The sequence below is a fragment of the Streptomyces sp. NPDC093591 genome (assembly GCF_044764885.1).
In the GTDB taxonomy this organism is placed as follows: domain Bacteria; phylum Actinomycetota; class Actinomycetes; order Streptomycetales; family Streptomycetaceae; genus Streptomyces.
In genome coordinates, this window is sequence record NZ_JBIWIY010000005.1 from 340,957 (window position 1) to 395,606 (window position 54,650).

Genomic DNA, 54,650 nt, shown 5'->3' on the forward strand with positions numbered 1-54,650 from the left:
CACCGGCGGGATCTTCGCGGCCCGGCGGCCGGGCAGCCAGGCGGCGAACATCGTGATCAGCACACCGACGCCGACCGAGGCGAGCACCGGCGTGGCCGACAGGATCAGCGGACCGTCCGGGATCTTCATGCCGAAGGCGGCCATGCCGGACCGCAGACCGACCGCGAGACCGATGCCGAGGACGAAGCCGATCGCCGAGGCGACCAGGCCCACCACCGCGGCCTCGGCGAGCACCGAGCGGGTGATCTGCTTGCGGGACGCGCCGACGGCCCGCATCAGCGCGATCTCCTTCGTGCGCTGGGCGACCAGCATCGTGAAGGTGTTGGAGATCAGGAAGATCCCGACGAAGAGCGCGATGCCCGCGAAGCCGAGCAGGACCTGCTTGAGCGAGCTCATGCCCTCTTCGATCTGCTGGGCCTGCTCGTCCGCGAGCGCCTGGCCGGTCTTCGCCTCGGCGGTGTCCGGCAGCAGCGGCTTGACCGCGTCCAGGATCTTGGCGTCGTCGGCGCCGGGGGCGGCGGTGACGGTGGCGCTCGCGAAGTAGCCCGGCTTGAGGTACTGCTTCTGGGCGACGGCGGTGTCGAAGAGGACGAGGCTGCCGCCGGCGTTCACGGCGCCGTCCTCGGTGGTGAACACACCGCTGAGGGTGTACTCCTTCACCGGCCCGTTGGTCGCGACCCGCACCCGGTCGCCGACCTGGTACGCGCCCTTGGCCGCGGACTCCTTGTCCAGGGCGATCTGGTCGTCCTTCACCGGGCCCGAGCCGTCGGTGAACGTGTAGGCGGGGTCCTTGCCGTCCTTGCCGGGGGCGAAGTTGGAGCCCTTGTTGGACCAGCCGACGCCGATCAGCTTCCCGTCGGGGTCGGCGACCCCGGCGAAGCCGTCGACGCGGCCGTACGCGGCGTCGACGCCGTCCAGCGCGGAGATCTTGTCGAGGGTCTTCCGGGAGAGGCCGGGCTCTTCCTCGGGGTTGTCCGAGTCGCCGTACGAGGTGATGGCGACGGCGACGTCGTCGTAGCTCTTCGCCGACTGGTTGCGGAAGGCGTTGGAGAGGGTGTCGGCGAAGACCAGGGTGCCGGAGACGAACGCGACGCCGAGCATCACGGCGAGCACGGTCATCAACAGCCGGGCCTTGTGCGCGAGTACGTTGCGCAGGGCGGTGCGGAACATCAGCTGGTGCGGCCCTTCGCGTCGAACTGCTTCATGAAGTCGAGGACCGTGTCGGCCGTCGGCCGGTACATCTCGTCGACGATCCGTCCGTCGGCGAGGAAGACCACCCGGTCCGCGTAGGCCGCCGCCACCGGGTCGTGGGTCACCATCACCACGGTCTGCCCCAACTCCCGTACGGAGTTGCGCAGAAAGCCCAGCACCTCGGCGCCCGAGCGCGAGTCGAGGTTTCCGGTCGGCTCGTCGCCGAAGATGATCTCGGGCTTGGAGGCCAGCGCGCGGGCCACGGCGACGCGCTGCTGCTGGCCGCCGGAGAGCTGGGCGGGGCGGTGGCTGAGACGGTCGGCCAGGCCCACCATCCGGATGACCGAATCCAGCCACTGCTTGTCAGCCTTGCGGCCCGCGATGTCCATCGGGAGGGTGATGTTCTCCAGGGCCGTCAACGTCGGCAGCAGGTTGAACGCCTGGAAGATGAAGCCGATCTTGTCCCGGCGCAGCTTGGTCAGCTGCTTGTCCTTCAGGGAGCCCAGCTCGGTGTCGCCGATGCGCACCGAACCGGAGGAGAAGGTGTCCAGGCCGGCCACGCAGTGCATCAGCGTGGACTTGCCGGAGCCGGACGGGCCCATGATCGCGGTGAACTCGGCCTGCCGGAAGTCGACGGAGACCCGGTCCAGGGCGACCACCTGGGTCTCGCCCTGTCCGTAGATCTTCGACAGATCCGTGGCACGCGCGGCCACGGTGGTGGCCCGGTCGGCGATGGATGAGGTGGTCACGAGAAGGCGCTCCTGAGGGACGACGGTGTGTTCGAAGGGACGTCATCCATCGTCCTGGCCGAAGAGCGCCGTGTAGTCAGTCGCTGTTCTGGTTCCGAAGACAGACTCCGGATGGACCGGACGCCGCCGTGTCATACCTGAGGATGACGGGCGCCCCTGACGGGCGTTCGCGTCTGGAACAGGTGGAGCGTCCTTGTTTGGACGGTGAAATTCCGTCATTCCGTATGCGCTGCCGACCGCCGCACGTAAGGCTATTGGCAAGTGCGGATGGCGCGTTCCGTGGGCTGATGCACCCTCAGACGTCAATAAAATAAGACAACATCGGTCCGCCCGTCCGCTGTTCGGGGGATGTATCCCGATAGGCTCGGAACCTCGATGCGGAGCCCATGGCCTGCCCAGATGGTGGAATGCAGACACGGCGAGCTTAAACCTCGCTGCCCCTTCGCGGGCGTGCCGGTTCAAGTCCGGCTCTGGGCACTTCCGACTCTCTCCTTCCCTTCAAGAGTTCACGCGCAACCGTTGACAGCGGGCGCGTGCGATCGGAGACTCACGTCAGAAAGTGGTGAATGAAACTTCACCACGCGAACCGCAGCGAAGTAGTGACGACCAACGAAGGGAAGCGACCGATGCGCACCACCGTCGGCATCATCGGAGCAGGCCCCGCCGGCCTCCTCCTCGCCCGGCTGCTCCACAACGCCGGCATCGAGTCGGTCGTCCTGGAGAGCCGCGACCGCGCCTACGTCGAGCACCGCCAGCGCGCCGGAATCCTGGAGCAGGGCACGGTGGACGTGCTGCGCGCGGCCGGCGCCGCGGAGCGCATGGACCGCGAGGGCCTGCGCCACGACGGCATAGAGCTCCGCTTCGACAGGAAGCGCCACCGCGTGGACTTCCCCGCCCTCACCGGCGGCCGGTCCGTGATGGTCTACGCCCAGACCGAGGTCTGCAAGGACCTCATCGCCCTCCAGCTCAAGGAGGGCGGTCCGCTGCTCTTCGAGGCGGAGGCCCTGGCGGTGGAGGGCGTGGACGGCGACAGCCCGCGCGTGCGCTTCCGGCACGAGGGCGTCGAGGACGTCCTCGAATGCGACTACGTCGTCGGCTGCGACGGCTTCTGGGGCGTGTCCCGCAAGGCGATCCCCGCCGAGCTCACCCGGGTCTTCGAGCGGACGTACCCCTTCGGCTGGCTCGGCATCCTCGCCGACGTACCGCCCTCGCACGACGAGCTCGTCTACGCCCGCCACGACCGCGGCTTCGCGCTGCTGTCCATGCGCTCCCCGTCCGTCTCCCGCCTCTACCTCCAGGTCCCCGAGGGCACGGACGCCGAGGAGTGGAGCGACGACGAGATCTGGGCGGAGCTGGAGCGCCGCTTCGAGACCGCCGACGACTGGCGCCTGGAGCGCGGCCCCATCACCCAGAAGAACGTCACCCCCATGCGCTCGTACGTCCACGAGCCCATGCGCCACGGCCGTCTCTTCCTCGCCGGCGACGCGGCACACATCGTGCCGCCGACCGGCGCGAAGGGCCTGAACCTGGCCGTCGGGGACGTCGTCACCTTCGCGAGGGCACTGACCCATGAGCGGCGGACGGGTTCGGCGGAGCTTCTCGACGCCTACTCCGCGACCTGTCTGCGCCGCGTCTGGCAGGCCGAGCGGTTCTCGTACGACATGACGACACTACTGCACCGCGCCCCCGACGCCACCCCCTTCGAGGACCGGCTCCAGCTGGCGCGACTGGAGCGGATCACGGGGTCGAGGGCGGCCGAGACGGACCTGGCCGAGGGGTACACCGGCTTCCCGTTCGGGTGAGCGCACGGGTGGGGCCGGGGGAGTGATCTCCGGCCGGTTCCGGCCACGTACCAGGTTCGTCATGAATGAGCCCCACCGTGGCCGGGAATCACCCAGCCGCGTAGCGTGTTGCGCAGCATGACGAGGGAAAGATCCTCCCCAAGCACTAGGGTCAATCCTTTGCCTACCTATTACTCTTGAGCCAAGGTCACGCACGCTGGCCATGGAGGAGTGAAATGAGGAGCAGCAACCCGGTCTTCTCGCGACGGGGGTTCAGCCGCGACAACGGCTACGCGGGCTTCAACACCGCGCCGCAGGCCGGGGGCGCCGCTGTCGGCACGCAGGCCAACCCGTACGCCCAGCCGCAGGCCGGCAACCCGTACGCGCAGAACCCTTACGCCCAGAACCCGTACGCCCAGCAGGACGTGCAGCACGGCGCACCGCCGCAGGCCCCGGCCACCACCGGCCGGATGACGATGGACGACGTCATCCTGCGCACCGGCACCACGCTCGGCGTCCTGATCGTCACGGCCGCGCTCGCCTGGGCGCTGCTGCCCGTCGACGACGCGAACATCAGCCGGTCCTACGGCATCGGCATCGGCGCCGCGCTGATCGGCATGGTCCTGGCGTTCGTCCAGTCCTTCAAGCGCAAGGCCTCGCCCGCGCTGATCCTGACCTACGCCGCGTTCGAGGGCGTGTTCCTCGGCGTGATCTCCAGCATCGTCGACAACCGCATCGCCAGCGGTGCGGCCATGCAGGCGGTGCTCGGCACGATGGCGGTCTTCGCCGCGGTGCTGGTGGCGTACAAGGCGGGCTGGATCCGCGTCAACCGCCGCTTCGTCGGCTTCGTGATGGCGGCCGCGCTCGGCTTCATCCTGCTGATGGCGGTCAACCTGCTGTTCGCCGTCTTCGGCGGCGGTGACGGCCTCGGCTTCCGCAGCGGCCCCCTCGGCATCCTCTTCGGTGTCATCGGCATCCTGCTCGGCGCCTGCTTCCTCGCCCTGGACTTCAAGCAGGTCGAGGACGGCCTCGCCTACGGCGCGCCGCGCGAGGAGGCCTGGCTGGCGGCCTTCGGCCTCACGCTGACGCTGGTGTGGATCTACATGGAGTTCCTGAGGATCATCGCGATCCTCAACAGCAGCGACTAGTCGCTCAGGGCCGCTGCGAGGCGGTCGTGAGCGAAAGGGCCCCGGGTGTTCGTACCCGGGGCCCTTCGTCTTCCGTGCGCGCCTAGAGGAATTTGCGCGCCGCCCTCCTCAGGTCGTACTCGTGGACGATCGCCTTCGCGTGGCCGTACGCGAGGTCGTATTCGTGGCGAAGCCAGCTGACCTTCTCCTCGAAGCGGAAGAGAGCCGGGCCTTCTTCTACGGTGCGGAGCCAGTCGGAGACTTCACGACCGGTGCAGTGGGGGATGCGGGCGAGCATGTTGCGGTGGGTCTCCTCGGAGAGGACGTGGGACATCGGCGCCTCCGGACGCAAAGGGGATGTAAGCCGGTCCTTCAGGTCACCGTGCCTGAGCGTTCGCCTGTTGGCAACAGTCGTGGTGCGACGCGTAGGTTTGTCTGGTGGTTGATACGACGCCCTTGACTCGTGCCGTTGATCACTTCGCCGACCGTTTGAGGGCCGCGCCTCAGAGCCGGTTGCAGAGAGGCGGTGCCGGCGAAGCGTTGCGGTTGGCCAGGGAGTTGGCCCGGCGGGCGCAGGTTCTGGAGCGGCCCGGGGCGGAGCCCCGGGAGATGCCGGACGCCGGGATGTTCGCCGCGGCCGACCAAATCACCGTCGCTGTGCACGACTTGGCCCTCGTACTCACGAACGAGGGTGAGGTCGAGGACGCGGTGAGGCTGGTGGAGGAGGCGCAGAAGCGGGCGGGGGTGTGATCCGGGTGTTCCGCCCGGTTTCGGCCTCTGCCTCTAGAGGGACGCTATGACCCTGTCCGCCAGGATGTAGACGTTCTCCTCGCCGCAGGCGAAGGTCAGGGTGTACGCCCCGGACACGCCCGATCCGCCCAGCAGCACCGGCGTCTCGCCCGAGCGCAGGGCCGCCGCCAGGCGTTCCGCGGTCTCGCGGTGGCCCGGGGTCATGCAGAGCGTGGTGCCGTCGGCGAAGACGTAGACGTCGAGGGTGCCGAGCGGGCCCGGACGGACGTCCGTCAGCTCGGTGGCGGAGGCGGCCAGCTCCTCGAGGGTGGACACCGTGCGCTCATGGTCGTTCACCACGGGTGAGGAGACCGGGACGAAGTCCGGGTGGGAGGGGTGGCGGCGGCGGGCCGCGGCCAGCTCCGGGGACTCCCCGGCGAACTCGTCGGCGTCCGTGGTCGTCTCGCTCACCGGCTCCAGGTGCTCCAGGCCCGCGAAATCGGCCTGACGGGGCAGGAACAGCTCACTGTCGGACAGGCCCAGCAGCGTGGGTGCGTCGGAGGCGTCACGGGCCTCCTGGGCGGCCCAGAAGGCGCGCGCCTCGGCCAGCTCCCGCTCGCGTTCCTCGGCAAGCGCCTCGGCGACCGCGGCACGTATCTCATCGGCCTCGGCGGAGAGGCGGGCCTGCGGAACCATGCCCCGGGCCGCGGCGGCGTTGTTCTGGGCCAGCTCGGTGTGCAGGGCCGCGACCTGTCGGCGCAACACCATGAGGGTGCGCAGGACGGCGACGCCCACGGCGCCGGTGGCGGCCGTGGTGAGCAGCAAAGCGATCGGCATGGCGCTCACTGACGTACTCCCGGTTCAAAGTCGACCCCCGACTTCCTACATCAGCTTGAAGGGCGGACTATCCAGCTGTCAGTGCGTAACGTCACGAAACGGACAGGACTTTGGGGCCTGTGTTTAGTGGTGAAGTGGCTCTGACCTGCGTAGATCCCTCCCCGGAGGGAGATAGGTCACATCCTGGGGGAGATTGGATCACAAAACGGCCCAGAACCTTGGAGTTTCCCGGGTTCTGGGCCGAAGGCTCACGCTGGGTCGTGAGTTGACTACCTAGGGGCTCTGGATCGGTGGTTCAGCTCAGGCGCTCGATGACCATCGCCATGCCCTGGCCGCCGCCGACGCACATCGTCTCCAGGCCGAACTGCTTGTCGTGGAACTGGAGGGAGTTGATGAGCGTGCCGGTGATGCGGGCGCCGGTCATGCCGAAGGGGTGGCCGACGGCGATGGCGCCGCCGTTGACGTTCAGCTTGTCGAGGTCGATTCCCAGGTCGCGGTAGGAGGGGATCACCTGGGCGGCGAACGCCTCGTTGATCTCGACCAGGTCGATGTCGTCGATCGTCAGGCCGGCGCGGCGCAGGGCCTGGTTGCTCGCCTCGACCGGGCCGAGGCCCATGATCTCGGGGGAGAGGCCGGAGACGCCGGTGGAGACGATGCGGGCGAGCGGGGTGAGGCCGAGCTCGCGGGCCTTGGTGTCGGACATGATCACGACCGCCGCCGCGCCGTCGTTGAGGGGGCAGCAGTTGCCGGCGGTGACGAGGCCGTCGGGGCGGAAGACCGGCTTCAGGCCCGCGACGCCCTCCATGGTGACGCCCGGGCGGGGGCCGTCGTCCTTGCTGACGACCGTGCCGTCGGGGGTCGTGACCGGGGTGATCTCGCGCTCCCAGAAGCCGTTCTTGATTGCTTCCTCGGCGAGGTTCTGCGAGCGGACGCCGAACTCGTCCATGTCCTGGCGGGTGATGCCCTTCACCCGGGCGAGGTTCTCGGCGGTCTGGCCCATGGCGATGTACGGGTCGGGGAGGAGGCCGTCCTCGCGCGGGTCGTGCCAGGTCGTGCCCTCCTGCTGGGCTACCTCGGCGGTGCGGGCCTCGGCCTCGGCGAAGAGGGGGTTGCGGGTGTCGGGGAGGCTGTCGGAGTTGCCCTTGGCGTAGCTGGAGACCATCTCCACGCCGGCCGAGATGAAGACGTCGCCCTCGCCGGCCTTGATGGCGTGCAGGGCCATGCGGGAGGTCTGGAGGGAGGAGGAGCAGTAGCGGGTGATGGTGCAGCCCGGGAGGTGGTCCATTCCCATCTGTACGGCGACGATGCGGCCGAGGTTGTTGCCCTGCTCGCCGCCGGGGAGGCCGCAGCCGAGCATCAGGTCGTCGATGTCGCGGGGGTCCAGCTCGGGGACCTTGGCGAGGGCCGCCTGGATGATGGTGGCGGTGAGGTCGTCGGGGCGCAGGTCTTTGAGGGAGCCCTTGAAGGCGCGGCCGATGGGGGAGCGGGCGGTCGAGACGATCACGGCTTCGGGCATCACGGCTCCAGTGGCATACCGGGGGGTCGGGCAGGGCTGTGAGGGAAGTTACCCGTACGTATGGGTGAGGTCACGGGCGCGGGGGTGTGACCCTGGCCGCAATTTTCTAAGCGCTTGCTTTCTTCGCCCCCGCCGCCCCTACCCGTCCCGTCCCTGGGGGCTGCCGCCCCCAGACCCCCGCTTTCGGCCCTGCGGGCCTCGTCCTCAAACGCCGGACGGGCTGAAAGATCCAGCCCGGGCCGGCGTATCCAGCCCCTCCGGCGTTTGAGGAGCGGGGTCTGGGGCGGAGCCCCAGAAGGATGGGACGGGTAGGGGCGGCGGGGGCGAAAGAAGCTCTGGGGTCAGGGGGACGGGGTCGCCGGGGTGCGGTCCGGTTCCGGGACGCGGCGGCGGCGCCTGCGCTTCAGCAGGGCCCAGGGGCCCTTCGGACCGGTCGGCATCGCGGCCGTGACCTCCGTGCCCGCCTCCGACGCGGCCTCGGCCGCCGCGCGGGCCACGGGCAGGAAGCCCTCGCGGCGGGTGACGTCGGGGCGTTCCTCTTCCGCCGGCCAGAGACCGAGGGCCGCGCAGACCGTCGGCAGGACCGCCATCGCCGCGGTGGCGTAGCCCTCCGCCGAAGGGTGGTAGTTGTCGGGGCCGAAGAGTTCCCGCGGGTTCGCCGCGAACTCGGGGCCGAGCAGGTCGCCCAGCGACACCGTGCGACCGCCCTGTTCGACTACGCCGATCGTCTGGGCGGCCGCCAGCTGGCGTGAGGCCCGTCGGGCCAGCAGACGCAGGGGCTGCTGGACCGGTTCGATCGTGCCGAGGTCGGGACATGTGCCGACCACGACCTCCGCGCCGGCCGTGCGCAGGCGCCGTACCGCCGCGGACAGGTGGCGGACCGAACGCGTCGGCGGCATGCGGTTGGTGACGTCGTTCGCGCCGATCATGATCACGCAGATGTCGGGCAGCAGGGCGGGGTCACTGAGCACCAGGGCCACCTGGCGGTCCAGGTCGTCCGAGCGGGCGCCCGGCAGGGCCACGTTGCGCAGCAGCACCGGACGTTCCGCGACCGCCGCCAGCCCGGAGGCGAGCAGCGCGCCCGGCGTCTGGCCCGCCCGGTGCACGCCCTGGCCCGCGGCCGTCGAGTCACCCAGGATCGTCAGGCGCAGCGGCGGTTCGCCGGGGTTGTCGTACAGGCGGCCGTACCGGCCGTCGGCGTTCGGTACGTGGTTGTCGGTGCCGTTGCCCACGTGGCGCCTGGCCAGCCGTACTTCGGCGAGAAGCAGACCGACGGCCGCCGCGCCGACCAGGCCGATCCCGCCGCCGCCGTACGCCGCGCCCGCCGCGATCCGCCGGGCCACCCGCGCCCTCGACATGCTCGTCATACGTCGCCGCCACCTCCTCATAGCCGTACACCCACTGCTTGCCCCGCACGGACCGTGGCCCAATCCCAACGAGGAGTGAACGACCGTCATGGGCCCCGTGCAGGCCATAGGCTGGCGGAACCACTAAGACCACTTCTTTTGCAGCATCCGGAGACAACGGTGCATTTCCACGACTCGATGATCAGCCTCGTCGGCAACACCCCGCTGGTGAGGCTCAACAACGTGACCAAGGGCATCCGGGCGACCGTCCTGGCCAAGGTGGAGTACTTCAACCCGGGCGGCTCCGTGAAGGACCGCATCGCCCTGCGCATGATCGAGGCCGCGGAGGAGAGCGGTGCGCTCAAGCCCGGCGGGACCATTGTGGAGCCGACCAGCGGCAACACCGGTGTCGGTCTCGCCATCGTGGCTCAGCAGAAGGGGTACAAGTGCATCTTCGTGTGCCCCGACAAGGTCAGCACCGACAAGATCAATGTGCTGCGGGCCTACGGCGCCGAGGTCGTCGTCTGCCCCACCGCCGTCGATCCCGAGCACCCGGACTCGTACTACAACGTCTCCGACCGGCTCGTGCGCGAGACGCCCGGGGCCTGGAAGCCGGACCAGTACTCCAACCCCAACAACCCGCTCTCCCACTACCACTCCACCGGCCCCGAGCTGTGGGAGCAGACGGAGGGGAAGATCACCCACTTCGTGGCGGGCGTGGGGACCGGGGGGACCATTTCCGGTACCGGCCGCTATCTGAAGGACGTCAGCGACGGCAAGGTGCAGGTCGTCGGCGCCGACCCCGAGGGCTCCGTGTACTCCGGCGGGTCCGGGCGGCCGTATCTCGTCGAGGGCGTCGGTGAGGACTTCTGGCCGACCGCGTACGACCGGACCGTCGCCGACGAGATCGTCCCCGTGTCCGACAAGGACTCCTTCCAGATGACCCGGCGCCTGGCCCGCGAGGAGGGGCTGCTGGTCGGAGGTTCGTGCGGCATGGCCGTCGTGGCCGCGCTGCGGGTCGCCGAGCGGCTCGGGGAGGACGACGTCGTGGTGGTACTGCTGCCGGACAGCGGGCGCGGTTATCTCAGCAAGATCTTCAACGACGAGTGGATGGCCGACTACGGATTCCTCGAGGACGAGGGTCCGAGCGCGCGCGTCAGCGACGTCCTCAACGACAAGGAGCACGGCGCCATCCCCTCCCTCGTCCACATGCACCCGGACGAGACGGTCGGCCAGGCCATCGAGGTGCTGCGCGAGTACGGCGTCTCGCAGATGCCGATCGTGAAGCCGGGCGCCGGCCACCCGGACGTCATGGCGGCGGAGGTCGTCGGGTCCGTCGTCGAACGGGAGCTGCTCGACGCGCTGTTCACCAAGCGGGCCTCGCTCGACGACCCGCTGGAGAAGCACATGTCGGCTCCGCTGCCGCAGGTCGGCTCCGGTGAGCCGGTCGGCGACCTGATGTCGGTGCTGGGCGGCGCCGACGCGGCGATCGTCCTCGTGGAGGGCAAGCCGACCGGTGTGGTGAGCCGTCAGGACCTGCTGGCGTTCCTCGCCAAGGGCGGGAAGTAGCGGCGAACTTGCGGTGACCAGGGCCGCTCGGACCGTCGCGGAACTGGTACGAGCGCGTCATGTTCACGCAGCACCCGCTTAACACGGGTCCGGCACATTAGGGGGTGTCGGCAGGGCGGGAGCGGCTCCCCGCCCCGGCCGACGCCGAACGGCGCCAAGGACCTCCGGAGCGGCTCCCGGACCTCCATGACGCCTAGGACGCGCAAGCCCGGCCTGACCCGGCCCGCGTCCCTCGCGGGGACCGCCGTCGTCCCGCCCCCCGGAAACGGGGGTGCGGCGGTCCCCGCCATATTCATCCGCCCCGGCAGGCGTGAGTGCCGGTCACCTTCAGCGGCTCCCGGGCCCGCCGTCGGTCAGTCCTCCCACTTGGCGTCGTCCTTCGCCGTCCTGCGGCGCAGGCCCCGGAAGAGCCCCGGATTCGTGCGTACCGCCTGGACGACGTTCACGCCGACGATGCCGGTCCACGTGACCAGCAGACCGGAGAGGCCGGCCACGCCGCCGCCGATGCCGGACAGGGGGATCGCCACGACCAGCGAGACGATGCCGAATCCGAAGCGCTCGCCGAAGGAGTCCGTGGCCTTCGGCGACCGTGCGCCCCGGGCCGCCACCATCTGCTGCTCGGCCAGCTGCCGCCGCAGCCGGCGCTCGACCGCCCCGTCGATGCGCTGGTCGACCTTCTCCATGAACGAGTCGACCAGCGCGGACTCGTAATCGTCGCCCAGTTCCCTGCGTGCCTGCAGAGTGGCGTTGAGTTCCTTCTTGAGCTCGGTGTCCCGCGCGTCCATTCCGGTCATACGCCCACGGTAGGGAGCCTGAGCGGCGGTCGCACTGGGGTTAGCCCCCCTGTTCGGCTGGGGGTGCGCGGCAGGAGTTCGCCGGTACGGCTCAGCGGGCGCCCAGCGAGGCGTCGTCCTCGAGGGCCACGGCGGCGGGGACGTCCCAGTCGGTCGGCGCCCGCCAGTCACGCCACTGCTCCCACCAGCACGCGCCCCGCTCGACGAGATCCACGACGGAGGCGGCCGCCGCACGCACGGCGTCCGCCTCCCCGGCGTCGAAGCCGCCCGTGCGGACCCGCTCCTCGAAGTGCTCGACGTCCTTCCACCGGTACGGGGAGCCGTCGCCGGGGATGATCAGGTCCAGCTCGTGGTCGAGCGTGTCGAAGCCGCGGTCCGTACGGACGAGGGGCGCCTGGAAGTTGACGTACCACTCCGACAGGACGCCGTCCTCCCAACGGCCCCACACGGCGTAGCCGTCCCCCGGGCGCTGCAGCTGCAGGACGCCGCTGGACCGCCACACGTGCGCGAAGTCGATCCAGGGGTGCGGGCTCCAGCGGAAGTCGCCGCGCCCGAAGGTGAGCGGGGTGCCCTGGGCCAGGTACACGGCGAGCGCACGCTCGTCGTCACTCGCGACCCGCACCGGGTACACCAGCCACTCGCGGCCGTCCAGGATCTCCCGCCGGACGATGACCTCACCACTGCGGAAACGTGACCTCATGACGCCCCACCCTAGGGGGCCCACCAGTGCGAACGGGCTCCCGGCAGGGATATGGATCATGAGACGCCCCTTGCCCGGCTGTATAACGTCATGCAGAGTTCTTGATGTCTGAATAGGCCGTCGATGCTGTCCGGAGAGGGGTGGCCGAGCTTCATGTCGTCGCGGATCGTGGACGCACCCGGCGCCGCGCACACCGGGCACACCGGCCTGGTCGTCCTCGACGGGATCGGGCTCGGCGTGGAGGACGTCGTACGTCTCGCCGACGGGGCAGCGCGCCCGGTTCCCGCGGCCGACGCGATGAAGCGGGCCGAGGAGTCCTGGGACGCCGCCCGCCTCATCGCCGCGACCGGACGCGTCTACGGCCGCTCCACCGGCGTCGGCGCCAACCGGAACGAGGACGTGCCCACCGAGGCCGCCGCCGAGCACGGCCTGCGCCTGCTGCGCAGCCACGCCGGCGCCATCGGCGAGGAACTGCCCGCCCGGCAGGTGCGGGCCATGCTCGCCGTCCGCGCCAACCAGCTGCTCGCGGGGGGTGCCGGCCTGCGGCCCACCGTCGTCACGGCGCTCTGCGAGGCGCTGGAGAGCGGGGCCCACCCGGTCGTGAACGAGTTCGGCTCGGTCGGCACCGGCGACCTCGCGGCGCTGGCGCAGACCGGCCTCGCGCTCGCCGGCGAGCATCCCTGGCGCGGCTCCGGCGCCCCCGAGCCGCAGCCGCTCGACAACAACGACGCCCTCGCCTTCATCAGCAGCAACGCCCTCACCCTCGGCCAGGCGGCCCTCGCCCTGCACGAACTGCGCGGCCTCGTCGCCGCCACCCAGGTCGTCGCCGCCCTGTCCCTGCTCGCCGTCGACGGCTCCCACGAGGCGTACGCCGCCCCCGTGCACGCCGCCCGCCCGCACCGGGGGAGCGCCGAAGTCGCCCGCCGGATGCGGGTGTTGATCGGCGCCGAGGACCGGCCCACCCCTCCGCTCGGCCGCATCCAGGACCCGTACGGCTTCCGCTGTCTGCCCCAGATCCACGGCCCCGCGCACGACGCCGCCGACGCCCTGGAGGAGGTGCTCGCGGTGGAGATCAACGCCGCCGCCGAGAACCCGTTCATCTCCCCGGAGGACATGGCGGCCTACCACCACGGCGGGTTCTACCAGGCCCAACTCGCCCTCGCCCTGGACCACTTCCGGCTGGCGCTGACCCAGGTGGCCCGGCTGTCGACATCCCGCCTGTCGACCCTGAACGAGCCCGCCTACACCCGCCTCAAGCCCTTCCTCGCCGACCACGAGCCCGCCTCATCCGGCGTGATGATCCTGGAGTACGCCGCCGCGGCCGCCCTCGGAGACCTGCGCGCCTTCTCCGCCCCCGCCTCGCTCGGCCACGCTGTACTCTCCCGGGGCGTGGAGGAGCAGGCCAGCTTCGCCTCGCTCGCCGCCCGGCAGACACTGCGCGCGTGCGGCGCGTACCGTCTGGTCGTCGGCTGTGAACTCGTCGCCGCCGTACGGGCGTTGCGGCTGCGCGACCTGCGACCCGACCCGGAGCTCGGCGTGGGCCGGGCGCTGGCGCTGGCCGAGTCGGTGCTCGACGACGACCTGGCCGACCGGCCGCTCACCGACGACGTGACGGCGGCGGCCGTACTGCTGGACCGGTTCACGGACATCTGGAGGGGGAGCGCGGCATGAGCGCGGACAGGAACACGAACGGGGCGGACAGTCCCGCCGCGCGGCTGCAGGCGCTCTTCGAGGGGCACCGGCTCACCCCGACCCAGCGCCGCATCGCGCACAGCATGGTGCGCCGGGCCGCCGACGTGCCGTTCCTGTCCAGCGTGGAGCTGGCCGAGCTGGCCGGGGTCAGCCAGCCCTCCGTGACCCGCTTCGCCGTCGCCCTCGGCTTCGACGGCTACCCGGCGCTGCGCAAGCACCTGCGCGAGGTCGCGCCCGTCGAGCCGGCGCCGGACGCGGGCTCGTACAACGAGTACCAGCAGGCCGTCGAGGCCGAGATCGAGAACCTCAGGCACCTGGCCGAGGTGCTGGCCGACCCGCGCCCGGTGCAGAAGGCTGGTCGGCTGCTCGCGGCCTCACGTCCGCTTCCCGTGCTCGGGCTGCGGGCGGCGGCCTCCCAGGCGTACGGCTTCTCCTACTTCGCCGCCAAGGTGCACCCGGACGTACGGCTGCTGCACGAGGGCGGCACGATGATCCACGACCGTATCGACGCCGCCGTCCGGGCCGGCGCGACGGCCCTGCTCTGCTTCGCGCTGCCCCGGCATCCGCGCGAGGTCCTGGACGCCCTGGCGTACGCCAAGGAGTCCGGGCTGACGGTGGTGACCGTGGCCGACTCCGCGTTCGCGCCGGTCGCCAAGGTCTCCGACCTGCTGCTGCCCGCCGCCGTCGGCACCGGCCTCGCCTTCGACACGGCCTGCGCGCCGATGCTGCTGGGCCGGGTCCTGCTGGAGGCGATGTGGGACGACCTGCCCGACGCCCAGGCGCGACTGGAGGAGTTCGACGCGCGGGCGGCGGTGCGGGGGCTGTTCGTCGAGTGAGTTCTTAAGACTGGTCTCACGTTGGCTGGCTAGCGTGCGCGCCGAGCGTCTGGACAGACCTGGGACGGGAGGCAACGTGGCACGCGTAGGAGGACACGGGCTGGCTCGGGTGGCCGTCGTGGTACGGGCCGGGGCGGCACCGCTGTGGTGGCTCGGGGTGTTCGCGGCGGGCGTCGGGGTGCTGGTGCCGGGGCTGACGGGCCGCAGGATCGGGGTGCTGGCGGGGGCGGCGTCGTTCATCGTCGCCACGGCCGTGGTCGCGTATGTGCGCCGCAAGCGGTACACGGCCCTGACCCGCTCGGCCGCCCGCGCCGGCAAGCACGACGTCCTCCAGGACCGTGCGGTCGCCGTGCGCAACTGGCGCCGGGGCCACCGGTGGTGGCTGCTGCTCGCCTTCGTCGCCGCGCTGGGCAGCGCGTTCGCCGTGCCGGCGGTCGGCGGGATGCTGCTGGCGGGGTGCGGGGCGGGGCTCCGGCTCAAGGCCGCGTGGCTCGGACGGCGGGAGCGGGCCGAGAACGCTCTGCTGTGGGTGCGGGTGGACTGGCTCGACCGCCGGGGCGGCCGGCCGGCGGGCAAGGCGGTCAAGGGCTACCGCAGCACGGGCATCGCGGCGGGCGACGCGGCCCCGGGCGGGGCCCGCCGCCGCACCGCGGCGCTGGTGTAGGCCGGCCCTCCGGGCGGGGCCGGGTCAGACCTCCAGATCCTGCTCGATCTTCTTCAACTGGTGCCTGGCCATGGCCAGGTTGGCGCGCTTGCCGTCGAGGACCAGGTACAGGAAGAGGCCGTTCCCGCCGCGCCCGGTGATCAGCCGGATCAGGTGGTACTGGTCGGTGAGGGTGATCAGGATGTCCTCGATGCCGCCCTTGAGGCCGAGGTGCTCCATCGTGCGCATCTTGGCGCGGACGACGTCGGTGTTGCCGGCGGCGGCGACATTGAGGTCGAAGGTCTTGCCGCCGCCCAGCGTGCCCAGCGCCATCCCGCTGGTGTAGTCGACCAGGGCGACCCCGGTCGCCCCCTCGATCGAGGCGAGGCATTCCTTCAGGGTGGTCTCGGTGTTGGCCATGACGTGTGTTCCTCTCAACTCTCGCTATTGGTACGCGCGTTGGCGGCTGTGGTGGTGCGTGCGGCACGCGTGCTTCTCGTGCGGGTGGGCATGGGCTTGGCGGGCTCCTCGGGTCCCTTGGTCTCCTCGGGCTTCCTGGCGGAGCTCTTGGCGGGGCCTCTCCTGGGCGGCGCCGCCTGCGCGTCGACGAGCTCTCCGATGCGGGCACCGGCGCGGCGGCCCTCCAGGTGCAGCCGGCCGACATTGACGCCGTCCGTGGCGAGCAGCGTCAGTACGGCGGTGCGTCCCGCCGCGTACGTCGCCACATAGCCGTCCGCTCCGCGCACGAGCAGCTCGCGGAAGTCGCCCCGGCCGGTCGCGTCCGTCATCCGCACCGCGACGCCGAGTGCGGCGGCGGTGAGCGCGGCGAGGCCGTCCGGTTCGAAGCCGGGCATGTCGTGGGCGAGGACGAGGCCGTCCACGCCGGCCGCGAGCGCTCCGGTCAGCTGGGGCACTCGGGCTCTGAGCCGGCGGAACTCGTCGAGTATCGGGGCCTCGGCCGCCATCAGGTCTCGCCTCCTGTGGTCCTCGACGGGCCTGCGCGCCTCGATGGGTTTGCGGTCCTCGAAGGGTTTGCGGTCAAAGGGCCTCCAGCGCATCCCTGACCCTCTTCAGCAGCGCGACATAGGGATCGGCGGCGGCGTCGGTCGGGTGGTCCCGGGCGGCGGGCGGCGGTTGCGGGGAGACCAGCCCCGCCGCGGCCAGCCGTCGTAGGTGCACCAGCGTGTGGAACGCCGGTCTGCCCAGCTCCCGCGCGATGTCGGCGGCCCGCCGTACGCCGTCCACCCGGGCGAGTACGGTGGCCTGCCTCGGCGGGACCGCGGGGGCGGCGACCGGGTCGGCCCGGATCAGGGGTGCGGCGTCCGTCGCCGGGTCGGGCCAGATGCGGCGCAGCAGGGCGCGGCGGCGCAGCGTCTCGCGCTCCAGGGCGGCGACCGGCACCGGATGCACGGAGGCGAGCCAGTGCGCGGGGCCGTAGCGGAAGCGGCCGGGCGTACTACTGGGCGCGAGGGCGAAGTACGCGGCGTCGAACAGCGCGCTCACCTGGGCCAGCTCCAGCGCGCCCGCCGTGACGCCATGCCGCAGCAGTCGCCCCTTCTCGGCGCTGTCCTCGGCAGCCTGCCAGGTCTCGGCGGCGAGGCCGCCGTGGAGCGTGAGGAGCACGCCGAGGCCGGGGGCGAGCGGGCTCTCGGCGTGCACCACCCGGCCCTCGGCGAGATGGAGCGTGCCGTGCTCGCGGTCCAGGACGCCGGTGGCCCGCTCGTCCGCCAGCCGGGTCAGCATCGGCGAGACGCCCTGGGCCCGCTGGTGCGCCGTCGTCCGGTCCCGGACCGGTAGCCGCGGTGGCGGTGTGGTTCCGACCACGGTCATCCCAGCACCAGCCGCTCGGCCATCTCGCCCAGCCGGATACGGGCCAGCGCGAGGTTGCCGTCCGCGCGGGCCAGCCACAGGTACAGGAACACGCTGCTGTCGAAGGCCGTCGGCACGAACCGCAGCACGTGGTAGCTGTCCCGGTTGCTGAGGATCACGTCCTCGACGGGCGGATCCGCGGCGTCGCCGCCGTCGCCGGGTCCGAACGCGTGCTGCTCGGCGGCCAGCCGCGCCAGTTCCGCCGCCTCGGCGGCCGCCGTCTCGTGGTCACCGCCCGGCGGATCGCCCACGGTGCCCAGGGCCAGCCCGCTGGTCCAGTCGACCAGCGCGGCGCCCCGTGCACCGGGCAGCCGCATCGTCTCCAGCAAGCACTCGTCGATTCCGGGCACCGTCGCTCCCCCTCCCGCCTGGGGTTCGGCTGAGTGATGGCCAAACTACGCAACGTGTGTGCGGCGAGTGAGCGTTCGGGCATTTTCCAGTGGAACATGCGCCGAGTGACTAAGGTGGGTCAACTGCCCCTGTTTTCACTCCAGTTGATCACATATGGCGTACTGCTCCTCGTCGGCGTGCCTCAACGGCGCTTCAGCGCGGGCAGGGTGGTGAGCGAGGCCGCGTGCGCCCCTCCGGATTCGGCCACGATCTCGTCGATCGACTGCGGCTCGCGCACGGTCGCGAAGGCCATACCCCCGGCCTCGTCCGGCGCGAAGCCGTAAATGCCGGGCCGGGCAAGGGAGTTGTAGGCGTAGTGGTGCGCGAAGTAGTACGCCCCCGTGTCCACCGCCGCCGCGTAGTCCCCTTGCGCCAGCAGCGGCAGCGCGCACCCCTCGGCCAGCAGGTCACCCGAGAAACAGGCCGGGCCCGCCACGTCCTGCACCACGGCCGGACCCTCCTTCGGGTGCCCCTTGCCGTCGTACGCGGTGATCCTCAGCGGCCAGCTCCCCGGCGCGTACACCGTGCGCGTGGCGACCTGCACGCCCGCGTGCGTGACCGCCACCGGCCGCCCGCCCGCGCTCTTGGCGTACTCGACCCGGGCCACGACCGTCCCGTGCTTGGCCAGCAGCGACCGCCCGAACTCCGTGACCAGCCCGTACCGCCCGTCGAACAGCCCCGGCACCGCCTCGCGCAACAGCCGCGCGTACTGCGCGTACGTCGGCGTCGTCGCGTCCGAGGCGAAGTTCACCGGCAGCCCGCCGCCGATGTCGAGCGTGTCGATCTGCCGCCGCCCGATCCGCCGGTTGATCTCTTCGGCGAGCGCGTACGCCTCCGCGACCCCCCGGGCCATCAGCGCCAGCGGGATGCCCTGCGAGCCGGTGTGCGCATGCAGCCGCGTCAGCCACGGGCGGTCCTGGTACGCCCGTACGACCCACTCCCGCGCTCCCTCGTCGCGCAGCGCCACCCCGAACTTCGACGTCGCCGTGGCCGTGGACGTCGCCTCGATGGAACCCCCGCCGACCTGCGGGTTCACCCGGAGTCCGAGCGGGGAGCGGCTGGCCGCGGACCGGACGAGGCCGTCGATGCGGTCCAGCTCCTGCGGGTTGTCGGCGTTGACGGCGATGCCCAGCGCCAGCGCCTCGCGCAGCTCGGCCGGCGTCTTGGCGGGCGAGTCCAGCACCGTCATCCCCGGCCGGAGACCCGCTGCCCGCGCCAGTGCCAGCTCACCCGGGCTCGCCACCTCGGCGCCGATGCCCTCCTCGCGCAGCAGCCGCAGCACCGGCACCAGCGGGGTCGCCTTCACCGCGAAGGCGTGCAGCACGGGCGTGCCCGGCGCCACCACCGCGTCGAACGCCGCCCGCAGCGCCGCCGCCGACTCCCGGATGCCGGTGACGTCCAGCAGGCCGACGATGGGGGAGCCCGGCCCGAGCAGCCCCTGCTCCACGGCCGCCCGCACCGCGTCGTCCCGCCGGGCCACCCGGTCGGCGTCATACGCCGGTATCCCGACTCCCGCGCCCACCGAGTCGCCCGCTCCGTCGCCCACTCCGATGTCCACAACATCCCCCGTCGTGTCGTTGTTCGAGCCCATGCATCCAGCCAAACATCCGGGACGCGCGAGCGCTGGCCCGCGAACGTATTGACTAGCCCTATTCAGACGTCCAGGATGTGAATAAGAACCTCAACAGTCGCAGTCACAGTTCGCAGTCACAGTCCGCTGGGAGGCAGACCATGTCAGGACCCCGCCCCGTCCGAGCGCCGCGCGGTACGGAACTGAGTGCCCTGGGATGGCAGCAGGAAGCCGCCCTGCGGATGCTGCAGAACAACCTGGACCCCGAGGTCGCCGAGCACCCCGACAAGCTCGTCGTCTACGGCGGGACCGGCAAGGCGGCCCGCGACTGGCGCTCCTTCGACGCGATGGTGCGCACGCTGAAGGGGCTGAAGCAGGACGAGACCATGCTGGTCCAGTCCGGACGCCCCGTCGGCGTCATGCAGACCCACGAGTGGGCCCCGCGCGTCCTCATCGCCAACTCCAACCTCGTCGGCGACTGGGCCAACTGGGAGGAGTTCCGCCGACTGGAGGCCCTCGGCCTCACCATGTACGGCCAGATGACGGCCGGCTCCTGGATCTACATCGGCACCCAGGGCATCCTCCAGGGCACCTACGAGACCTTCGCCGCCGTCGCCGCGAAGCTGCATTCAATGGGTAAAGGGGTCGACGGCACCCTCGCCGGGACGATCACCCTCACCGCCGGTCTCGGCGGCATGGGCGGTGCCCAGCCCCTCGCCGTGACCATGAACGACGGTGTCGCGATCTGCGTCGACTGCGACCCGCGCGCCATCGAGCGCCGCATCGAGCACCGGTACCTGGACGTGAAGGCCGACTCGCTCGACCACGCCCTCCAACTGGCCGTCGGGGCCCGTGACGCCCGCCGTCCCCTCTCCATCGGCGTCCTCGGCAACGCCGCCGAGCTGGTCCCGCAGCTCCTCGCCATGGGCGCCCCCATCGACATCGTCACCGACCAGACCTCGGCGCACGATCCGCTGGCGTACCTGCCGCTGGGCGTCGACTTCGACGACATGGCGGACGCCGCCGCCAAGGACCCTGCGGGGTTCACCACCAAGGCCCGCGAGTCGATGGCCAAGCACGTCGAGGCCATGGTCGGCTTCATGGACGCCGGCGCCGAGGTCTTCGACTACGGCAACTCGATCCGGGGAGAGGCCCAACTCGCCGGGTACGAGCGGGCGTTCGCCTTCCCCGGGTTCGTGCCGGCCTACATCCGCCCGCTGTTCTGCGAGGGCAAGGGCCCCTTCCGGTGGGCGGCTCTGTCCGGCGACCCCGCCGACATCGCCAAGACCGACAAGGCGATCCTCGACCTCTTCCCGGAGAACGAGTCCCTGGCCCGCTGGATCAAGATGGCGGGGGAACGGGTGCACTTCCAGGGGCTGCCCGCGCGCATCTGCTGGCTCGGGTACGGGGAGCGGGACAAGGCGGGTGAGCGGTTCAACGACATGGTGGCGAGCGGTGAGCTGGCCGCGCCGCTGGCGATCGGGCGGGACCACCTGGACTGCGGGTCGGTGGCCTCTCCGTACCGTGAGACCGAGGCCATGCTCGACGGGTCCGACGCGATCGCGGACTGGCCGCTGCTGAATGCCATGGTGAACGTGGCTTCGGGTGCCTCCTGGGTGTCCCTTCACCACGGCGGCGGCGTCGGCATGGGGCGGTCCATTCATGCCGGGCAGGTGACGGTGGCCGACGGCACGAAGCTGGGTGGGGAGAAGATCCGGCGGGTGCTGACGAACGACCCCGGGATGGGCGTCATCCGGCACGTCGACGCCGGGTACGACATCGCGGAGTCCGTCGCCGACGAGCGGGGCGTGCGCGTCCCGATGCGCGAGGGTGACGACGCGTGACTCAGCATCGGGGCGGGCACGGCGACTCTCCGGCGGGGGCTGAGGCCTCGTCGCCGGGTGCGGGTCCGGCTGTGCCCACCCGTTCCGCCCTGCGGAACGACTGCCCACAGCCTGCGGCGGCTGGCGGGTCACAGCCTGCGGCGGCTGACGGGGCACAGCCTGCGGCGGCTGACGGGGCACAGCCTGCTCGGGCTGACGCGGTGCGGACTGGTCGGGGTGACGCGGTGCAGTCTGGTCGGGGTGACGCGGTGCGGCCTGGGCAGGCTGACGTGGCGCGGCCTGGGCAGGCTGACGTGGCGCGGCCTGGGCAGGCTGACGCGGTGCGGTCCGGGCAGGCTGACGTGGCGCGGCCTGGGCAGGCTGACGCGGTGCGGTCTGGGCAGGCTGACGTGGTGCGGTCTGGTCGGGCTGACGTGGCCCAGCCCGGGTGGGCCGGCGGCGCAGGCGGCGCGGCGCGGTCTGTCGTGAGTGGCAGCTCGTTCCACGAGATGTGGCGCGACCTGCTCCCCATCGGACGGCACCCCGGCTCCCACGGTTACCGCCGTTTCGCCTGGACCGGTGCCGATCTCGACTGCCGGGCGTGGTTCAAGGGGCAGGCCGAGGCGCGCGGGCTCGGCTATGAGGTCGACCGGAACGGGAATCAGTGGGCCTGGCTCGGGGATCCCGCCGCGGGGGACGCCGTTGTCACCGGGTCGCATCTCGACTCCGTGCCGGACGGGGGTGCCTTCGACGGGCCCCTCGGGGTCGTGTCGTCCTTCGCCGCGCTCGATGAACTGCGGGGCAGGGGCGTGGACTTCGCCAAGCCCCTCGCGATCGTCAACTTCGGTGACGAAGAGGGCGCGCGGTTCGGGCTCGCCTGTGTCGGGTCCCGGCTCGCCGCCGGGCAGCTCACCGTCGACGGCGCCCACAAGCTGACCGACGGGGACGGGGTCAGCCTGCCCCGGGCCATGGAGGCCGCCGGGTACGACCCCGAGGCCATCGGCGCCGACCCGGAGCGGCTCGCCCGCATCGGTGCCTTCGTCGAGCTGCATGTCGAGCAGGGACGGGCCCTCGACCTGTCCGGCGACCGGGTCGGCATCGCCAGCGCCATCTGGCCGCACGGCCGGTGGCGGTTCGACTTCCGGGGCGAGGCCAACCATGCCGGGACCACCCGGCTCGTGGACCGGCGCGACCCCATGCTCGCGTACGCCGAGACCGTGCTCGCCGCCCGCCGGGAGGCGCAACTCGCCGGTGCCGTCGCGACCTTCGGCAAGATCGCCGTCGAGCCGAACGGCGTCAACGCCATCCCCTCCCTGGTGCGCGGCTGGCTCGACTCCCGGGCCGAGGACCAGGCGAGCCTCGACACCGTCGTGGGCGGCATCGAGAAGGCGGCGCGGGAGTACGCGGCAGCCCACGGCATCGACCTCGACATCGTCCGTGAGTCCTTCACGCCCGTCGTCGAGTTCGACCACGCCCTGCGCGACGAACTGGCCCGCATCCTGGGCAAGGACTCCGACATCACCGTCCCGGTCCTGGGCACCGGCGCCGGACACGACGCCGGAATCCTCTCCGGGACCATCCCGACCGCCATGCTGTTCGTACGCAACCCCACGGGCGTCTCGCACTCCCCGGCCGAGTTCGCCGCCGAGGACGACTGCGTGGCCGGAGTCATCGCCCTCGCCGACGTACTGGAAGGACTGGCCTGCACGTGACGCCCACCGAGCGGACCCGTACGTACTGGCTGGAGCACGCCTGGCTCGACACCCACGTCGAGCCGGGCGTCGCCCTCGATGTGAGCGACGGCCGCATCACCGCCGTCCGCACCGGCATCCAGACCCCGCCGCCCGGCGCCGAGGTCCTCCGCGGGCTCACGCTCCCCGGGCTGGCCAACGCCCATTCGCACGCCTTCCACCGCGCCCTGCGCGCCACCGTTCAGGTCGGCTCCGGCACCTTCTGGACCTGGCGCGAGGTCATGTACTCGTTCGCCGACCGGCTCACCCCGGAGACCTACCACGCCCTCGCCCGCGGCGTGTACGCCGAGATGGCGCTGGCGGGGATCACCGCCGTCGGTGAGTTCCACTACGTCCACCACGCCCCGGGCGGCACCCCGTACGCCGACCCGAACGCGATGGGCGAGGCCCTCGTCGCGGCGGCCGCGGACGCCGGCATCCGGATCACCCTCCTCGACACCGCCTATCTCTCCGCCGGTTTCGGTCAGCCGCCCAACACCCACCAGCTCCGCTTCTCCGACGGAACCGCCGAGGCCTGGGCCGAACGCTGTTCAGTTCTCAAGGAACGGGATCACGCACGGATCGGAGCGGCGATCCACTCCGTACGGGCCGTGCCCGCCGACCAACTCGAAACAGTCGCCCGCTGGGCCGAGGAGCGGCGGGCCCCGCTCCACGTGCACCTGTCCGAGCAGACCGCCGAGAACGAGGCGTGCCTGGAGGTCCACGGCTGCACCCCCACCCAGCTCCTCGCCCTGCACGGCGTCCTCGGCCCGCGCACCACCGGCGTCCACAACACCCACCTCACCGCCGAGGACATCTCCCTGATCGGCGGCAGCGGCACCGGCACCTGCATGTGCCCGACCACCGAGCGGGACCTCGCGGACGGCATCGGCCCGGCCGTGGCCCTGCAGAACGAGGGCTCCCCGCTCTCCCTCGGCTCCGACAGCCACGCCGTCATCGACCTGCTCGAAGAGGCGCGCGCGATGGAGCTGAACGAGCGCCTGCGCACCCGCACACGCGGTCACTGGACGGCGGCGGCCCTCCTGCGGGCGGCCTCGGCCGACGGCCACGCGGCCCTCGGCTGGGAGGGGGCGGGCACCCTGGAGCCCGGCGCGCTCGCCGACTTCACCACCATCGCGCTCGACTCGGTCAGGACGGCAGGGCCGCTTCCGCGGCTCGGGGCCGAGACGGCCGTATTCGCTGCGTCGGCAGCAGACGTGTCGCATACGGTCGTGGGCGGTCGGCACGTCGTACGGGACGGGGCCCACTCACTCGTACCGGATGTGCCGAAAGTCCTCGCGGACGCCGTAGCAGCCCTGCGCGGATGACCCCGGCCCGCCCACCGGCACCGCCCGCCCGATCCCCCGAACCCGCCCCGACCGCCGACCAGGCCACCAAGGACGCCATGAGCAACGCGACGACCGTCAGCCCCGCCCACTCCGCGAGCACCGCCAGCACGCTCATCACCAACATCGCCGCCCTGGTCACCAACAACCCCTCCCTAGGTGACGGATCCCCCCTCGGACTGATCCAGGACGCGGCCGTCGCCATCGAAGGCGACCGCGTCGTGTGGACCGGTGATCAAAGCAAAGCACCCGCCACTGACAATCGGGTCGACGCGGGCGGCCGGGCGGTCCTCCCCGGCTTCGTCGACTCCCACTCCCACCTCGTCTTCGCGGGCGACCGGACGCAGGAGTTCAACGCCCGCATGTCCGGCCGCGGCTACACCGCCGGCGGCATCCGCACGACCGTCGCCGCCACCCGCGCCGCGAGCGACGAGGAACTCGAGGCCAACCTCACCCGTTACCTTTATGAGGCCCTCCGCCAGGGCACCACCACCTTCGAGACCAAGTCCGGCTACGGCCTGACGGTCGAGGACGAGGCCCGAGCCCTGCGCATCGCGTCGGCGCACACGGACGAGGTCACGTACCTGGGCGCCCACATCGTCTCTCCCGACTACGCCGACGACCCGGCCGCCTACGTCGCCCTCGTCACCGGCGAGATGCTCGACGCCTGCGCCCCGTACGCCCGTTGGATCGACGTCTTCTGCGAGAAGGGCGCCTTCGACGGCGACCAGGCCCGCGCGATCCTCACCGCCGGCAAGGCCAGGGGACTGCACCCCCGTGTCCACGCCAACCAGCTCACCTACGGCCCGGGCGTCCAACTGGCCGTCGAACTGGACGCGGCCAGCGCCGACCACTGCACCCACCTGACCGACGCCGACGTGGACGCCCTCGCGAGCGGCAACACCGTCGCCACGCTCCTCCCCGGCGCCGAGTTCTCCACCCGCGCCCAGTGGCCGAACGCCCGCCGCCTCCTCGACGCGGGTGTCACGGTCGCCCTCTCCACCGACTGCAACCCGGGCTCGTCGTTCACCTCCTCCGTCCCGTTCTGCGTCGCGCTCGCGGTACGGGACATGGGGATGACGCCGGATGAGGCGGTCTGGTCGGCCACGGCGGGCGGTGCGGCGGCCCTCCGCCGCGACGACATCGGCCACCTCGCCCCGGGCGCCCGCGCCGACCTGCTCCTCCTCGACGCCCCGAGCCATGTGCACCTGGCCTATCGGCCGGGGGTGCCGTTGGTCAGTGGAGTGTGGCGGAGGGGCCTGCGGGTCGTCTGATCAGGACGCCCCCGCCCGCCACCGCTGATCCCCCCGCCCGGCCTCCCGCACCAAGGACAGCGAGCGGTCCCCGCCCGGAGTCACCGCGTGGTCCGGGGCGATGCCGGGGCGGAGCACGCCGCGGGAGTCCACCGCGAACCTCAGGTGCTGCCCGTTGGGCCCGTACACCGCGTCGCACTCCCAGATGCCGATGCCCCGTTCCACGGAGCCGCGGCTGTCCAGGCAGTAGCCGGGGTAGGCGTACGACTGCAGCACGCCGCGCCCGGAGTCGACCCGCCACCGCTGGTCGCGGGAGGACGTGCAGGTGGCCGTGACGACGTCCGTGCCGTTCCCCGGGGCGCCGTCGACGTCCAGGCAGAGGCCCGTGGCGATGTTCACGACCTGGGCGAAGGCGCCGTTCGGTGGGGTGTGCGCGGGGGAGGGGGTCGGCTTCGGGCGGGGAGCCTTGGTGGGTGTCGAACTCGTCGTCGGGGACGGTGACTTGGGACGTCGCGACGGAGAGGGCGACGCCGATGGTGAGGGCGAAGCGGCCGACGGCGTGGCCGACACCGTGGCCGTCACCGTGACCGCCACCGTCGGCACGCTCACCGGAGTGCTGACCGAGCCCACCGGATCCTGCGCCGCCGACGAACCGCCCTGCGCCGCCAGGAACGCCACCAACGGCACCAACGCCGCCCCGAGCGCCGCCGACACCAGCACGAACCGGCGTCGCCGCGACGGCCAAGTCCCGTCGGTCGCGCAGGCCACGGCCTCCCGCTCCCCGGCACCACCAGCCACGTACGCCGCCCCGCACCACGGCAGCAGCCCCTCCGCCAGCGCCGTGCGCGGGGTGTCCCGGAGCGCCGACAGCTCCTCGTGGGCCGTCGTGCAGTGCGGGCAGCGCGCCATGTGGGTGTGCAGGTCGGCGCTGTCGCGGGGGCTGTCCGGCCGTACGGACTCCTCGATGAGGCGGCCGAAGTCGGGGCAGTCGGGGTCGTCGGAGGCGGCGAGGCGGGTGCGCAGGCACGCCCGGGCCAGCTGCTGGAGCGCCGGGGCGGTGCCGTAGGTGACGTCCTCGCGGGTGAGGCCGAGGAGAGCGGCCGTTCGTTCCACCGGCTCCCGCTCCACGACTCCGTACCAGATCAGGCCCTGCGCGCGCGGCGGCAGGGACTGGAACGCCGTGAGCATGGGCGGGACCGGGCCGGAGGGGCCCGCCGTGTTCAGGACGAGGAGCAGGCTCGCGTCGAGGCCCGCGGCCCGCTCGTCCATGGCCCACGTCCCGGCCGACCGGACGGTCAGGAGCAGGAGTCGGTGCCGCCAGGGCAGGCCCGGGTCGACGCCACGTGCCGTCTGGCGGGCCGCGAGCGTGAACACCTGGGCCGCCAGCTGCCGTGCCATGGAGTCGTTCGGGGTGCACAGACGGGCGTAGGCGAGGACGGGGGCGTGATGGCGGGCGCGGAGTTCCTGGAGCGCCAGGTACGCGGTGGCCGTGTCGGCGCGCAGCAGTTCGGTGAGCCGCGCGTCGGACGCGCCCGTGTACACCCCGGGGCCGGAGTCCCTGCCGTCGTCGGCGCGAGCCATCCGCCTGCCTCCTTGCAGCCGTGCGACCCGCCCGGAGACCTGGCTACCGGCGGGTATGACGGCTCATAGTGGAGGAAGGGAAGCTCTGGGGAAAGAGTTTCTGTGGGTAACCCATGAGCAGCGTCGGGCGCGGCCCGAACGCACTGTGCCCGGTGTCCGGCCGACGAAATTCGGCGGGGCACCGGGCACAGCGCAGGTCAGCGCCGAGAAGGCACCGATCCTGAGGGGATCACTCCTCGACCGTCAGCCCCTTCCGGAGCCGGATCAGGGTGCGCGACAGCAGTCGCGACACATGCATCTGCGAGATGCCGAGCTCGTCGCCGATCTCCGACTGGGTCATGCCCGCGACGAACCGCAAGGACAGGATCTTCCGGTCTCTGGGCGGCAGTTCGGCGATGAGCGGCTTCAACGACTCGACGTACTCGATGCCTTCGATGCCGTGGTCCTCGTAGCCGATCCGGTCGGCGAGCGCGCCCTCGGCGTCGTCCTCCTCGGGCTGGGCGTCCAGCGAGGAGGCGGTGTACGCGTTCGACGCCGCCATACCCTCGACGACCTCGTCGTTGGTCAGACCGAGGCGCTCCGCCAGTTCCGCCACCGTCGGGGCGCGGTCCAGCTTCTGGGCCAACTCGTCGCCGGCCTTGGCGAGGTCGAGCCGCAGCTCCTGCAGCCTCCTCGGCACCCGCACCGACCACGACGTGTCGCGGAAGAAGCGCTTGATCTCACCGACGATGGTGGGCATCGCGAAGGTGGGGAACTCCACGCCACGGCTGAGCTCGAAGCGGTCGATCGCCTTGATCAGGCCGATGGTGCCGACCTGGATGATGTCCTCCATCGGCTCGCTGCGCGAGCGGAAGCGGGAGGCGGCGAACTTGACCAGGGCGAGGTTGAGTTCGACGAGCGTATTGCGGACGTACGAGTATTCGTGGGTCCCTTCCTCCAGCGACTCCAGCCGCTCGAAGAGGGTCTTGGAAAGGGCCCGTGCGTCCACCGGCCCCACCTCGTCGTAAGGGGGGATGTCCGGAAGCCCGGCGAGCACGTCGTCCTGGGCGGACTCCTGAACGGACTCATGGCCGAACTGTCGGCCGAACTCCTGAGCGAAGTCCTGTCCGTGACGTACGTCGCTGCTGCGCTCGATGGGATCCAGATGTTCCGGTCGGGGTGCCGACGTCGCCTTCTGGGTATGCGATGCGTCGAGCCGGGGTGACATGATGTCCTCCATCGTTCTCGGCATATGGCTGCCGAAGCCTGTGCGTGCACTGCGGTGTGCGGCGCCTCCAAAGCCGGCCGAGTCGGTTACGTGTCTCTACTAGCCCTACCCGCTTTCGTGAGCCCACCGCAAGTGCGCTCTGTTCCGAAATGTCCGTTTCTGGGTGGATGTTCGGGTGTTGGAGGGCGTAGGGAAGGCGTAGTGTTCGAGAGCGTCAGTCAGCAGCCACGACGTCGGGAGTGAGAGACGGCATGGACCGCGGGACGGTCGGCAGCGCACAGTCTGGCCGACTTCTGGTCGAGGTGCGGGAAGAGGGCTCCAGTGCCGTCGTGACCCCGGCGGGTGAGTTGGATCACCACACCGCCGATTTGTTGCGTGAGCCACTCGAGGACTGCCTCGGCAAGGGCTTCAGCCGACTGGTCGTCGACTGCTCGCGGCTCGAGTTCTGTGACTCCACAGGGCTGAACGTGCTGCTCGGGGCGCGACTGAAGGCGGAGGCCGCCGGTGGCGGGGTGCATCTCGCGGGCATGCTGCCCGTCGTTGCGCGCGTGTTCGAGATCACAGGGGCCGAAGCGGTCTTCACGGTCCACGACTCGCTCGCCGACGCCCTGGCCGACGAGTCCGACGGGTCGGGTTGACCCTCGCGTCCGGCACCGCGTCAGACGTCACATCATTCGTGCCGAAATCCGGGGGTGTTCCCTCGGCGCGGTCGGGCAGGAGACATTCTGAACCTGTCGGCTGTGACGTCGGCCACCGGGGGTGGGGGACTGTGACCGATGTATCAAGCAAGGACGTGTACTGGCGTACTGACTCTGCGTACAGACTTTCTGAATCGTGTGAACGTTGAACTGGTGAATCGGTGAGGTGAAGCGCTGATGAGCACCACCCGGCCTTTCTCGCCGGGCGACCGCGGCCCAGAGCCCAGCGGCGCTTCCGGGGCGTCCGAGAGGGGCGTACCGACCACGGGCGGCGCCGAGGAGGGCGCCCCGGCGGCCGGAGCGTCCGACGGGGGCTCCACGCCGTCCTCGACGCCCGAGGGGTCCGCGTCGTCCGCCGAGGCGTCGGTGGCGCGTCAGGTCCGTCGGCTGGGCTTCGAGGGGCAGAGCGGGGTCGTCCCGCTCGCCCGCGACTTCGCCCGCCAGGCGCTGTACGCGTGGGGCTGGCTGCCCGCCGCCACCGCCGACCAGCGGGCCGCCGCCGAGGATGTGCTGCTCGTCGTCTCCGAACTGGTCACCAACGCCTGTCTGCACGCCGAGGGGCCGGACGAGCTGTGGATCGCCTGCGACAACAAGGTGATCCGCATCGAGGTCTCCGACAAGGGCACGGGTCAGCCGGCCCCCCGCACCCCGCACCGCGCGGGCCGCCCCGGCGGCCACGGCATGTTCATCGTGCAGCGGCTGTGCCTGGACTGGGGAGTCGTACGGACGCCCGGTGTCGCCGGCAAGACGGTGTGGGCCGAGCTGGGGGCGCCGGCGTAGGGCGCCGCGGAGACCGCCGTACGGGAGATTCGTTTCCGCGGGGCCGTTTCCGAGCGCGGGGAGGGGAACCCTCCTGCCGGCCCCCGTCACCGGGCCGGCCCGAGCGACTCCTTCGCGCGGTCACGCCGACCCTGGGTTACCAAGGGTCACCCTCTCCACCCGAACCCCTTCGCGCACGCGCCGGATCCCCACAACTCCGGTGTGCGCCGTGTCTTCCTTCCTTCGGGCCCCGGGCGTACCTTGACGGCCGATCTGATGTGCCGTCAGGAATGAGGGGACCGTGTCGAAGCAGAAGCGAACCGCCGCGCTCGCGACCGCCGCGGCCCTGGCCGGCTCGGCGGTGTTGATGGCCGCCCCCGCGGCCCGGGCCGAGGTCGTCGACGTCAACTACGCCTGCAAGACGCCGATCGGCGACAAGAGCGCCGTCTCGCCCATCGACATCAAGGGCGTCAAGAGCGGCAGCGCCTACAAGATCACCATGTCGTGGCAGAAGGGTGTCTCCTCCAGCCCGGTCGAACTCGGCAAGGGCGCGATGAACCCGAGCGCCACCATCAAGCTGGGCGGTGCCGACAGCGGCACCCTGGCGGTGACCGGCCCGGCCAACCAGGAGGCGATTCCCGCCAACACCCCCATCAAGATCAATGACTTGACGGGTACGTACACCCCGAAGAAGACCGGCAAGGTCACCTTCACGGCGGCCGTGCTCACCATCAAGGCCCTGGGCACGACGACCACGTGCACCCCCACCAACAACCCCGGCCCGTCACTGACCCTCGACGTGACGGCGGCGGCCGGTGGGGGCGGTGGCACCGGCCAGGGCGGCTCCGGCTCCGGCGCCGAGCTCCCGCAGACCGGCCCCGAGGACTCGGCGATCGCCCTGGGCACCCTCGGCGGCACGGTGCTGCTCGCGGGCGCGGCGGGCGCGCTGTGGCTGACACGGAGGGGGCAGAGGGGACAGGTGGGGCAGGCGGTACGCCGCTGACCGTTCGTGCCCATACCGCTTCGTGTGACGCCGCTGGAGCCGCCGATGTCGTCAGCCGTCCGTGCCCTGTGTCTGTCCCTGCTGGCGCTGCTGGTCGCCGCCCCCTCGGCGACCGCCGCCGAGGGCTGGTCCGTCGCGCCCTCCGGCGGCGGGCGGCCGTCCCTCTACGCCGAGGGTGAGCCGGGGACGGCCCTTCAGGACGCGGTCTCCGTGACGAACCCGGGCGGCGAACCGGTCACCGTAAGGCTGCACGGCACCGGCGCCCCGGTCACCTTCGCCGAGCGCGAGGTGCGGATACCCGCCCGCACCCGAGCGGACGTGCCCTTCTCGGTGACCGTTCCGGAAGGTGACCGCACCGCCGAGATCGTGGCGCGGGACACGGACGGCCGTACCCAGCGCCTCCGGATCCATGTGCGCGCCTCGGTCCCGCAGGTAGCGGCACTGACCGTCGAGCAGGTCTCCGTCCGCGCCGAGAGCATCACGTACGAGCTGGTCAACCGAGGTACGACACCCCTTGTGCCGCGGCTGGCCGTCCACGTGCGCGGAGTCTTCGGCCCGGTCCTGGACCGCGCCCCGCGCACCCTCCCCGTCGACCTGCCGCCGGGCAGCCGTACGAGGCTCACCGAGCCGTGGCCCGACCGGCCGGCCCTCGACGCGGTCGACGTGCGGCTGACGGTGACGGCGGCGGGCGGGGCGAGGGACACGGCGGAGGTGTCCGCGGGGCTCGTGCCGTGGGATGCGGTGGCGGCTGCGGGAGCCACGGGGGCGGCGATCGGTGCCTTCATCGTCGTACGACGTCGAAGGCGCCGCACGGCAAACGGCGACGGCGAGACGGACGCCGCCGGACAACCGCCGTACAGGGAACCCGAGTTGACGGGAGCGAGGACGTGAGCGGGAGGGTGCGGATCGCGGCGCTGGTGGCGGTGCTGGCGCTGCTGTTGCCGATGGGGGCCGTGACCGCGTGGGCCGCGGACAGGGCGGCGCCCACCGTGAAGCTCTCCAAGTCCCAGGCCGGAACGGGTGGTTCGATCACCGTGGTCGGCAGCGGCTGGCGTTCGCGCGCGCTGCTGATGATCCTGATCTGCGGCCAGTCCGTGCCGTCGACCGGCGTGACCGGCGGCACCAACTCCTGCGCCAACGCGGACGGCAGGGCCGTGACGACGGACGCCGACGGGCGCTTCAGCAGGAAGCTGCCGGTGGCCGAGCCGCCCGTGCCGTGCCCGTGCGTGGTGCACGTGGCGACGGTGACCGGGGCGAAGGCCGAGGCCGACGCCATCTTCCAGGTGGCCGGGCACGCCGTGGAGCCGCTGCCCGCGGAGCCGGCCGGTGGGCGCCTGTCGGTCCTCACGGACACCCGGCTGGAGGGATCGAGCGGCCTGCTGACATGGTTCGGCGCACCGCCGGCGCGCACGCTCGTCTTCACCGTCGGCAACGTGGGCACCTCCGCCGTGAAGAACCCGGTGTTCCAAGTCGGCACCTCCCACGGCGTGTTCGCCCCCCAGTGGGAGGAACAGCAGTGGCGCGGCACGATCCGGCCGGGCGGGAAGGCGCGGATCGAGCTGCCCGTGGAGCTCGCCGCCGGGGCGCACGGCGGCTACACCGTCTCCCTGAAGTACGGCGGCAAGGTGATGGCCGAACAGCCCTGGGGCGTGGGCCGGCCCTGGGGCGTGACGCTGTTCTGGATCCTGGCCGGCCTGGTCGTACCGGCGGCGTTGTTCCGCGTCGGGATGGCGGTGGTGGACCGGGTACGGCCCCGGCAGACCGCGCGCCGCCGCGGCTTCCGCCTGCCTGAAGTGGCCCTGCGCATCCCGGGGTTGAGGCCCCGGGAAGAGGCGAGGCACGCCCTCACCTCCTCCTCGGCCCTGCCGTGGTTCACCCCGGACAACGACCCGGGCACGGCCGGTCGGCTCTCCGCACCGCACCACGACGACAGCCCGACGAGCCGTACGGATCCCGCGAATCCGACGAGTTCCACGAGTCCTGCGGCTCCGACCAGGAAGGGACCCCCGTGAGCAAGCGAAGGAGAGTCACACCGGCCGGCCCGAGAAGAGGTGGCGCGGCGGGCGTCGCCCTGATGCTCGGCGGCGCGGGCATCCTGCTCGGCGTGTCCGCCGCGCCCGCCCAGGCCGCGGAGGTGTCGTACGCGACCGAGTGCATCCCGCCCGCCATCTCCGGGCTGCCGCCGGTCCAGGGCACGACCAAGGTGGAGATCACCGCCCCCGCGGAGGCGAAGGTCGGCGACGAGGTGGAGATCGTCTGGAAGTTCGTCCAGGCGGCGTCGAAGAACCCGAACATCCTCGACCTCGGGCAGGACACGGTCCAGCCGACGGGGACGCTGAAGGCGGCCGGCGCGCAGACGGCCGACATCGCCATGGAGGGGCCGCGGCAGAACCCGCCCATCCCCAAGAACAGCGACATGAAGCTGTCCGACATGAAGGGCAAGCTGAAGCTGACGGCGCCGGGGGAGGTGACCCTGACGCCGGACGCGTACAACATCAACGTCAACAAGCCGATCTCCACGGACACCAAGTGCACGCCCAAGGAGACGGTGAAGTCGGCGGCGACGATCAAGGTGACGGACGGGAGCGGGGGGCCGGGCGGTACGACGGGAGGGTTGCCGACGGTCGTCCCGACGCTGCCCACGGGCCTGCCGACCGACGTGCCCACAGGTCTGCCGACGGGAACGTCGAGTCCGTCGACTCCGACTCCGACTCCGACGCCGAGTGAGAGCGAGACGGGCGGGGACTCCGGCGGTTCGAGCACCGGGGGCGGCGACGGCGGCCAGACCGACTTCACGGGCAAGGAGGTCCAGGTCCCGTACGAGTGCAAGACACCCATCGGCGACAAGGAGGCGACCTCGCCGGTCCAGATCAACGCCAAGAAGAGCGGCGGCAGCTTCGATCTGACGGTCCAGTTCAAGAAGTCGGTGATGGACAGCCCCGCCGACATCCCCAAGGACTCGGTCAAGCCGTCCATGGAGGTCGTCCTGGGCGGCGCGGACAAGGGCACGGTCCATGTCGAGGGACCGACCAACTCCGAGGCCATCAAGTCCGGTGACCCGATCGAGATCCCGGACCTGACGGGCACGTACAAGCCGGGCGCGAGCGGCGAGTCGACGCTCTCCCCGGGGGTCCTGACCATCGAGGCCCTCGGTACGACGACGACCTGCACGCCGGCCAGGACCGAGGTGTCCCTGACCCTGGACACGACGGAGCAGGCGAGCGGAGCGTCCGGCGGCGGCTCGGCGGGCAGCTCGACCGGCGGCTCCGCGGGCGGCTCGTCGACCGACGGCGGCCTGGCGGCCACGGGCGCGGAGGACCACGGCTCGCTGAAGGCCCTGGGGCTGGTGGCCGGGACGGCACTGCTCCTAGGGGGAGCGGTGTTCACCTTCATGCCCGGGCGTCGTCTGCGCTAGCGCTCTTCGGGGGAGGCGCGAGGCCGACGACGTCTCCCCCTCATCTGCCGTGATCCAGCCGTAGATGCGTCCGCATCAGCACGTTCGCGTCGGCCACCGCGCTGTGGTCGAACACCGTCCGGGCCGCCGCCCGTCGTGCCGCGAGTCTCCGGCAGGCCTCGCACCCGTCCACGGGGACGGGCGAGCGGCTCACGTCGAACGCGGGATACGGCGGCGGCTCCGTCACGGGGCGCACCCCCGTCCGACGCTCCAGTGCTCCCGCAACTCCCGTTCGCAGGCACCGGCTTCGGCGGTCCGGCCCGCCTCTCTCGCCGCGTCCCGCTGGGCCAGTAAGGCCCCGCACACGTCACAGGCGGGCGGCGGCGGGGGCGCCGCCACCCATGCCGTGCGCGCGGTCACGCGGACCACCGCGCGAGCGCCGACTCGAGCGTACGCAGCACGGCGGGCGTCGGCCGCGCCCAGCCGCCGCGCGGCGTCCAGGCGACGGTCGAGCGGTCCGGGCGCGTGCGGCGGGGGAGTCGGGGGAGAGTCGTGGACTTCATGGCTCACTCCTTGAGGTTCGCGTTCCGGGGAACGCCAGTGCTGCACGCATTCGCTGGATTACGCTGCGTGTTCAGGTGCCGGATACGAGCATGCCGTGTCGGGGAGGCGAAAACCCTGCTGGGACGCGCTAGTTCCACGCTTGGCACCTCAAATTCCACAAAATCCACAGCTCGGCGGAGGGGGAGACAGGGTGCCGCAGCGACGCACGGTGACGACTCGCAGCCATGAGCCGCGATGGAGGTACGCGGAGGAGGTACGGAGGCTGCGCGAGGGGAGAGGGCTCACGCTGCGGAAGCTTGCCGACGAGTTGGGCTGGGACTGGTCGACGCTGGGGAAACTGGAGCGGGGGCAGTCGCTGGGGAGCCCTGAGGTGGCGCAGGCGCTGGACGAGTACTACGGGACGCCGGGATTGCTGTGGGCGTTGTGGGAACTGGCGGTGGGGGATCCGACCCAGTTCAAGGAGCAGTACCGCAGGTACATGCTGCTGGAGGCCGAGGCGGAGAGTTTGTGGCACTTCGGCGTCACGCGAGTGCCGGGCATGCTTCAGACGAGGGGATACGCGACGGAGGCCTCGCGGCGGGCGATATCGGGGGAGATGCACTCGTCCAGCAGGTAGAGGCGCGACTCGGTCGCGCAGAGTTGCTGATGGGGGACGACGGCCCCCGCTTCCGCACCATCCTGTACGAGGCGGTGCTGCGCATGGCGTTGCGAGACTCGGCGGCGTGGCGCGAGCAACTGGAGCACCTCCTGGCCGCCGCCGAGCATCCGAGGGTCACGATCCAGGTGCTGCCGTTCAGCGCCGGACCGTGCAGCCTGGACGGCACGCACGTGATGTTCCTGCGGATGGCCGACGGGCGTACCGTTGCCTATACGGAGACCGCTTATCGGGGCGAACTGATCGAGGAAGCAAGCCAAGTTGGGCGGTTGCAACTCGCATACGATTCGATGCGCGACCTGGCGCTGTCACCGGCCGAGTCGCTGAAGTTCATCGGGCAGATGCTGGAGGAAGCACCGTGCGATCCATAGACCTGACCGGCGTGACGTGGCGCAGGAGCAGCTACAGCAACTCGGACGGCGGCGAGTGCGTCGAGGTCTCGGACGACTTCCTGGCCGGGGCCTCGTGGCGCAAGAGCAGCTACAGCAACCCCGACGGCGGTAATTGCCTCGAAGTCGCCGACAACATCCCCGCCCCCGTCGTCCCCGTCCGCGACTCGAAGAACCCCCACGGCCCCGCCCTGATCCTCCCGGCGACGGCCTGGGCCTCGTTCGTCACGGCCGTACGCCGTGACGAGCTGCCGCACTGACTGACCCGCAAAACGCCGGAGGCCGCCGCACTCACGTGAGTGCGGCGGCCTCCGGCTGTTCAGCCGAGCCGCAGGCGCTACCGCACGTCGCCCATGAGCGCCTTGACCTTCTTGCGGTACATCCACACCGCCACACCGGCGAGGACGGCCAGTGTGGCCTCCAGGGCGACGAAGCTCATCTTGTTGAGGTCGACGCCGCCGACGGCCGGGTCGGAGAGGAGCGCGGTGACGGAGTCGCCCGCGGTGACCGCGAGGAACCAGACGCCCATCATCTGGGAGGCGTACTTCGCCGGCGCCATCTTCGTGGTGACCGACAGACCCACCGGGGACAGCGTCAGCTCACCGAGGGTCTGGACGAAGTAGATCGCCACGATCCACATCGCCGCGGCCTTCTCGCCGTCCCCGGCGATGGAGAGCGGGATGAGGAACACGAAGAAGGACGCACCGACCAGCAGCAGACCGGAGGCGAACTTCACGGCCGTGCTCGGCTCCTTGCCGCGCCGGTTCAGCCACACCCACAGCCAGGCGAAGAGCGGCGCGATGGCCATGATCAGGACCGGGTTGACCGACTGGTACCAGGAGACCGGGAACTCCCAGCCGAAGACGGAGTTGTCGCCCGAGTTCTTGGCGAAGATCGACAGGGTCGTGGCGCCCTGGTCGTAGATCATCCAGAAGACGGCCGCGGCGACGAAGAAGTAGATGTACGCCGAGACCTTCGACTGCTCGGTGGAGTTCAGGTCCTTGTCCCGCTTGATGCGGGCGATGACCCAGATCGGGACGATCAGGCCGATGACCGTGAGCGGGACCGTGGCCCAGGCCTCCGTGAAGTGACCGGAGATGCCGACGACGGCGTAGAACACGATGGGGACGGCCAGCCACAGCAGGCCCTTGCGCAGCGTGCTGCGCTTCTCGTCGGCATCCATCGGGGTCGGCACGATCTCGCTGCGGTCGCTCAGGTGGCGGGTGCCGAGCAGGAACTGGGCCAGACCCAGTGCCATGCCGAGCGCGGCCAGCGCGAAGCCGAGGTGCCAGTTGACCTTCTCGCCGACGGTGCCGATGATCAGCGGCGCGGCGAAGGCGCCCGTGTTGATGCCGATGTAGAAGACGGTGAAGGCACCGTCGCGGCGCGGGTCGTTCGGGCCGTCGTAGAGATGGCCGACCATCGTGGAGATGTTGGCCTTCAGCAGACCCGAGCCGATCGCGACGAGGGCGAGGCCGACGTAGAAGATGCCGGCCGACGGCAGGGCCAGGGTCAGGTGGCCGAGCATGATGACCAGGCCGGCCAGGGCGACCGTCTTGCGCGGGCCGAGGATGCGGTCGGCGACCCAGCCGCCGGGGAGCGTGAGCAGGTATACGAGTGACACGTACACCGAGGCGATGGTGATGGCGGTCGCGCCGTCGAGGTTGAGGCCGTTGTCGGCCACCAGGTACAGCGGGAGCAGCGCCTTCATGCCGTAGTAGGAGAACCTCTCCCACATCTCGGTCATGAAGAGAGTGGCCAGGCCGCGGGGGTGGCCGAAGAAGGTCTTCTCGGAGCCGGGGGTGCCCGGGCGGGCCGAGTCCTTCGTCAGGCTGGACGCCATGGTCGATCCTTGCTGGTCGGGACGCGCACCGACGTTGACTGTCACGCGCCCGGTGGGGGGCGGCCGGCACCGGCGAGGCACAGTCGCCCACCCCCACGCCCACGGGGAGTTCCGCTCCGGGTCACGAAGCGGAGGACGGCGGCCACCGGGATCCACGCCCCCGTCCTTGAGGGCCCGGCCACAGGTCATTCCAGACACAAAAGAGACCCTCAGCGTCAAATGCAGCCGAAGGTCCCCGCAGTGCTACAGGCGTGGATTCACCATACGTCAGGACACCGCCGGAAATGGAAGGACTTGAGACCGGTATCACAGGTGTCGAGGGAACCGTAGGCACGCTTTCCAAGGTCCTTAAAGGATCGCACCTCTCACGTGCTGGTCTGTACCACAGCAGTCGAAGGTAAGAGACGCGCCAGAGAGGGGTAAGAATCAAGGCGCCCGATCACACCCCAGCTCTTGCCCTGAGCGGACTACCATCAGCTCATGACCCGTGTACTGCTCGCCGAGGACGACGCGTCCATTTCGGAGCCGCTGGCCCGCGCACTGCGCCGGGAAGGGTACGAGGTCGAGGTGCGGGAGGACGGCCCCACCGCGCTCGACGCTGGAATGCAGGGCGGGATCGACCTGGTCGTGCTGGACCTCGGTCTTCCCGGCATGGACGGCCTGGAGGTGGCCCGCCGACTGCGTGCCGAGGGCCACACCGTGCCGGTCCTCATCCTGACCGCACGCGCCGACGAGGTGGACACCGTCGTCGGCCTCGACGCGGGCGCCGACGACTACGTCACCAAGCCGTTCCGGCTCGCCGAGCTGCTCGCGCGGGTCCGGGCCCTGCTCCGGCGCGGTGCCGCCGAGCCGCAGCAGCCGCCCGCCACGCACGGGGTGCGGATCGACGTCGAGTCGCACCGGGCGTGGATGGGCGACGAGGAACTCCAGCTCACGGCCAAGGAGTTCGACCTGCTGCGGGTGCTGGTGCGCGACGCGGGCCGGGTGGTGACCCGGGACCAGCTGATGCGGGAGGTCTGGGACACGACCTGGTGGTCGTCGACCAAGACGCTCGACATGCACATCTCGTGGCTGCGGAAGAAGCTCGGCGACGATGCGGCGAACCCTCGGTACATCGCCACGGTGCGGGGTGTGGGGTTCCGGTTCGAGAAGAGTTAGGCGGCGCCCTACCGCCGTGGGGCTACGCCGCGTGCGCGACTGCTGCGCCGTTGTGGCTGGTCGCGCACACGCGGCGGAGCCGCAAATCGACGCGGCCCCGCGCCCCTTTTCAGGGCGTTGCCCTACTGGTCGTCGTGAAGTACTCGCCCGAAGGATCGTCCTGTGCGCCGCCGTCTCATCCAGTCGACCCTCGCGGTCGTGCTCGTCGTCATCGCAGTCTTCGGCGTGTCCCTCGTCATCGTCGAGACCCGGACGATCACCAGCACCGCCCAGGAGCGGGTGGACACCGAGGCGGTTCGGCTGGTCAGCATCGTGGACAGCAGGCTGCTCGGGGACGAGACCGTGGACGCCGCGGTGCTGCGGGACCAGATCCAGGGGGACCGTTACGCCGAGATCCGGATCCCGGGGAAGCCGCTGATCCAGGTGGGCTCCAAGCCGACCGGTGACGTCATCAGCGCCAAGGAGACCGGCGAGGAGGGCGAGACGGTCACCGTGCAGGAGCCGCGGTCGTCGGTGACGCGGGAGGTCGGCCGTACGTTGCTGATCATCGGGGCGGTGGCGCTGCTGGCGGTGATCGCGGCGGTCCTGCTCGCCATCCGCCAGGCCAACCGCCTCGCCTCCCCGCTCACCGACCTGGCGGAGACGGCGGAACGTCTCGGCTCGGGCGACCCCCGCCCCCGTCACAAGCGGTACGGCGTCCATGAGCTGGACCGCGTGGCCGACGTGCTGGACTCCTCCGCCGAGCGCATCGCCCGCATGCTGACGGCGGAACGCCGCCTCGCCGCGGACGCCTCGCACCAGCTGCGCACGCCGCTCACGGCACTGTCCATGCGCCTGGAGGAGATCACCCTCACCGAGGATCTCGCCACGGTGAAGGAGGAGGCGACGATCGCCCTGACACAGGTCGAGCGCCTCACGGACGTGGTCGAACGCCTCCTGACCAACTCCCGCGACCCGCGCAACGGCTCCGCCGTCACCTTCGACCTCGACGAGGTCATCCAGCAGCAGCTGGCGGAGTGGCGACCGGCGTACCGCAGCGCCGGGCGGGCGATCGTCAGCTCGGGCAAGCGCCACCTCACGGCGGTCGGCACGCCGGGGGCGGTCGCTCAGGTCCTGGCGGCCCTGATCGAGAACTCCCTCATGCACGGCGGCGGCACGGTGGCGCTGCGCACCCGCGTCACCGGCAACCAGGCGGTCATCGAGGTCACCGACGAGGGGCCGGGCATCCCGGCGGACCTGGGCGCCCGCATCTTCGAGCGTGCGATCAGCGGCCGCAACTCCACCGGCATCGGGCTCGCGGTTGCCCGTGACCTGGCCGAAGCCGACGGCGGCCGCCTGGAGATGCTCCAGACGAACCCCCCGGTACTCGCCCTGTTCCTCTCCCGCACCCCGCCGCCGAAGAAGCAGGCGGAGAATTCGGGACCGACGGTCAGGTAGGACAGGTTTCGCCCCCGCCGCCCCTACCCGTCCCATCCCTGGGGGCTGCGCCCCCAGACCCCCCCTTCGGCCCTGAACGGGCCTTGTCCTCAAACGCCGGACGGGCTGAGTACGTCAGCCCCTCCGGCGTTTGAGGAGCGGGGGTCCAGGGGGCGGAGCCCCCTGGCGGGGTCGAAGGGGCGGAGCCCCTTGAGGATGGGACGGGTAGGGGCGGCGGGGGCGAGGAAACTCAGCCCACCCGCTGCCGCACGCGCGCCTTCTCGGCCCCCCGCCGAGGCTCCAGGAACGATTCCGCGCCGGCCACCGCCGACTCCTGCTCCTGGCCCTGCCCCTGCTCCGCAGGAAGCGCCCGGAACACCCACGTCCGATACGACCAGAACCGGAACAGCGTCGCGATACCGATACCGAGGAACTTGAAGATGTTGCTCTGCAGCGGACTGTCCCACCCGAAGCCGTACGTCGCCGCGTACAGCACCCCGTTCTCGATCACGAGACCGACCACGCTGAACAGCAGGAACAGCCCCAGTTCCTTCGTACGCCGACTCTTGTCACGATCCCGGTACGTGAAGTAGCGGAACCCGACGTAGTTGAAGACGATCGCGACGACGGTCGCGATGACACTGGCCCGCACCACCTGGAGGTCGGTCACATGCCGCACCAGGTTGAACACGAGGAGATTGACCAGCAGCCCCGCCCCGCCCACCGCGCCGAACTTGGCGACCTCACGCATCAGCCGGTCAAAGCGTTGCCGCACCGCACTGCGAGGTACTGGAGGCGCCGCATGAAGCCCCGAGGAACCACGTCCCATGGTCGTGAAGGCTCCTGTCGGTCGGTTTTTCGGTCGGTTTCGTCAACCCAGCCATGCTAACCACCCCCCTCCTCGATTGCCTGTGGGCGAACTCATAGGTCGGGACACAGGTCGGAAAGAGACCCGGAAAAGTCCGGTAAGAGGGTCGCCCTCACGCGGCCGATACCCTAGGGGCGTGACGTTCCCGGTAGTCGGCATGGTCGGCGGGGGCCAGCTCGCTCGTATGACACACGAGGCAGGCATCCCGCTGGGCATCAGGTTCAAGCTCCTCAGTGACACCCCTCAGGATTCCGCGGCGCAGGTCGTCGGCGATGTCGTCATCGGCGACTATCGCGACCTCGACACGCTGCGCGACTTCGCGAGGGGCTGCGATGTGATCACCTTCGATCACGAACACGTACCCACCGAGCACCTCAGGGCGCTGGAGGCGGACGGCATCCCCGTCCGCCCGGGCCCCGAGGCACTCGTGCACGCCCAGGACAAGGGGGTGATGCGAGCCAGACTCGACGCGATCGGGGTGCCGTGCCCACGGCACCGGATCGTGAGCGACCCACAGGACGTCGCCGCGTTCGCGGCCGAGGGCCTTGCCCAGGGCGCCGACGGCGACGGCTTCCCCGTCGTCCTCAAGACCGTCCGCGGCGGCTACGACGGCAAGGGCGTCTGGGTCGTCGACTCCGTCGAGGAGGCCGCCGAGCCGTTCCGCGCCGGCGTCCCGGTCCTCGCCGAGGAGAAGGTCGACTTCGTACGGGAGCTCGCGGCGAACGTCGTACGCTCCCCGCACGGCCAGGCCGTCGCCTACCCGGTCGTCGAGTCCCGGCAGGTCAACGGCGTCTGCGACACCGTCATAGCCCCCGCCCCGGAGCTCGACGAGACCCTCGCCCTGAAGGCCGAGGAGATGGCCCTCACCATCGCCAAGGAACTCGGCGTCGTCGGCCACCTCGCCGTCGAGCTGTTCCAGACCCGCGACGGCCGCATCCTCGTCAACGAACTGGCGATGCGCCCGCACAACTCGGGCCACTGGACCCAGGACGGCGCGATCACCAGCCAGTTCGCCAACCACGTCCGCGCCGTCCTCGACCTCCCCCTCGGCGACCCGCGCCCGCGCGCCAGGTGGACCGTCATGGTCAACGTCCTCGGCGGCGACTACCCCGACATGTACTCCGCGTACCTGCACTGCATGGCCCGCGACCCCCAGCTCAAGATCCACATGTACGGCAAGGACGTGAAGCCCGGCCGCAAGGTCGGTCATGTCAACACCTACGGCGACGACCTCGACGACGTGCTGGAGCGCGCCCGTCACGCTGCCGGCTACCTGAGAGGCACGATCACCGATTGACCTCCGCCCCTCCCTTTCGGGAGGGGCGTGTCATAGCGCCACGACGCTTCCTGCTTCATCGCCGACCGCCCGCCCGGAGGAGCTCCGTTGGGGTCTTACACCGGCTCCACAGGCCGACACCGCCAGCCCGGCGGCCAGAATGGTCTTCGCGGCGTTGTGGTCCCGGTCGTGCTGGGTGCCGCAGCCCTCGCACGTCCATCGTCGGACGTTCAGGGGCAGCTCATCGTGGATCAGGCCGCACGTGGAGCAGGTCTTGCTCGACGGGAAGAAGCGGTCGATCGCGATCAGCTCGCGCCCATACCAGGAGCATTTGTACTCCAACAGGGAGCGCAACTCCGTCCACGGGGCATCGGAGATCGCACGTGCGAGAGTGCGGTTGCCGAGCAGGCTGCGGACGGTCAGGTCCTCGATCACGATCGTTTGGTTTTCACGAACGAGACGAGTGGTCAACTTGTGCAGGAAGTCCCGGCGCCGGTCGGTGATCCGCGCATGAACGCGTGCCACCTTGGCGCGTGCCTTCTCCCGGTTGTTCGAGTCGGGAGCTTTCCGAGAGAGTTCTCGCTGAGCCTTTCCGAGGCGGGACCGGTCCCTGCGCTCGAACTTCGGATTGGTGACCTTCTCCCCAGTGGACAGGGTGATCAGACTGGTGAGGCCGGCGTCGAGCCCCACGGCCCTGTTCGTGACCGGTCCGGGGCTGACGGCGCTTTCGACGAGCAAGGAGACGAACCAACGCCCTGCCTTGTCTTTGGAGACCGTGACCGTGGACGGTTCAGCCCCTTCAGGAAGAGGCCGCGACCACACGATGGCCAGCGGATCACGCATCTTCGCCAATGTGAGCTTGCCGTCGCGGAACCGGAACGCGGAGCGGGTGTACTCCGCAGAGTCCTTCGACCTCTTTTTCGACTTGAAGCGAGGATGCCGGGCCCGTTTGTCGAAGAACGCTGCGTAGGCGGCCTGCAGATGCCGCAACGACTGTTGCAGCGGGACGGACGAGACCTGTGCGAGAAAGCCGTGCTCTTCGGTCTTCTTCCACTCCGTGAGCATCGTCGATGTTTCCACGTAGGAGACCCGGCGGTGCTCCAGCATCCACGCGCGAGATCGAGCGTCGAGCGCCATGTTGTAGACCTTGCGCACACAGCCGAAGGTGCGCGACATCTCGGCTGCCTGCTCCGTAGTCGGATAGAAGCGGTACTTGAATGCCCCCCGATGTGAGTCTGTCCGGCGATCTGGGAATCTTGCTGTGCGGCAATGCTGATGAACTGTTCCCGCAGATGCGCGGGGTACCCACCCAAACCACTCGGCCGAGGCCGAGGAGGTACGCAAGGAGAATGAGATGAGCCCCGTTGTTGGCATCGTCATGGGGTCGGACTCCGACTGGCCCGTCATGGAGGCGGCGGCCAAGGCCCTCGACGAGTTCGAGATCGAGTACGAGGTCGACGTCGTCTCCGCGCACCGGATGCCGCGCGAGATGGTCACATACGGTGAGCAGGCGGCCGAGCGCGGCCTGAAGGTGATCATCGCCGGGGCCGGCGGGGCCGCTCACCTGCCCGGCATGCTCGCCTCGGTCACGCCGCTGCCGGTCATCGGCGTCCCGGTGCCGCTGAAGTACCTCGACGGTATGGACAGCCTCCTGTCCATCGTCCAGATGCCGGCCGGCGTCCCGGTCGCGACCGTCTCCGTCGCCGGCGCCCGCAACGCCGGTCTGCTCGCGGCCCGCATCCTGGCCACGCACGACGAGGACCTGCTCGTCCGCATGCGTGAGTTCCAGCAGGACCTGAACGACCAGGCCACCGAGAAGGGCAAGCGCCTGCGGGCCAAGGTAGAGGGATCGAGCGGCTTCGGCTTCGGCTCGGGGAAGTGACGGCGATGACCTCCGCGTCGTTGGAGGCGGCCCGGGAGCTCCTGCGGGAGTTCCCAGTCGTCGACGGCCACAACGACCTCCCCTGGGCCCTGCGCGAACAGGTCCGCTACGACCTCGACGCCCGCGACATCGCCGCCGACCAGGGCGCCCATCTGCACACCGACATCCCGCGCCTGCGCGCGGGCGGCGTGGGCGCGCAGTTCTGGTCGGTGTACGTCCGCTCGGACTACGCCGGCGACAAGGCGGTCAGCGCCACTCTCGAACAGGTCGACTGCGTACGGCAGTTGCTGGCCCGCCACCCGGGCGACCTGCGTCCCGCGCTGACGGCGGCGGATATGGAGGCGGCCCGCGCGGAGGGCCGTATTGCCTCCCTCATGGGCGCCGAGGGCGGCCACTCGATCGCCGACTCCCTCGCCACGCTGCGGGCGTTGTACGCGCTCGGCGTCCGCTACATGACCCTCACCCACAACGACAACATCGCGTGGGCCGACTCGGCGACGGACGAGCCGGCGGTGGGCGGCCTGACCGCCTTCGGCCGTGAGGTGGTCCGGGAGATGAACCGCGAGGGCATGCTCGTCGACCTCTCGCACGTGGCGGCGACGACGATGCGTGACGCGCTGGACGTCACGTCGGCCCCCGTGATCTTCTCCCACTCCTCCTCCCGCGCGGTGTGCGACCACCCGCGCAACATCCCCGACGACGTCCTGGAACGCCTCCCCGGCAACGGCGGTGTCGCGATGGTGACGTTCGTGCCGAAGTTCGTGCTCCAGGCGGCGGTCGACTGGACGGCCGCGGCCGACGAGAACATGCGCGCCCACGGCTTCCACCACCTCGACACCACCGCCGAGGCGATGAAGGTGCACCGCGCCTTCGAGGAGGCCAACCCGCGCCCGATCGCCACGGTGTCCACGGTCGCGGACCATCTGGATCACATGCGCGAGGTCGTCGGCGTCGACCATCTCGGCATCGGCGGCGACTACGACGGCACGGCGTTCACCCCCGACGGCCTGAACGACGTCTCCGGCTACCCCAACCTCATCGCCGAACTCCTGGACCGCGGCTGGTCGAAGCCCGACCTGGCCAAGCTGACCTGGCAGAACGCGGTACGGGTCCTGGGCGCGGCGGAGGACGTGGCGCGCGACCTTCAGGTGACGCGGGGGCCGTCCAACGCGACCATCGAGTCACTGGACGGCTGACCCGTCCCGTCGGACAGGGCGGGGTAATCGGTGTAGCCGGTCCCCCCGCCCACGTACATGAAGTACCGGTCCCGCACCGGGTTGAGCGGCGCCCCGAGCCGCAGCCGCTCGACCAGGTCGGGATTGGCCAGGAACGGGCGTCCCAGGGCGATCAGATCGGCACCGGCGGCGAGCAGGTGCTCGGACGCGTGGCGCACGGCCTGGGTGGAGAGGTCCGTCAGGACGGGGTTGGCGATCAGGGCTCCCGGCCAGGAGGCGCGGATCCGCTGGAACAGCGGCGCGTCCGGGTCGGCGTGCACGAGATGCAGATACGCGAGCCCCAGTCCGCCGAGCGCCTCGGCGAGCGCCGGGTGGATCACCTCCGTGTCGCTCTCCTCGACGCCGTTGACGGTGCTCCCGGGGGAGATCCGCACTCCCACCCGCTCCGCCCCGACGGCGGCGGCGACGGCCTCCACCACCTCCCGCACGAAGCGGGTCCGACCGGCCACCGAACCGCCGTAGGCGTCCGTACGGCGATTGGTGTTGCCGGCGAGGAACTGGTGGAGGAGATGGCCGTTGGCGGAGTGCACCTCCACGCCCTCGAACCCGGCCTCGACCGCGTTGCGGGCGGCGGCCGCGAAGTCGGCGACGGTGGCGCGGATGTCGTCGGGGGACATCTCCCGGGGGACGACCGCGGGCCGGTGCCCGCCGGGTGTGAAGATCGTCTCCGGGAGGGGGACCGGCGAGGGCGCGACGGGGGTCAGCCCGCTGGTCTCCGGATGGCCGACGCGGCCGCCGTGCTGGAGCTGAAGGAACATCGGCCCCCCTCCGGCGGCCCGCACGGCGTCGGTGACGCGCCGCCAGCCGGCCACGTGGGAGGCGTTGTGGATCGCGGTGATGTTCGGATACGTCTGTCCGACCGCGTTCGGTGTCGAGGCCTCGGCGATGATCAGGCCCGCCGAGGCGCGTTGGGCGTAGTACGTCGCCATGAGCGGGGTCGGAGTGCCGTCCGCCGCGGCGCGGTTGCGGGTGAGCGGGGCCATGACCAGGTGGTTCGGGAGGCGCAGGGAGCCGAGGCGGGCGGGGGCGAGGAAGTCCGTTGTCCGTGTCATGGCCGTACGGTAGAACTTGACATTGATGTCAGATTCAAGCCCGAAATCCGGGGGTGGCCGCCATGCGGATCGGTGAACTGGCCCGGCGTACCCAGGTGAGCGAGCGCTCCCTGCGCTACTACGAGACCCAGGGCCTGCTGCGAGCCGACCGTACGCCCGGTGGCCACCGCGACTATCCGGAGGCGGCCGTCGACCGGGTCGTCCGGATCCAGGAGCTGTTCGCCGCGGGGCTGCACAGCAGCCGGATCGCGCAGTTGCTGCCCTGCATGCGGGACGCCGACGGCGGACCCTCCGTCGTCGCCACGCCTCGGCTGGTCGAGGACCTCACCGCCGAGCGCGACCGCATCGACCGCATGATCGCCGACCTCGTCCGCTCCCGGGAGACCCTGGACGAGGTGATCGAGGCGGCGCGCGAGCGCTGACCGCACGCGCCGTACGGCCCTCCGTCGAGAAGTCGGACGGACCCGTCGCCGCCCCGGGCGAAGTCGCCGTCGGCCTCTTCGGCCGCGCTCACGCCCTGCTCGCCGCCCACCCGCGGGACCTCACCGAGGTCTCCTGCTCGGTCACGGATGCTCGATCCGGCAGAGGCAGAACGGGTGCCCCGCCGGGTCGGCGTAGACCCGCCAGTCCTCCTTGTCGGCGGCGTGCAGCAAGCGAGCGCCCAGCTCCAGCACCTTCTTCTCGGCCGCGTCGACCTCCTCCCAGGTGGACCCCGCGTCGAAGTCGAGGTGGAACTGCTGCGAGTCGTGGTCGGCCCGCGGCCAGTCCGGCGGGGTGTACCCGGGCGCCGTCTGGAAGGCGAGCCGTGGCCCGTCCGGGATCTGCAGGACGACCCAGTCGTCGGCCTGGACTTCGGGCGTACCGCCGCCCACCCGCGCGTAGAACTCGGCGAGGGCGCGCGGGTCGGGGCAGTCGATGACGACGTTGCGCAGACGTGCCACGGCGGCCATGGGTTCCTCCCGGCGGTCAGGGTTTGGTCAGCAGGCGCACAGACAGAACGGGTGCCCGGCCGGATCCGCGTAAACCCGGAAGGTCCGCGATCGGTCCTCGACGTCCAGCGGCTTCGCGCCCAGCGCCAGCACGCCCTTCTCGGCCGCGTCCAGGTCCTCGACGGTCAGGTCCAGATGGAACTGCTGCGAGTGATCGGGCGCCGGCCACTTCGGCGGTACGAAGCCGGGGGCCGCCTGGAAGGCCAGCGACCGCCCGCCGGGGACCTTCAGGTCCACCCAGTCCTCGTCGCCCTCGATGCTTCCGCCGAGCACGCGCGCGTAGAAGTCGGCGAGGGCACGGGGGTCGGGACAGTCCAGGACGACGGCGCCCAGTTCGGCGATGGCCATGGCTTCCTCCTCGAGTCCTTGGTTACCTGTATTTGGTCTCAACAGGTAACGCAGTTACCCCATGCTCCCGTATTGGCGGTAACGTCGCAAGGGGGTTCGGGGAGCGAGAGAGCGAGGGATAGCGTTCAGCCATGAGTGAGAGATCGCCCGCGCCCGGGGGCCTGGCACTGGTCCAGTCCCTGGTCAACACGCTGGACATCGAGTCGGGCGCCGACTCGCTGGACACCGCGGAGGGCCGGGCGCGCTTCGGGCTGGCCGAGGAGGACATACCGGGGGCGCGGGAGCTGCGGGAGTCCCTGCGGGTGGCCCTCCTCGCACACGCCGGCCATCCGCCGCACCGCGCGGCGACCCCGCTGGGCGACCTGCTGACGGCGAGCCCGCTGCTCGTCACCGTCGACGCCGCCGACGGCTCGGCCGGCCTGGCCCCCGCCGACGAGGGCCCGCTGCTCTCCCGGGTGGCGGCGGCGATCGCCCAGGCCCTCGTCGAGGGCACGTGGAGCAGGCTGAAGGCCTGCGAGGCGGTCGACTGCCACTGGGCGTACTACGACCGCAGTCCGGCGGGCCGCGGCCGTTGGTGCTCGATGCAGGTGTGCGGGGCGCGGGCGAAGATGCGACGGTACCGGGCCAGATAGCGCCCACCGGGCCTGCCTCTGCGTCTCGGACACTCCTCCCGGGCCCGACGGAAAGGGTGACCGGTGTCATCCCGGTCTCCTCGGAAAGCGGTTCCGGAAGGGCGGCGGTGACGGGGAGAATGTGCCAAGCGCCGGTCCGGCCGACTGAGCCTCGGCCGGACCGGCGTCCTGTGCGACTGCGGGGTGCGGTGTCGACGCCTCAGGCCGTCGGTCGCCCCATCGCCCGGTACGTCCAGCCGGCCTTCCGCCACAGCTCCGGGTCGAGGGCGTTGCGCCCGTCCAGCACGACCCGGGCCGCCGCGACCTCGCCGAGCGCCGCCGGGTCCAGCTCGCGGAACTCCCGCCATTCCGTCAGGTGCAGTACGACGTCGGCGCCCCGTACGGCCTCGATCGCGCTGTCGGCGTAGCCGAGGGTCGGGAAGAGGCGGCGGGCGTTGTCCATGCCCTTGGGGTCGTACACCGTGACCTGGCCGCCCTGGAGGTGGATCTGCCCGGCGACGTTCAGCGCGGGCGAGTCCCGGACGTCGTCGGAGTCGGGCTTGAAGGTGGCGCCGAGCACGGCGACCCGCTTGCCGAGGAAGGGCCCGCCGCCCAGCGCCTGTCGGGCGAGCTCGACCATCTGGCCGCGCTGGCGCATGTTGATCGAGTCGATCTCGCGCAGGAAGGTCAGCGCCTGGTCGGCGCCCAGCTCACCGGCCCGGGCCATGAAGGCGCGGATGTCCTTGGGCAGGCAGCCACCGCCGAAGCCGATCCCGGCCCGCAGGAACTTCTTGCCGATCCGGTCGTCGTAGCCGATGGCCTCGGCGAGCTTGGCGACATCGCCGTCGGCGGCCTCGCACACCTCCGCCATCGCGTTGATGAAGGAGATCTTGGTGGCGAGGAAGGAGTTGGCGGACGTCTTGACCAGCTCGGCGGTGGGGAAGTCGGTGACGACGAAGGGGGAGTCGGCGGCGATCGGCGTGGCGTACACCTCGCGCAGCAGCTTCTCGGCCCGCTCGCTGCGCACGCCGACCACGATCCGGTCCGGGTGCAGGGTGTCCTCGACGGCGAAGCCCTCCCGCAGGAACTCCGGGTTCCAGGCCAGCTCGGCGTCCTCGCCCGCCGGTGCGTGCGCGGCGAGGTAGGCGGCGAGGCGGTCGGCGGAGCCGACGGGGACGGTGGACTTGCCGACGACGAGGGCGGGGCCGGTGAGGTGCGGGGCGAGCAGTTCGAAGGCGCGGTCCACGTACGACATGTCGCAGGCGTACTCACCGTGCCGCTGAGGCGTGTTCACGCAGACGAAGTGCACATCGCCGAACGCCCCGACCTCGGCCCAGTCCATCGTGAACCGCAGCCGCCCGGTCGACCCCTCGATCCCGGCCACGTGCTTGCGCAGCAGCTCCTCCAGTCCCGGCTCGTACATCGGGACCTCGCCGCGCCGCAGCATCTCGATCTTCTCCGGCACGACATCGAGCCCCAGCACCTCGAAGCCGAGCTCGGCCATGGCCGCGGCGTGGGTCGCGCCGAGATAACCGGTGCCGATCACGGTGATCTTGAGGGCCATGGGGTACTCCAGAGGTCTACGACAAGTCCGGCGGTGATGCGGGCCCGAGCATAGTCGGGCCGTTCGACGGGCAACTTTCCCGCTGTCGCCAAGCTCACGTATCACTCCCGTGAGCGGCCCCCTAAAATTTGAGTTACTTAACGGTAATTAGCGCCAGCATCGCACTTAGACCACACAGCGTCCTTGGAGCGTGAGAGACCTTGGCCGGATCGGCTGACTTCGACCTGTACCGCCCGTCCGAGGAGCACGACATGCTCCGCGACGCGATCCGCTCGCTGGCCGAGGCGAAGATCGCGCCGCACGCCGCCGCGGTGGACGAGGAGGCCCGCTTCCCGCAGGAGGCGCTGGACGCCCTGGTCGCGAACGACCTGCACGCGGTGCACGTGCCCGAGGAGTACGGCGGCGCCGGTGCGGACGCCCTCGCCACGGTGATCGTGATCGAGGAGGTGTCCCGCGTCTGCGCGTCCTCCTCCCTCATCCCCGCGGTGAACAAGCTGGGCTCGCTCCCGGTGATCCTCTCCGGCTCCGAGGACCTCAAGAAGCGGTACATGACCCCGCTTGCCAAGGGCGACGGCATGTTCTCGTACTGCCTCTCCGAGCCGGACGCGGGTTCCGACGCCGCCGGCATGAAGACGAAGGCGGTCCGCGACGGCGACCACTACGTCCTGAACGGCGTGAAGCGCTGGATCACCAACGCCGGCGTCTCCGAGTACTACACGGTGATGGCGGTCACCGACCCCACCAAGCGCTCCAAGGGCATATCGGCCTTCGTCGTCGAGAAGTCGGACGAGGGCGTCTCCTTCGGAGCCCCCGAGAAGAAGCTCGGCATCAAGGGCTCGCCGACCCGCGAGGTCTACCTGGACAACGTGCGCATCCCGGCGGACCGCATGATCGGCGAGGAGGGCACCGGCTTCGCCACGGCGATGAAGACGCTGGACCACACCCGCATCACGATCGCCGCGCAGGCGCTGGGAATCGCCCAGGGCGCCCTGGACTACGCCAAGGGCTACGTGCAGGAGCGCAAGCAGTTCGGCAAGGCGATCGCGGACTTCCAGGGCATCCAGTTCATGCTCGCCGACATGGCCATGAAGATCTCGGCCGCCCGCGCCCTGACCTACCAGGCCGCCGCCGCCTCCGAGCGCGGCGACGCCGACCTCACCTACCTGGGCGCCGCCGCCAAGTGCTTCGCCTCGGACGTGGCGATGGAGGTCACCACGGACGCCGTCCAGCTGCTGGGCGGCTACGGCTACACCCGTGACTACCCGGTGGAGCGCATGATGCGTGACGCCAAGATCACGCAGATCTACGAGGGCACGAACCAGGTCCAGCGCATCGTGATGGCGCGGAACCTGCCGTAACCAGCAACGGAGGAAGCCCCGGCCCGGCCAGGCCGGGGCTTTTTCTCGGGCGTTGAGCGGCGGCCGACGACTAGCGTGTCGGAATGCCGTCCGTGAACCTGCGCCATTCAGTCCGCGCGGTCGTCCTCGACGAGGACAACCGCATCCTGCTCTGCAGGTTCGCCATTCCAGAGCCGGCGGGGACGGTGGTGTGGGCAGCTCCCGGTGGCGGGATCGAGCCGGGTGAGACGCCGCTTGCCGCGCTGCGCCGCGAACTGCGCGAAGAGGTCGGTCTTGCCGTCGGCACCGATCCGCCGCACGTCTGGCACCAGGAAGTCGTGGCCCCTGGTCATGCCGCGGGCTACGACGGTGTCATCAACGACTACTTCCTCGTACGCACCGCCACGTTCACTCCGCGCGGCACCCTGTCCGACGCTCAGCTCGCCGCGGAGAACATCAGCGGTCTGCGGTGGTGGCATCCGCGCGACGTCGCTTCTTATACCGGTCCCGACTTGTTTTCCCCCCGCGACCTCACAACTCCTTTGACCGCGTTGATCACTTCTGGTGTTCCAGCCGGACCAGTGCGGCTTGGCCTGTGAACCCAGGGATCACACTCGAGAGGGCCCGCTTCCGAAGCAGCAGGCCCTTTCGTATGGCGCGGCTCTCAGGAGCGGCGGCGGAACACCGCGGTGACCGCCGCGGCCGCTCCCGCGCCCCTGAAGCAGTCACCGCTGCCCGGCTGGCCGGTGAAGTACAGGTTGACGCCCAGCACGAAGAACACCAGGGCGCACGTCGCGAAGCCGCACATCAGGACCACGCGGGTCCGTCGAGCCGCGTGGCGAAGCCGCAGCCGTGCGGTGGCTCGGCGGTGCCGGCGGCGAAGGCGTCGATGATGACGCCTGGCCCTCCTGGCGGCCGTCCGGGTCTGCTCACGGTCCCGCTCGGCGGCGTTCAGTTCGGCCCGCAGAGTCCCAGGGCGACGGTCTGTAGGGCCGCTCACTGCTGGCCTCCGTTCTCAACTGGCAGGGCGTGGGGGCAGCGTGGGGCTCTGGCGGTCGCGGCGGCACTGCGCGCTCGCTCCCGGTGCAGCCTGCCGAGCCGGGCGAGCTTCTTTTTTACCCTCCTACCGAAGTGTTCGGGTGCCTCTGCGCGCAGTGCGGCCTGCACCCAGTCGATGTCCGCATCCATGGCGTACTCGGTGGCCACCCTGGCCTCGTCGTCGGTCAGGCCGGCGAAGACCACGGAGATGCATGGATCGTCGAGACAGGGCAAGGCAGCCAGCGCCTGTTCCTCGGCCGACCCGGCCGGGTCCGGGACCACGTCCGCCATTGTCAGCGGGCCGTCCTCGCCGCCGATGCGGTGACTGAGCAGCATGACCGTCTCGCCGTTGGTCTGGCGCTCCCACAGTGGCCGCAGGGCCAGGCGGGCCGCTTGGGTGCGGCGCTTGATCTCCTTGAGGACCGCGTCGCCGCTCCACGTCTTGGCCGTGGTCCACCAGTCCTCCATCAACGCGGTGGCGACTGCCTCGGCGGAGAAGTCGGCGTTCCTTGGAGACATCCCGAGCCATTGCCCGGCGAACCGAGCCGGCGCCGTCTTGTCCCCGTCAAGCCAGTCGCGCGCGGCTGCGATCGCCGCCCGGTACGCCTCGCTCGTCCTGACCGGCACCGGCACGGTCATCGCGATCGGCGCCACCACGGGGTCGTAGATGTCGTACGAGGACATCGTCGTCAACGAGCGAGGCCGCGGATACGCGCGCAGCAGTTCCTGAAGCTTCACCACGGGCGGCGCCGTGGGACCGGTGAGGTGGTGCTCGAAGAAGTCCCGTGCGAATGCTCCCGCGGCCTCGGACGGGACATCGGCTGCGCCGTGACAGCGCAGGTAGAAGATGGCGGCTTCGTCATCTCGAACGTCGCGCTTCAAGTCGTCGGTGTCCGGCACCGCGATGACCCGGGGCGCGACGAGCGGCTTGAACTCGAGGTCTGCTCCGCACGCGGAGCATGCGTCCACGAACAAGACCGCAGGGCGGGTCTCGTGCTCTGCCCACTCCTGGGGCCTGGATTCCATGCTGTCCTCCCTGAAGGGGTTGTCCTACTCCTCAGGGGCGGGGGCAGCCCATTCGGGCAAAGAATCTTGCCGCTGTGATGCAGATCACTCTGGTGGCGGCGAGCTCCACGCGGATTTCGCGTCGGCGGACACAAGTCCGTGCTCGGCCTGGGCGGGGAAGTCGCCGAAGGAGCTGTTCAGGATGGCCGGATCGGGGCGCACGTAGGACCGTGCGTCTGGGCGTCGAGGTCTTGGACTCGTACGGGAATACGCCGACTGTCGGGGCGGGGGTGTGGCTGGGGGCGAGCCCTGCGACCGCCGGGCCGGAAGCTGCTCTGGTTCGAGACGAGCGGGTGAACCCTCATCCGACTCGCGGGAGAGACCGTCAGTCCTCGAACCCCTCCGCCACCCGCTTCTCCCGCAGCTCCTTGATCGCGCGCCGCCGCGCCAGCCGATGCGTCCGCCTGATCTGCGCCTCCTGGTTGCGCCGCTTGTCGCGCTCGGTCTCCGGAAGCACCGGCGGGACGCGGCGCGGCTTGCCGTCGGCGTCCACCGCCGCGAACACCAGGTAGGCCGAGCCGACCTGGGTGGGCGGCGCCGACTCGTTCCAGCGCTCGGCCAGGACCCGTACGCCGACCTCCATCGACGTCCGGCCGGTCCAGTTGACCTGGGCCTTCACATGGACGAGGTCGCCGACGCGGACCGGTTCGAGGAAGGCCATCTCGTCCATGGACGCGGTGACGGCGGGGCCGCCGCTGTGCCGGCCGGCCACGGCGCCCGCCGCGTCGTCGACGAGCTTCATGATCACGCCGCCGTGCACCGTACCCAGCAGGTTGGTGTCGTTGTGGGTCATGATGTGGCTGAGGGTGGTGCGGGACGCTGAGGTCGGCTTGCCCGGGATCTCCGGAGTGCCCGACTCTGCGGCGGTGACCTGGTCTGTCATGGCCTCCACCTTATGCCGCCCCGACATTCGCGGACTTTGTGTTGGGTTCGCAACAGCCGTGCCTCTATTTTCCCCCGAACCTTGTAAGTGACCTGGGCATGCCCTGCACACTGGGGCGCATGAATGACTGGCCCGGTGGATGGTCCGACGACAACCGCGGTAACCGCTACGGACGCGGCAGCTCGAGCGCACAGCCCGAGAGCGCCCGCGTGATGCGGCAGGTCCGCCGCGGTCCGGCGGCGCCGCCCGGCCAGGGGTACGGCGGGGTGCCGCAGCAGCCGTCGTACGTGAACGGCCAAGGTCACGGCGGCTACGGGGACGACGACGGGTACGACAGCGGCTAC

At 70.9% G+C, this 54,650-nt stretch carries 54 protein-coding genes, 1 tRNA gene and 2 pseudogenes (2 of these 57 only partly in view); 30 read left to right on the forward strand and 27 right to left on the reverse strand.

Annotated features, from left to right (window positions below; genetic code table 11):
• Window positions 1–1,170: the 5' end (the start) of an ABC transporter permease gene (locus ACIREI_RS13795; RefSeq protein WP_403331744.1), read on the reverse strand. The gene continues 1,365 nt to the left of window position 1, outside the view; 1,170 of the gene's 2,535 nt are visible here — the first part of the coding sequence; it begins with the start codon at window positions 1,168–1,170; its stop codon lies off the left edge, out of view.
• On the reverse strand, window positions 1,170–1,940 hold the full coding sequence (locus ACIREI_RS13800; protein WP_403331747.1) for an ABC transporter ATP-binding protein: 771 nt from the start codon (window positions 1,938–1,940) through the stop codon (window positions 1,170–1,172). The genes ACIREI_RS13795 and ACIREI_RS13800 overlap by 1 nt, the downstream gene beginning before the upstream one ends.
• 393 nt (window positions 1,941–2,333) lie before the next feature.
• Here ACIREI_RS13800 and ACIREI_RS13805 point away from each other — a divergent pair.
• From ACIREI_RS13805 to ACIREI_RS13815, 3 genes are all read left to right on the forward strand, one after another.
• Window positions 2,334–2,417, forward strand: a tRNA-Leu gene (locus tag ACIREI_RS13805).
• A 149-nt stretch (window positions 2,418–2,566) separates the two neighbouring features.
• Window positions 2,567–3,742: a 4-hydroxybenzoate 3-monooxygenase gene (locus tag ACIREI_RS13810; RefSeq protein WP_403331750.1), complete on the forward strand. Its 1,176-nt coding sequence runs from the start codon at window positions 2,567–2,569 to the stop codon at window positions 3,740–3,742.
• A gap of 215 nt (window positions 3,743–3,957) precedes the next feature.
• Window positions 3,958–4,869 (forward strand): Bax inhibitor-1/YccA family protein, encoded by a 912-nt coding sequence (locus ACIREI_RS13815; protein WP_403331753.1) that lies wholly within the window; start codon window positions 3,958–3,960, stop codon window positions 4,867–4,869.
• 82 nt (window positions 4,870–4,951) lie between these two features.
• On the opposite strand, the gene ACIREI_RS13820 is transcribed toward ACIREI_RS13815, so the two are convergent.
• Window positions 4,952–5,182, reverse strand: a complete 231-nt coding sequence (locus ACIREI_RS13820; RefSeq protein ID WP_095753563.1) for a DUF4287 domain-containing protein — start codon at window positions 5,180–5,182, stop codon at window positions 4,952–4,954.
• Window positions 5,183–5,286: 104 nt separating this feature from the next.
• Between ACIREI_RS13820 and ACIREI_RS13825 the strand changes: the two genes are divergently transcribed.
• The gene (locus tag ACIREI_RS13825) at window positions 5,287–5,598 is read left to right on the forward strand and encodes a hypothetical protein (RefSeq protein ID WP_403331756.1); all 312 of its coding nucleotides are present in this window, start codon (window positions 5,287–5,289) and stop codon (window positions 5,596–5,598) included.
• A gap of 33 nt (window positions 5,599–5,631) precedes the next feature.
• Here the strand turns inward: ACIREI_RS13825 and ACIREI_RS13830 are convergent, their stop codons facing one another.
• The 3 genes from ACIREI_RS13830 to ACIREI_RS13840 form a co-directional block, all read right to left on the reverse strand.
• Complete coding sequence (locus ACIREI_RS13830; protein WP_403331759.1) at window positions 5,632–6,414, reverse strand: hypothetical protein; 783 nt, start codon at window positions 6,412–6,414, stop codon at window positions 5,632–5,634.
• A gap of 295 nt (window positions 6,415–6,709) precedes the next feature.
• Window positions 6,710–7,930 (reverse strand): acetyl-CoA C-acetyltransferase, encoded by a 1,221-nt coding sequence (locus ACIREI_RS13835; protein WP_403331762.1) that lies wholly within the window; start codon window positions 7,928–7,930, stop codon window positions 6,710–6,712.
• Between the two features lie 341 nt (window positions 7,931–8,271).
• Window positions 8,272–9,297 carry an SGNH/GDSL hydrolase family protein gene (locus ACIREI_RS13840; RefSeq protein ID WP_403331765.1) on the reverse strand — a complete coding sequence of 342 codons (1,026 nt, stop codon included), beginning with the start codon at window positions 9,295–9,297 and terminating at the stop codon, window positions 8,272–8,274.
• Between the two features lie 159 nt (window positions 9,298–9,456).
• Between ACIREI_RS13840 and ACIREI_RS13845 the strand changes: the two genes are divergently transcribed.
• Entirely contained in the window at window positions 9,457–10,845 is a 1,389-nt protein-coding gene (locus ACIREI_RS13845) for a cystathionine beta-synthase (protein ID WP_403331768.1), read from the forward strand.
• A gap of 353 nt (window positions 10,846–11,198) precedes the next feature.
• On the opposite strand, the gene ACIREI_RS13850 is transcribed toward ACIREI_RS13845, so the two are convergent.
• Complete coding sequence (locus tag ACIREI_RS13850) at window positions 11,199–11,630, reverse strand: hypothetical protein (protein WP_403331995.1); 432 nt, start codon at window positions 11,628–11,630, stop codon at window positions 11,199–11,201.
• Between the two features lie 100 nt (window positions 11,631–11,730).
• Window positions 11,731–12,339 carry a DUF402 domain-containing protein gene (locus ACIREI_RS13855; RefSeq protein WP_403331771.1) on the reverse strand — a complete coding sequence of 203 codons (609 nt, stop codon included), beginning with the start codon at window positions 12,337–12,339 and terminating at the stop codon, window positions 11,731–11,733.
• A 153-nt stretch (window positions 12,340–12,492) separates the two neighbouring features.
• On the opposite strand from ACIREI_RS13855, the gene ACIREI_RS13860 reads away from it, so the two are divergent.
• From ACIREI_RS13860 to ACIREI_RS13870, 3 genes are all read left to right on the forward strand, one after another.
• On the forward strand, window positions 12,493–14,010 hold the full coding sequence (locus ACIREI_RS13860) for an aromatic amino acid ammonia-lyase (protein ID WP_403331773.1): 1,518 nt from the start codon (window positions 12,493–12,495) through the stop codon (window positions 14,008–14,010).
• Window positions 14,007–14,867, forward strand: a complete 861-nt coding sequence (locus ACIREI_RS13865) for a MurR/RpiR family transcriptional regulator (protein WP_403331776.1) — start codon at window positions 14,007–14,009, stop codon at window positions 14,865–14,867. Before ACIREI_RS13860 ends, ACIREI_RS13865 begins: the two co-directional genes overlap by 4 nt.
• 76 nt (window positions 14,868–14,943) lie before the next feature.
• Window positions 14,944–15,531 carry a hypothetical protein gene (locus ACIREI_RS13870; protein ID WP_403331779.1) on the forward strand — a complete coding sequence of 196 codons (588 nt, stop codon included), beginning with the start codon at window positions 14,944–14,946 and terminating at the stop codon, window positions 15,529–15,531.
• A 24-nt stretch (window positions 15,532–15,555) separates the two neighbouring features.
• Here ACIREI_RS13870 and ACIREI_RS13875 read toward each other — a convergent pair whose 3' ends face one another.
• The 5 genes from ACIREI_RS13875 to ACIREI_RS13895 form a co-directional block, all read right to left on the reverse strand.
• Window positions 15,556–15,930 (reverse strand): hypothetical protein, encoded by a 375-nt coding sequence (locus tag ACIREI_RS13875; RefSeq protein WP_403331782.1) that lies wholly within the window; start codon window positions 15,928–15,930, stop codon window positions 15,556–15,558.
• Between the two features lie 14 nt (window positions 15,931–15,944).
• Window positions 15,945–16,475 (reverse strand): roadblock/LC7 domain-containing protein, encoded by a 531-nt coding sequence (locus ACIREI_RS13880; protein WP_403331785.1) that lies wholly within the window; start codon window positions 16,473–16,475, stop codon window positions 15,945–15,947.
• 73 nt (window positions 16,476–16,548) lie between these two features.
• Window positions 16,549–17,340: a transcriptional regulator gene (locus ACIREI_RS13885; protein WP_403331788.1), complete on the reverse strand. Its 792-nt coding sequence runs from the start codon at window positions 17,338–17,340 to the stop codon at window positions 16,549–16,551.
• On the reverse strand, window positions 17,337–17,729 hold the full coding sequence (locus ACIREI_RS13890; protein ID WP_403331791.1) for a hypothetical protein: 393 nt from the start codon (window positions 17,727–17,729) through the stop codon (window positions 17,337–17,339). Before ACIREI_RS13890 ends, ACIREI_RS13885 begins: the two co-directional genes overlap by 4 nt.
• Window positions 17,730–17,911: 182 nt before the next feature.
• Complete coding sequence (locus tag ACIREI_RS13895; RefSeq protein WP_403331793.1) at window positions 17,912–19,360, reverse strand: diaminopimelate decarboxylase; 1,449 nt, start codon at window positions 19,358–19,360, stop codon at window positions 17,912–17,914.
• Between the two features lie 140 nt (window positions 19,361–19,500).
• On the opposite strand from ACIREI_RS13895, the gene hutU reads away from it, so the two are divergent.
• From hutU to hutI, 4 genes are all read left to right on the forward strand, one after another.
• Window positions 19,501–21,183, forward strand: coding sequence for a urocanate hydratase (gene hutU, locus ACIREI_RS13900; RefSeq protein ID WP_403331796.1), 1,683 nt, complete (start codon window positions 19,501–19,503; stop codon window positions 21,181–21,183).
• 488 nt (window positions 21,184–21,671) lie between these two features.
• Window positions 21,672–22,874 (forward strand): allantoate amidohydrolase, encoded by a 1,203-nt coding sequence (locus ACIREI_RS13905; RefSeq protein ID WP_403331998.1) that lies wholly within the window; start codon window positions 21,672–21,674, stop codon window positions 22,872–22,874.
• Window positions 22,871–24,220: a formimidoylglutamate deiminase gene (locus ACIREI_RS13910; protein ID WP_403331799.1), complete on the forward strand. Its 1,350-nt coding sequence runs from the start codon at window positions 22,871–22,873 to the stop codon at window positions 24,218–24,220. The genes ACIREI_RS13905 and ACIREI_RS13910 overlap by 4 nt, the downstream gene beginning before the upstream one ends.
• Complete coding sequence (gene hutI / locus ACIREI_RS13915; RefSeq protein WP_403331802.1) at window positions 24,217–25,512, forward strand: imidazolonepropionase; 1,296 nt, start codon at window positions 24,217–24,219, stop codon at window positions 25,510–25,512. The genes ACIREI_RS13910 and hutI overlap by 4 nt, the downstream gene beginning before the upstream one ends.
• Here the strand turns inward: hutI and ACIREI_RS13920 are convergent, their stop codons facing one another.
• Window positions 25,513–27,072, reverse strand: coding sequence for a ricin-type beta-trefoil lectin domain protein (locus ACIREI_RS13920; protein WP_403331805.1), 1,560 nt, complete (start codon window positions 27,070–27,072; stop codon window positions 25,513–25,515).
• 229 nt (window positions 27,073–27,301) lie between these two features.
• The gene (locus ACIREI_RS13925; protein WP_403331808.1) at window positions 27,302–28,291 is read right to left on the reverse strand and encodes an RNA polymerase sigma factor SigF; all 990 of its coding nucleotides are present in this window, start codon (window positions 28,289–28,291) and stop codon (window positions 27,302–27,304) included.
• Window positions 28,292–28,530: 239 nt separating this feature from the next.
• Between ACIREI_RS13925 and ACIREI_RS13930 the strand changes: the two genes are divergently transcribed.
• The 6 genes from ACIREI_RS13930 to ACIREI_RS13955 all read left to right on the forward strand — a co-directional run bounded on the left by ACIREI_RS13930 (window position 28,531) and on the right by ACIREI_RS13955 (window position 34,154).
• Window positions 28,531–28,917 (forward strand): STAS domain-containing protein, encoded by a 387-nt coding sequence (locus ACIREI_RS13930; RefSeq protein WP_403331811.1) that lies wholly within the window; start codon window positions 28,531–28,533, stop codon window positions 28,915–28,917.
• A gap of 237 nt (window positions 28,918–29,154) precedes the next feature.
• Complete coding sequence (locus ACIREI_RS13935) at window positions 29,155–29,757, forward strand: ATP-binding protein (protein ID WP_403331814.1); 603 nt, start codon at window positions 29,155–29,157, stop codon at window positions 29,755–29,757.
• 280 nt (window positions 29,758–30,037) lie between these two features.
• On the forward strand, window positions 30,038–30,739 hold the full coding sequence (locus ACIREI_RS13940) for an LPXTG cell wall anchor domain-containing protein (protein WP_403331816.1): 702 nt from the start codon (window positions 30,038–30,040) through the stop codon (window positions 30,737–30,739).
• A 45-nt stretch (window positions 30,740–30,784) separates the two neighbouring features.
• Window positions 30,785–31,630, forward strand: a complete 846-nt coding sequence (locus ACIREI_RS13945) for a hypothetical protein (RefSeq protein WP_403331819.1) — start codon at window positions 30,785–30,787, stop codon at window positions 31,628–31,630.
• Window positions 31,627–32,751: a hypothetical protein gene (locus ACIREI_RS13950; protein WP_403331821.1), complete on the forward strand. Its 1,125-nt coding sequence runs from the start codon at window positions 31,627–31,629 to the stop codon at window positions 32,749–32,751. Before ACIREI_RS13945 ends, ACIREI_RS13950 begins: the two co-directional genes overlap by 4 nt.
• Window positions 32,752–32,813: 62 nt before the next feature.
• Window positions 32,814–34,154, forward strand: a complete 1,341-nt coding sequence (locus ACIREI_RS13955; protein WP_403332001.1) for a hypothetical protein — start codon at window positions 32,814–32,816, stop codon at window positions 34,152–34,154.
• A gap of 40 nt (window positions 34,155–34,194) precedes the next feature.
• Here ACIREI_RS13955 and ACIREI_RS13960 read toward each other — a convergent pair whose 3' ends face one another.
• Together ACIREI_RS13960 and ACIREI_RS13965 are read right to left on the reverse strand one after the other, a co-directional pair.
• The gene (locus tag ACIREI_RS13960) at window positions 34,195–34,380 is read right to left on the reverse strand and encodes a hypothetical protein (protein ID WP_403331824.1); all 186 of its coding nucleotides are present in this window, start codon (window positions 34,378–34,380) and stop codon (window positions 34,195–34,197) included.
• A gap of 169 nt (window positions 34,381–34,549) precedes the next feature.
• A complete protein-coding gene (locus ACIREI_RS13965) occupies window positions 34,550–34,696 on the reverse strand; it encodes a hypothetical protein (protein ID WP_403331826.1) in 147 nt (48 codons plus the stop codon).
• A gap of 191 nt (window positions 34,697–34,887) precedes the next feature.
• On the opposite strand from ACIREI_RS13965, the pseudogene ACIREI_RS13970 reads away from it, so the two are divergent.
• Together ACIREI_RS13970 and ACIREI_RS13975 are read left to right on the forward strand one after the other, a co-directional pair.
• Window positions 34,888–35,723 (forward strand): annotated as a pseudogene (locus ACIREI_RS13970) (helix-turn-helix domain-containing protein).
• Window positions 35,711–36,001: a DUF397 domain-containing protein gene (locus tag ACIREI_RS13975; RefSeq protein WP_403331829.1), complete on the forward strand. Its 291-nt coding sequence runs from the start codon at window positions 35,711–35,713 to the stop codon at window positions 35,999–36,001. Before ACIREI_RS13970 ends, ACIREI_RS13975 begins: the two are co-directional and overlap by 13 nt.
• A gap of 77 nt (window positions 36,002–36,078) precedes the next feature.
• Here the strand turns inward: ACIREI_RS13975 and ACIREI_RS13980 are convergent, their stop codons facing one another.
• Window positions 36,079–37,584 carry a peptide MFS transporter gene (locus ACIREI_RS13980; RefSeq protein WP_403331832.1) on the reverse strand — a complete coding sequence of 502 codons (1,506 nt, stop codon included), beginning with the start codon at window positions 37,582–37,584 and terminating at the stop codon, window positions 36,079–36,081.
• Window positions 37,585–38,064: 480 nt separating this feature from the next.
• On the opposite strand from ACIREI_RS13980, the gene ACIREI_RS13985 reads away from it, so the two are divergent.
• Entirely contained in the window at window positions 38,065–38,742 is a 678-nt protein-coding gene (locus ACIREI_RS13985) for a response regulator transcription factor (RefSeq protein WP_107905766.1), read from the forward strand.
• Between the two features lie 162 nt (window positions 38,743–38,904).
• The gene (locus ACIREI_RS13990) at window positions 38,905–40,179 is read left to right on the forward strand and encodes an ATP-binding protein (RefSeq protein ID WP_403331836.1); all 1,275 of its coding nucleotides are present in this window, start codon (window positions 38,905–38,907) and stop codon (window positions 40,177–40,179) included.
• Window positions 40,180–40,408: 229 nt separating this feature from the next.
• Here the strand turns inward: ACIREI_RS13990 and ACIREI_RS13995 are convergent, their stop codons facing one another.
• Window positions 40,409–40,987, reverse strand: a complete 579-nt coding sequence (locus ACIREI_RS13995) for a GtrA family protein (protein ID WP_403331839.1) — start codon at window positions 40,985–40,987, stop codon at window positions 40,409–40,411.
• Window positions 40,988–41,162: 175 nt separating this feature from the next.
• Between ACIREI_RS13995 and ACIREI_RS14000 the strand changes: the two genes are divergently transcribed.
• Window positions 41,163–42,323, forward strand: a complete 1,161-nt coding sequence (locus ACIREI_RS14000; RefSeq protein ID WP_403331841.1) for a 5-(carboxyamino)imidazole ribonucleotide synthase — start codon at window positions 41,163–41,165, stop codon at window positions 42,321–42,323.
• Here ACIREI_RS14000 and ACIREI_RS14005 read toward each other — a convergent pair.
• Window positions 42,296–43,523: pseudogene (locus ACIREI_RS14005) on the reverse strand (RNA-guided endonuclease InsQ/TnpB family protein); the annotation flags it as partial. The gene ACIREI_RS14000 and the pseudogene ACIREI_RS14005 overlap by 28 nt on opposite strands.
• Before the next feature lie 133 nt (window positions 43,524–43,656).
• Between ACIREI_RS14005 and purE the strand changes: the two are divergent.
• On the forward strand, window positions 43,657–44,184 hold the full coding sequence (purE, locus tag ACIREI_RS14010) for a 5-(carboxyamino)imidazole ribonucleotide mutase (RefSeq protein ID WP_403331844.1): 528 nt from the start codon (window positions 43,657–43,659) through the stop codon (window positions 44,182–44,184).
• A 5-nt stretch (window positions 44,185–44,189) separates the two neighbouring features.
• Window positions 44,190–45,380, forward strand: coding sequence for a dipeptidase (locus ACIREI_RS14015; RefSeq protein WP_403331846.1), 1,191 nt, complete (start codon window positions 44,190–44,192; stop codon window positions 45,378–45,380).
• Here ACIREI_RS14015 and ACIREI_RS14020 read toward each other — a convergent pair.
• On the reverse strand, window positions 45,329–46,471 hold the full coding sequence (locus tag ACIREI_RS14020) for an alkene reductase (protein WP_403331850.1): 1,143 nt from the start codon (window positions 46,469–46,471) through the stop codon (window positions 45,329–45,331). The two genes, ACIREI_RS14015 and ACIREI_RS14020, sit on opposite strands and share 52 nt — an antisense overlap.
• 62 nt (window positions 46,472–46,533) lie before the next feature.
• Here ACIREI_RS14020 and ACIREI_RS14025 point away from each other — a divergent pair, with 62 nt between their 5' ends.
• Entirely contained in the window at window positions 46,534–46,893 is a 360-nt protein-coding gene (locus ACIREI_RS14025) for a MerR family transcriptional regulator (protein WP_403331853.1), read from the forward strand.
• Between the two features lie 141 nt (window positions 46,894–47,034).
• Here ACIREI_RS14025 and ACIREI_RS14030 read toward each other — a convergent pair whose 3' ends face one another.
• Both ACIREI_RS14030 and ACIREI_RS14035 read right to left on the reverse strand, forming a co-directional pair.
• Complete coding sequence (locus tag ACIREI_RS14030; RefSeq protein WP_403331856.1) at window positions 47,035–47,421, reverse strand: VOC family protein; 387 nt, start codon at window positions 47,419–47,421, stop codon at window positions 47,035–47,037.
• A gap of 27 nt (window positions 47,422–47,448) precedes the next feature.
• Window positions 47,449–47,808 carry a VOC family protein gene (locus ACIREI_RS14035; protein ID WP_403331859.1) on the reverse strand — a complete coding sequence of 120 codons (360 nt, stop codon included), beginning with the start codon at window positions 47,806–47,808 and terminating at the stop codon, window positions 47,449–47,451.
• 131 nt (window positions 47,809–47,939) lie between these two features.
• Between ACIREI_RS14035 and ACIREI_RS14040 the strand changes: the two genes are divergently transcribed.
• Window positions 47,940–48,440, forward strand: coding sequence for a CGNR zinc finger domain-containing protein (locus ACIREI_RS14040; protein ID WP_403331862.1), 501 nt, complete (start codon window positions 47,940–47,942; stop codon window positions 48,438–48,440).
• A 199-nt stretch (window positions 48,441–48,639) separates the two neighbouring features.
• Here ACIREI_RS14040 and ACIREI_RS14045 read toward each other — a convergent pair whose 3' ends face one another.
• On the reverse strand, window positions 48,640–49,983 hold the full coding sequence (locus ACIREI_RS14045) for a UDP-glucose dehydrogenase family protein (protein WP_403331864.1): 1,344 nt from the start codon (window positions 49,981–49,983) through the stop codon (window positions 48,640–48,642).
• Window positions 49,984–50,183: 200 nt separating this feature from the next.
• Between ACIREI_RS14045 and ACIREI_RS14050 the strand changes: the two genes are divergently transcribed.
• Window positions 50,184–51,341 carry an acyl-CoA dehydrogenase gene (locus tag ACIREI_RS14050; RefSeq protein WP_403331866.1) on the forward strand — a complete coding sequence of 386 codons (1,158 nt, stop codon included), beginning with the start codon at window positions 50,184–50,186 and terminating at the stop codon, window positions 51,339–51,341.
• Between the two features lie 83 nt (window positions 51,342–51,424).
• On the forward strand, window positions 51,425–51,919 hold the full coding sequence (locus ACIREI_RS14055; protein ID WP_403331869.1) for an NUDIX hydrolase: 495 nt from the start codon (window positions 51,425–51,427) through the stop codon (window positions 51,917–51,919).
• Between the two features lie 65 nt (window positions 51,920–51,984).
• Here the strand turns inward: ACIREI_RS14055 and ACIREI_RS14060 are convergent, their stop codons facing one another.
• The 3 genes from ACIREI_RS14060 to ACIREI_RS14070 form a co-directional block, all read right to left on the reverse strand.
• Window positions 51,985–52,128 carry a hypothetical protein gene (locus ACIREI_RS14060; RefSeq protein ID WP_403331872.1) on the reverse strand — a complete coding sequence of 48 codons (144 nt, stop codon included), beginning with the start codon at window positions 52,126–52,128 and terminating at the stop codon, window positions 51,985–51,987.
• Between the two features lie 188 nt (window positions 52,129–52,316).
• Window positions 52,317–53,384 (reverse strand): hypothetical protein, encoded by a 1,068-nt coding sequence (locus ACIREI_RS14065; RefSeq protein ID WP_403331875.1) that lies wholly within the window; start codon window positions 53,382–53,384, stop codon window positions 52,317–52,319.
• A gap of 364 nt (window positions 53,385–53,748) precedes the next feature.
• Window positions 53,749–54,306: an acyl-CoA thioesterase gene (locus tag ACIREI_RS14070; RefSeq protein ID WP_403331878.1), complete on the reverse strand. Its 558-nt coding sequence runs from the start codon at window positions 54,304–54,306 to the stop codon at window positions 53,749–53,751.
• 119 nt (window positions 54,307–54,425) lie between these two features.
• On the opposite strand from ACIREI_RS14070, the gene ACIREI_RS14075 reads away from it, so the two are divergent.
• Window positions 54,426–54,650, forward strand: partial view of an LCP family protein gene (locus ACIREI_RS14075; protein WP_403331881.1) — the start only. The gene runs 1,059 nt beyond the window's last position; the window shows 225 of its 1,284 coding nt (coding positions 1–225); its start codon is at window positions 54,426–54,428; the stop codon falls past the right edge of the window.

Excerpts from the sequence above, each read along its gene's own strand:
- ACIREI_RS14020 (WP_403331850.1), bottom strand. The coding sequence starts at position 46,471 with ATGACACGGACAACGGACTTCCTCGCCCCCGCCCGCCTCGGCTCCCTG.
- ACIREI_RS13955 (WP_403332001.1), top strand. The coding sequence starts at position 32,814 with ATGCTCGGCGGCGCGGGCATCCTGCTCGGCGTGTCCGCCGCGCCCGCC.
- ACIREI_RS13995 (WP_403331839.1), bottom strand. The coding sequence starts at position 40,987 with ATGGGACGTGGTTCCTCGGGGCTTCATGCGGCGCCTCCAGTACCTCGC.
- ACIREI_RS13810 (WP_403331750.1), top strand. The coding sequence starts at position 2,567 with ATGCGCACCACCGTCGGCATCATCGGAGCAGGCCCCGCCGGCCTCCTC.
- ACIREI_RS13865 (WP_403331776.1), top strand. The coding sequence starts at position 14,007 with ATGAGCGCGGACAGGAACACGAACGGGGCGGACAGTCCCGCCGCGCGG.
- ACIREI_RS13935 (WP_403331814.1), top strand. The coding sequence starts at position 29,155 with ATGAGCACCACCCGGCCTTTCTCGCCGGGCGACCGCGGCCCAGAGCCC.
- ACIREI_RS13850 (WP_403331995.1), bottom strand. The coding sequence starts at position 11,630 with ATGGACGCGCGGGACACCGAGCTCAAGAAGGAACTCAACGCCACTCTG.
- purE (WP_403331844.1), top strand. The coding sequence starts at position 43,657 with ATGAGCCCCGTTGTTGGCATCGTCATGGGGTCGGACTCCGACTGGCCC.
- ACIREI_RS13980 (WP_403331832.1), bottom strand. The coding sequence starts at position 37,584 with ATGGCGTCCAGCCTGACGAAGGACTCGGCCCGCCCGGGCACCCCCGGC.
- ACIREI_RS14030 (WP_403331856.1), bottom strand. The coding sequence starts at position 47,421 with ATGGCCGCCGTGGCACGTCTGCGCAACGTCGTCATCGACTGCCCCGAC.
- ACIREI_RS13945 (WP_403331819.1), top strand. The coding sequence starts at position 30,785 with ATGTCGTCAGCCGTCCGTGCCCTGTGTCTGTCCCTGCTGGCGCTGCTG.
- ACIREI_RS13835 (WP_403331762.1), bottom strand. The coding sequence starts at position 7,930 with ATGCCCGAAGCCGTGATCGTCTCGACCGCCCGCTCCCCCATCGGCCGC.
- ACIREI_RS13880 (WP_403331785.1), bottom strand. The coding sequence starts at position 16,475 with ATGGCGGCCGAGGCCCCGATACTCGACGAGTTCCGCCGGCTCAGAGCC.
- ACIREI_RS13905 (WP_403331998.1), top strand. The coding sequence starts at position 21,672 with ATGTGGCGCGACCTGCTCCCCATCGGACGGCACCCCGGCTCCCACGGT.
- ACIREI_RS14015 (WP_403331846.1), top strand. The coding sequence starts at position 44,190 with ATGACCTCCGCGTCGTTGGAGGCGGCCCGGGAGCTCCTGCGGGAGTTC.
- ACIREI_RS13925 (WP_403331808.1), bottom strand. The coding sequence starts at position 28,291 with ATGGAGGACATCATGTCACCCCGGCTCGACGCATCGCATACCCAGAAG.
- ACIREI_RS14055 (WP_403331869.1), top strand. The coding sequence starts at position 51,425 with ATGCCGTCCGTGAACCTGCGCCATTCAGTCCGCGCGGTCGTCCTCGAC.
- ACIREI_RS14070 (WP_403331878.1), bottom strand. The coding sequence starts at position 54,306 with ATGACAGACCAGGTCACCGCCGCAGAGTCGGGCACTCCGGAGATCCCG.
- ACIREI_RS13895 (WP_403331793.1), bottom strand. The coding sequence starts at position 19,360 with ATGGGCTCGAACAACGACACGACGGGGGATGTTGTGGACATCGGAGTG.
- ACIREI_RS13815 (WP_403331753.1), top strand. The coding sequence starts at position 3,958 with ATGAGGAGCAGCAACCCGGTCTTCTCGCGACGGGGGTTCAGCCGCGAC.
- ACIREI_RS13930 (WP_403331811.1), top strand. The coding sequence starts at position 28,531 with ATGGACCGCGGGACGGTCGGCAGCGCACAGTCTGGCCGACTTCTGGTC.
- ACIREI_RS13855 (WP_403331771.1), bottom strand. The coding sequence starts at position 12,339 with ATGAGGTCACGTTTCCGCAGTGGTGAGGTCATCGTCCGGCGGGAGATC.
- ACIREI_RS13875 (WP_403331782.1), bottom strand. The coding sequence starts at position 15,930 with ATGGCCAACACCGAGACCACCCTGAAGGAATGCCTCGCCTCGATCGAG.
- ACIREI_RS14025 (WP_403331853.1), top strand. The coding sequence starts at position 46,534 with ATGCGGATCGGTGAACTGGCCCGGCGTACCCAGGTGAGCGAGCGCTCC.
- ACIREI_RS13885 (WP_403331788.1), bottom strand. The coding sequence starts at position 17,340 with ATGACCGTGGTCGGAACCACACCGCCACCGCGGCTACCGGTCCGGGAC.
- ACIREI_RS13965 (WP_403331826.1), bottom strand. The coding sequence starts at position 34,696 with ATGAAGTCCACGACTCTCCCCCGACTCCCCCGCCGCACGCGCCCGGAC.
- ACIREI_RS14045 (WP_403331864.1), bottom strand. The coding sequence starts at position 49,983 with ATGGCCCTCAAGATCACCGTGATCGGCACCGGTTATCTCGGCGCGACC.
- hutU (WP_403331796.1), top strand. The coding sequence starts at position 19,501 with ATGTCAGGACCCCGCCCCGTCCGAGCGCCGCGCGGTACGGAACTGAGT.
- ACIREI_RS14035 (WP_403331859.1), bottom strand. The coding sequence starts at position 47,808 with ATGGCCATCGCCGAACTGGGCGCCGTCGTCCTGGACTGTCCCGACCCC.
- ACIREI_RS14065 (WP_403331875.1), bottom strand. The coding sequence starts at position 53,384 with ATGGAATCCAGGCCCCAGGAGTGGGCAGAGCACGAGACCCGCCCTGCG.
- ACIREI_RS13985 (WP_107905766.1), top strand. The coding sequence starts at position 38,065 with ATGACCCGTGTACTGCTCGCCGAGGACGACGCGTCCATTTCGGAGCCG.
- hutI (WP_403331802.1), top strand. The coding sequence starts at position 24,217 with ATGACCCCGGCCCGCCCACCGGCACCGCCCGCCCGATCCCCCGAACCC.
- ACIREI_RS13820 (WP_095753563.1), bottom strand. The coding sequence starts at position 5,182 with ATGTCCCACGTCCTCTCCGAGGAGACCCACCGCAACATGCTCGCCCGC.
- ACIREI_RS13920 (WP_403331805.1), bottom strand. The coding sequence starts at position 27,072 with ATGGCTCGCGCCGACGACGGCAGGGACTCCGGCCCCGGGGTGTACACG.
- ACIREI_RS14060 (WP_403331872.1), bottom strand. The coding sequence starts at position 52,128 with ATGTGCGGCTTCGCGACGTGCGCCCTGGTGTTCTTCGTGCTGGGCGTC.
- ACIREI_RS14040 (WP_403331862.1), top strand. The coding sequence starts at position 47,940 with ATGAGTGAGAGATCGCCCGCGCCCGGGGGCCTGGCACTGGTCCAGTCC.
- ACIREI_RS13830 (WP_403331759.1), bottom strand. The coding sequence starts at position 6,414 with ATGCCGATCGCTTTGCTGCTCACCACGGCCGCCACCGGCGCCGTGGGC.
- ACIREI_RS13860 (WP_403331773.1), top strand. The coding sequence starts at position 12,493 with ATGTCGTCGCGGATCGTGGACGCACCCGGCGCCGCGCACACCGGGCAC.
- ACIREI_RS13840 (WP_403331765.1), bottom strand. The coding sequence starts at position 9,297 with ATGACGAGCATGTCGAGGGCGCGGGTGGCCCGGCGGATCGCGGCGGGC.